The sequence below is a fragment of the Paracoccus sanguinis genome, from assembly GCF_012689545.1.
GTDB classification, from domain to species: Bacteria; Pseudomonadota; Alphaproteobacteria; order Rhodobacterales; family Rhodobacteraceae; genus Paracoccus; species Paracoccus panacisoli.
Genome location: NZ_CP051542.1, coordinates 1,746,219 through 1,803,010, shown reverse-complemented (window position 1 = coordinate 1,803,010; position 56,792 = coordinate 1,746,219). Strand labels below are relative to the sequence as shown.

Below are 56,792 nucleotides of genomic sequence, written 5' to 3'. Positions count from 1 at the left end.
ATCCTCGCCCCCGAGGGGGTGAACGGGACCATCGCCGGTCCCCGCGCGGGGGTCGAGGCGGTGCTCGCGCATCTGCGCGGCTGGCCGGGCTGCGCGGGGCTGTCGTGGAAGGAGAGCACCGCCGCGGCGATGCCGTTCGGGCGCATGAAGGTGCGGATCAAGCGCGAGATCGTCACCATGGGCGAGCCGCAGGTGGACCCCACCGCCCATGTCGGCCGCCACGTTCCGCCCGCCGAGTGGAACGCGCTGATCGCCGACCCCGAGGTGGTCGTGATCGACACCCGCAACGCCTATGAGATCGCCATCGGCAGCTTCCGCGGCGCCATCGACCCCGGCACCCGCAGCTTCCGCGAGTTTCCCGCCTGGTGGCGCGCCAACGCCGACCGCTTTGCCGGCAAGCGCGTGGCGATGTTCTGCACCGGCGGCATCCGCTGCGAGAAATCCACCAGCTTCCTGATCGGCGAGGGCGTCCCCGAGGTCTTCCACCTGCAGGGCGGGGTGCTGAAATACCTCGAAGAGGTGGCCGAGGGCGACAGCCTCTGGGACGGCGCCTGCTTCGTCTTCGACCAACGGGTCAGCCTGACGCACGGCCTCGCGCCCGGCGGGCATATCCTCTGCCACGCCTGCCGCCGGCCGCTCGACCCCGCCGACCGGGACCGGCCGGAGTATGAGGAGGGGGTCTGCTGCCACCTCTGCGCCGGCGAATACAGCGACGCCGACCGCGCCCGCTTCCGCGAGCGGCAGCGGCAGGTGGCGCGGGGCGAGCTCTTCGCGGATCAGCCGGCGGCGAGGTAAAGCCCCAGCGCCGCCACCCCCCAGGCGACCAGGATGCCGGTGAACACCCGCCGCGCGCCGGGGTAGTCGTCGAGGTCGAGATAGCGCCCGAGGATCACCCGCGCCTTCACCAGCGCGAGGATCAGGATCGCCACCCCGAGCCCCAGCCGCAGCGACGGCACGGGCGCCAGCGCCACGGCGGTGGAGAGCGCCGTCAGCGCGATCAGCGCCACCCAGGCGCGGGCGAGGGGTTCGAACCGCGTCATCTGAGCAGGTAGATCACGGGAAACAGCAGCACCCAGACGAGATCGACCATGTGCCAGAACTGCGCCCCGGCCTCGACCGCCTCGGCGCCGGCGCGGATCGCCACCAGCCCGAGGATCACCATCCCCGCGACCACGTGGGCCGCGTGAAACAGGGTGAGCAGCCAGTAGAAGGTGAAGAAGACGTGGGTCTCGAGCCCGAGGCCCTGCCGGGCGGCGTCGGCGTATTCCACGCCCTTCAACAGCAGGAACACCGCGCCGAGCAGCGCCGCCCCGCCCAGCCAGCGCCGCACCGCCGCCCGGTCGCCGCGCCGCGCCGCCCCCACCGCGCAGGCGGCGCCGTAGCCCGAGCTGACGAGCACCACCGTGTTCAGCCCCGCCGAGAGGCGGTGGAGCTGCCCCTGCGCGGCGGCGAAGCCCTCGACGTCGCCCAGCCGCAGCACGAGGAAGATCAGCAGCGCCGCCCCGAACACGGCGAGTTCGCTGGCGATCAGCACCCACATCACCAGCTCGCCCGGCAGCCGCGGGCGGGCGGGGTCGCCCATGCCCTCGCTCTGGCCCGCGTCCGTCATGCCCCGACCAGCTGGCGGTAGATCTGCGGCAGCGCCTCGGGCAGGCGGTCGGGGTGCGGGACGAGCGCGTGGCCCCCCTGCCCGAAGATGCGCGGGAACCACGACTTGCCGTCGCGGTCCACGGTGATGCCGAAGACCGCGTGCCCGGCGCGCCGGGCCTCGCGCACGGCCATGGCGCTGTCCTCGATCCCGTGCCGGCCCTCGTAGTGGTCGAGGTCGTTGGGCTTGCCGTCGGTGATGACCAGAAGCAGCCGCCGGCGCCGCCCCTGCGCCGCAAGCCCCGCCGCGGCGTGGCGGATGCCGGCGCCGAGGCGGGTGTAGAAGCGCGGGGTCAGGGCGGCGATCCGCGCCTCGACCGCAGCGCTCATCGGCTCATCGAAGCGCTTGGCGGTGGTCACATACACGCGGTCGCGCTTGAGCGAGCAGAAGGCCTGCACCGCGACCTGATCGCCGCAGGCGTCGAGCCCCCAGGCGAGCGCGGCCAGCGCCTCGCGCTCGATGTCGATCACCGCGCGGCCCGTCACCGCGCTTTCGGTCGAGCGCGAGATGTCGAGCAGGATCGACACCGCGAGGTCGCGGTTCACCGGCCGCGACTGGCGCCAGATCCGGTCCGAGCCCTCGCCCGAGACGGCGATGCCGACGCGGCTTCGCACCGTGGCGTCGAGGTCCAGCTCGTCCCCGTCGCGGTGGCCGGTGGTGACGACGCGTCCCGGGCGCATCGCCTCGAACTGGCGGCGGACGGCGCGGATGCGGCGGCGGGCGGCCTCGTCGAAGGGGGCGGCGCCGGGGGCGGGGTCGGGCTCGCTGTCCAGCACGCGGGCGTGGGCGGGCAGGTAGCGGCCCGACCGCGCGTCCCATTCGGGATAGGTGAAGACGCCCGACAGCGCCTCGCGGTCCACGTCCTCGGGGGCGAGGTCGAGATGCAGTTTCAGCCGCGTGGCCGGCGCCTTGCTGATCTGCCCGAGCCCCAGCTCGTCCTGATCGTCCAGCGCCTTGCGGGCGCTGTCGTCGTCGTCATCCTCGACCCGGCGGTTGAGGTTGAGGAACTCGGCCCAGGCGAGGATCGCCTCGAACTTGTGCAGGATCAGGCTGTCCTTGCGCTCGGCGGCGTCAGCCTGACGGCGGCGGGCGCGGACGGTCTTGTCGGCGGCCTCGCCGGGGTCTTCGGCGGCGCCGTCGGCCTCGCGGGTCTCGACCCGGTCCGACGCCGAGGCGGCACCCGCCTCGACCGTGACCCACAACGGCACGGGGCGCATCGGCTGGTAGCCGCGGGGCGCGGTCAGGTCTGCGGGGTCGCCCGCGTCGAGCGCGGCCATCAGCGCGGCCGCGCGGGGGGGAAGCGGCGCGGGGTCGCCGAGCAGGCGGCGGATCACCGCCTCGACGGCGGCTTCCTCGGGCGGCAGCGCGGTCTGCGGGCGGGCGGCGCGGATCAGCGCGCGCAGCTCGTCATAGAGCGGCATCAGCCCCGGCGCGGCCTCGGCCACCCGCGCCACGGTGGTCCGCGCGGCGGCGAGCGCGGCGAGGTCGCGGCCCAGCGGGTCGTCGTGGGTCGCGGGCGCCCCCGCATGGGCCGCGAACGCCGCCATCCAGAGGTAGAGCGCCCCGTTCGCCTCGACCGTCGGCAGCACCGCGAGGCTCGACGGCAGGCGCAGGATGCCGGCCGCGAGGCTCGCCTGCGGCAGCGCCTCGGCCTCGGTCCCCAGCCGCCGCCGCCAGCTCAGCCGGTGCCGGCTGACCCGGTCGGCGCTGGGGCGGAACTCGACCGAGTGATCCCCGCCGAGGCCCCGGAACAGCACCGCGAGGCGGCCCGCCACCTCGGTCAGGGCGACCCGCGCGGCCTCGTGCGCGGGCACCGCGTCGAAGCCCGAGGCCCAGCCGTGCCACAGCTTGCCGACGGTCTCCTCCGGCTCCCACGGCTCGATCTCGCGCCAGTTCAGAGGTGCAGTCATATTGTCCTGCCCAAATATCCCGGGCTTCTGAACGCCCGGAAAACAGTCCGGTGGACTGTTTTCAGTGAAGAAGGCCGCGGCAGCGGCCGGGGCAGAGCCCCGGTCCGGCGGTTCAGCCGAAGACCGCGACGACCAGATCGGCCAGCCCGCGTTTCACGTCGGCGTCGTCGGTCAGCGGCTCGATCATCGCCGCCGACACGGCGCGGTTGAGGTCCATGCCGCCGGCGATCAGCGTCGCGGCATAGACGACGAGGCGGGTCGAGACTCCCTCTTCCAGGTCCTGCCCCTTGAGCGCCCTGAGCTTGCCCGCCAGCCGCACCAGCCCGGCCGCGCGGCGCGCATCGAGCCCGCTTTCCGCGACCACGATCTCGGTTTCGAGCGCGGGGGCGGGAAAGTCGAACTCCATCGCCACGAAGCGCTGCCGGGTCGAGGGTTTCAGCGTCTTGAGGATGTTCTGGTAGCCGGGGTTGTAGGACGCGACGAGCATGAAGCCGGGGGCGGCCTCGAGCTCTTCGCCCGTGCGGTCGATGGGCAGGATGCGGCGGTCGTCGGTCAGCGGGTGCAGGACCACGGTGACGTCCTTGCGGGCCTCGACCACCTCGTCGAGATAGCAGATCGCGCCCTCGCGCACGGCGCGGGTCAGGGGACCGTCCACCCACACCGTCTCGCCGCCCTTGAGCAGGTAGCGCCCGATCAGGTCGGCCGCCGACAGGTCGTCGTGGCAGGCGACGGTATAGAGCGGGCGGCCCAGCCGGGCGGCCATGTGCGACACGAAGCGGGTCTTGCCGCAGCCGGTCGGGCCTTTCAACAGCACCGGCAGATCGTGGGCGGCGGCGGCCTCGAACACGGCCACTTCGTCCTTCTGGGGCAGGTAGAAGGGGGCTTGCGCCCCCTCCGTCGTGCGGTGGTCCAGCGGGGTGTGGGCGTTCATCTCGGTCACTCCGCGGGGGTCCGGTGAGCGATCTCGTCACGCTGCCGCTGCACCGGGCCGGGGGTCACCACCTCGCGGCGCACGGCCAGCACCGACCAGATGAACAGCAGCGCCCCGACCACGACCGCCAGACCCGAGCCGAAGCGCATCCAGTAGAACAGCGCCAGCTGGTCCTGCACGTCCATGTAGAACTCTCCGTTCACGCGCTGCAGGTGGGTCTGCAGGGTGCCGGCGAAGGTCAGGGTGAAGGTCATGAACAGCATCCCCCCCGACATCAGCCAGAACGAGGCCATGTTCAGCACCTGGTTGTAGGGGTCGCGGTTCTTCATGATCGGCATCGCATAGGTGACGATCGCCAGCACCAGGCAGACATAGGCGCCATAGAACGCCAGGTGCCCGTGCGCGGCGGTGATCTGGGTGCCGTGGGTGTAGTAGTTCACCCCGTGCAGCGTGTGCAGGAAGCCCCACACCCCCGCCCCGAAGAACGCCAGCACCGAACAGCCGAGCGACCACAGCAGCGCCGCCTTGTTCGGGTGATCGCGGCGACCCTTCCAGACCATCACGAAGGCGAAGCTCATCATGGCGAAGAACGGCACGATCTCGAAGCTCGAGAAGATCGACCCGACCCACTGCCAGTAGGCCGGCAGCCCGATCCAGTAGTAGTGGTGCCCGGTCCCGAGGATGCCCGAGAAGAGCGCGGTGGCGACGATGACGTAGAGCCACTTCTCCACCACCTCGCGGTCCACGCCGGTCAGCTTGAGCATCAGGAAGGCGAGGATCGAGGCCATGATCAGCTCCCACACGCCCTCGACCCACAGATGGATCACGTACCACCAGTACTGCTTGTCCAGCACCAGGTTCGAGGGGTTGTAGAAGGCGAACAGGAACAGCAGCGCCAGCCCCCAGAGGCCCAGCAGCAGCACGTTCGAGATGGCGGTCTTGCGGCCTTTCAGAACAGTCATGGTGACGTTGTAGAGGAAGATCAGCGCGGCCACGACGATGCCCGCCTTGACCCACTTGGGCTGCTCGAGGAACTCGCGCCCTTCCTTGCCCAGCAGCCAGTTGCCGTGGAAGAGGTCGAAGACATAGGTCACGACCACGCCGGCGGTGCCCAGCACGAGGATCGCCAGTTGCAGCCAGGCGAGCGTGGGCGAGTGGATGTCGCGCTCGGCCTCTTCGGGGATGAGGTAGTAGGCCGAGCCGAAGAACCCGAGCAGCAGCCAGACGATCAGGCTGTTCGAGTGCAGCATCCGCACGATGTTGAACGGCAGAAGCTCGGACAGGAAGTTCGGGTTGACGTAGATGTAGCCCATGAGAAGGCCCATCGACACCTGAACCGCGAACAGCGCCATGGCGACCACGAAGTAGCCGTAGGCGATGCGTTGGGTGTGGTATTTCATCGCTTTGTCCCCCTCAGCCGGCGTCGTTCGGCGGCCAGTTCTGGGTGTTGATCCTGCCGGTCCACAGCAGGAAGTCGCTCAGCTCGCGGAACTCGGCGTCGGTGAGCGGGAAGTTCGGCATCTGCCGGCGCCCCTCGATGCCGGTGGGCATCGCCTGCATCCAGGTCTTGAGCGCCTCGGCGGCGGCGTCGGGGTCGTCCGCGACGCCCCAGCGCTTCATCACGTTGCCCAGCTCGGGGGCGAAATAGGCCCCCTCGCCCAGCAGCGTGTGGCAGTTGATGCAGGCGTTCTTTTCCCAGATGTGCTTGCCGGCAGCCACGCCTTCGGTCAGCCCTGCCTTGTCCGTCGAAACATTGACGGCATAGAGATGGCTGTGCACCGACATGGCGCCGAAGATCGCGATGAAGAACAGTGACCCGCCGTAAAAGACGTTCCGGGCCATGCTCTTGGTCATGACGTCGCTCATGGCGGCGGTCCCTTCGAGCGGTTTTCGATGAGCTCAGCGATAAACTCCGCGTGTGCGGCCACCTTGAGGAAAGTCAAAGGCTGAGCGTCGCGCTAGGTTTTTTGCCGGCTCGCGCCGCGCAGGCCCCGGCGCCGTGGCGCGCGGGTCACAGCGCCGCGCGCGGCGGGGCCTAGCCTGCGAGGGTAATGCGCAGACAAAGCCCGGCAAGCACCGCTAGAGCGCCAGCCGCGCCTCGATCCGGGCGCCCGGGAACGCCGCCAGCGCGCGGGCCTGCGCCTCCTCGTCCAGCAGCACGGCGGCGGTCGAGAGCGCGTCCGCCAGCGCCGCGCGGTTGGCGCTGACCGAGACCAGCCGCCAGCGCACCGCGCGCCCGTCGGCGGCAAGGATATGTGCGCCGTCCCCCGCCGGCCCGATCCGCGTGCCAAAGGGCGCCGAGGTCGCCAGCGCCCGGTCCCGCAGCGCCAGCCGCCGCACCGGCGCGCCGTCCAGCTGCACCTCGGCCGGCCAGCCGGTCGGGCCGAGCGCGCGGGCCTCGCCGGTGTCGATCAGCACGTCGGTCAGCCCGTGGCGGGCGGCGACCTCGGCCAGCCGGTCGGCGGCGAATCCCTGCGCAAGCCCGTTCAGCGTCAGCGCCATGCCGGGGCGGGCGAGGCGGATCTCGTCCTCGGCCAGCCGCACGTCGCCCCAGCCGGCGAGCGCGGCGGCGGGACCCTCGGGGGTGCCCAGCCGGCGGGCCTGCCAGAGCGGCTGCACCGTCGGGTCGAACGCCCTGCCGGTGGCGGCGTGGACCGCGCCCGCCAGCCGCAGCATCTCCACCAGATCGGCGGCGGGATGGGCGAGCCGCCCGAGCGCGTTCAGCCGCACGAGGTCCGAACCGCGATAGAGCGAGGCCCGCGCCTCGACGGCGCGCAGCGCGCGGGCGGCCTCGGCGAAGAAGGCGCGGGCGGCGGGCGCGGTCCCGCCGCGCACGGTCAGCGTCACGTCGGCGCCGAGCGCCACGCCCTCCCAGCGGTGCAGGGGCGCGGCCGCGGCCGGGCGGCCGAGCGCCGCCAGCCCGCAGGCTGCGGCGGCGAGGGCCAAGACGCGGCGGCGGGTGGGGCGGGTCATGCCGCGGCCTCTCGCGCGGGGCGGGGCCGGGTGAAGACCGGCCACAGCGCGGCGAGATAGAGGGTGAAGGCAAGCATCCAGATCAGCCCGGCGCAGAGCGTCGCGTGCCACCAGAGCGCCGGCCAGGTCGCCGCCGCCCAGCGCAGGGCCGCGGCCAGCGGCAGCAGCCCATAGCCCGCCGCCACCGCCACGGGCGCGACCAGCGGCCGGCCGGAATGGCCGAGGCTCGCCCGGCTCATCACCGCCAGCGTCATGCCGCCCACCGCGCCGATGCCCAGCAGATGCAGCGCCCCGACCTCGGACCCGACCCCGAGCAGCGCCAGCCCCCAGGCCACCAGCCCCAGCGCCAGCAGCGCATAGCCCGCGTGCAGCGCCCAGACGATCGGGTCGCCCAGCGTGGCGGCCGTGCGCCACCCCGCCAGCCGCGCCGCCGCCGCAAGCCCCGCGCCCAGCGCCACCGCGCCGGTCAGCCCCTCGGGCGCCCCGGCCAGCACCAGCACCGCCGTGGCGATGGCGAGCGCGATCCCCGCCACGTCCAGCGGCTTGCGCGACACCGGCACCACCGCCCCCGGATCGACCCTGAGCAGCGCGTTGCGGGTGAAGGACGGCGTGACCCGCCCGCCCAGCACCGCGATCATCGCGCAGATGGCGGCGAGCCCGCCGCGCAGCCCCTGCGCAGCGGTCCCCGCCAGCCCCAGCCACTCGAGATGCACCATCAGGTTCGCCACCCACACCAGCGTCAGCAGGACGAGGAACATCATGTTCTGCGGCTTCGGGCGCTTGACGAGCTGTGTCAGCAGCTTCGCCGCCAGCACCGGCACGAAGCTGAGATCGACCGCCGCCACCAGCCCGGCGGGCAGCGCGCCCGAGAACCAGACCGCGACCCGGCCGGCGAGCCACAGCCCGGCGACCAGCGCCACGAACCGCTCGGGCGCGGCCTTGGCGCCGGTCCAGTTCGGCACCGCGGTCAGGAAGAACCCGCCCAGCGCCGCGGTGGCGTAGCCGAAGATCATCTCGTGCGCGTGCCAGGCGTTGGGCGGGGGCGCAAAGGGGGCCTCGGCCCAGCCGCCGAGCCAGGCGAGCCACAGCGCCATCGCGGCGACCCCGTAGAGCCCGGCGGCGAGGAAGAACACCCGCCAGCCGTCGCGGAAGATGATCGGGCCGCGGGACGGGCGCGGGGTGGCAGCATCGGTCATGGCGTGACCCTCTGGTTGCGGAAGGCGGGGGGCTGGGCGCCGCCCGCGGCGTGTTTCTGGTCCGAATCCCCCTCCGCCCGGGCCACCGGCGCGGCGGCGCCGTCATGGGCGCCCGCGGGCACCTGCGTCGGCCGCACGGGGGGCGGCGCGGGCGGGATCGGCGGGGCCTTGAAGCCTCCCCCGCCGCCACCCTCGGGCGCGCCGCCGCGGCTGCGGCGCTTGAGGACCGGGCAGGTCGTCTCGTCGTTCATGATCACCTGGCAGCGCAGGCACAGCACGCATTCGTTGGCGTTGATCCGGCCCAGCGGGTCGATCGCGCCGACGGTGCATTTCGTCTCGCACAGCCGGCACTCGCGCCCGCATTGCGGCCGGCGCTTGAGCCAGTCGAAGACCTTGAGCTTGGCGGGCAGCGCCAGCCCGGCGCCCAAGGGGCAGACGTAGCGGCAGTAGAAGCGCTCGATGAACAGCCCCGCGGTCAGCAGCGCCACGGCGTAGAGCACGAACGGCCACGCCCGCAGGAAGCGCATCGAGATCGCCGTCTTGAACGGCTCGACCTCGGCCATGACCAGCGCCCGCTCCATCGAGTAGAAGGAGAGCGCGACGAGGGCCACGAACAGCGTGTACTTGATCACCCACAGCCGCTCGTGCAGCGCCTGCGGGACGGCGATCTGGCGGATGCCGATCCGCTGGGCGGCCTGATTGAGCAGCTCCTGCAAGGCGCCGAAGGGGCACAGCCAGCCGCAGAACACCCCGCGGCCCCAGAAGAGCATCCCCAAGGCCACCGCGCCCCAGAGGACGAAGATCAACGGCGCGATCAGGAAGTTCTCCCACCGGAAGCCCGAGAGCAGCGCGTGCAGGAAGGCGATCACCTGCACCACCGAAAGCTGCGCGCCGAGCCACCAGCCCAGCACCAAGAGGGTGAGCAGCAGGTAGCCGGTCCTGAGCCTGAGCCACAGCCGGGGCCGGCGCACGATCCATTCCTGCGCGAAGAGGATCAGCCCGAGCACCCCGAGCATCGCGCCGACGACGGCGACCTGATGGCGCTTCTGCCACCAGAACTGCTGCCAGAGCGGCGGCTCGGGCGCGGGCGCGGCGAGGCGGAACGCGGCGGGCAGCGTCACCTCGGCGCTGACCGGCAGGGTCAGCGTCTCGCCGCCCGCGCCCGCGCGGGGGGTCAGGACGGTGACACGGAAGGGCCGGGTCACGTCGATCCCGCCCGCGGCCGGGTCGGCGTTGATGCGGAAGACGCTGCGCTCTTTCAGCTCCGGCGCGCCGGCGATGGGCAGGCCGGCGAGCTGGGTATAGTCGGCGGCCGCCGGGGTCAGGCGCACGTCGCCCTGCGTGATCTCGATGCGGGCAAAGCGCCCCTCGCGCTGCCAGCCGGTGCCGCGGTGGGACTGCAGGCCCCGCGACAGTACGACGAGCAGCGCCTGCCCGGGGCCGAGCGCGCCTGCCGCCTCGGTCAGGGCGGCCTGCCCGATGAGGTTGCGCCCGACGGTGGGGGTGTCGGCGAGGCCGGTCCACATCTCGAACCACGGCGCCTCCGAGGGGGTGATCGGCGGCGCGGCGGTGGGCAGCGCGGCGGCGGCCTCGGCCATCGAGACGCGGACGTGGGAGAGCGCGCCCATCGCCTCGAGCGCGGGCCAGTCGGCGGGGGCATAGGCCACCCGGTCGATGCCGCCCGCGCCCAAGCCCTGCGCGCCCGCAAGGATGCGGGCCGACCGCAGGATGCCGTCGCGGATCACCCCGGTCGAGATCGTCGCGCGCGAGATCACCGGCGGCAGGCCCGCGCCGTCCGCGGGGGGGTGGGCGGTGTCGTAACCCGCGAACCCGTCCACATAGGCGGCGATGTCGGCGTCCGAGATGCCGAGCGTCAGCACCGGCTCGGCGTGGCGCATGAGCCGGGCGCCGGCGACGCGGCCTTCGGGCGTCACCGCCACCAGCACGTCGAGCGGGCGGCTCGAGTAGCCGGTCGAGCCGACCAGCTCCCACGTCGAGCCGATGAGGCCGAGGGCCGCGCCCTGCGCCTCGGCCCGCCAGCCGGGCACCGGCGCGTCGATGCGGGTCAGGGTGGGCAGGGCGCCCTGCGGCAGGCCGAACAGCGCGGCGGCAAGCGCCGGGTCGGGCACGGCGGGGGCGAGGTCGGGGTCGGCGGCCTCTCCGCCGCCGTGCGCCCCCGCGTGCGATCCGGCCTGCGCCGCCACCTGCGCCGCGCCTTGTGCCAGCGCCGGGGCGGCGGCGAGCGGGCTGGCGCCCAGCACGGCCAGGCCCAGCGCCCAGAGGGTCAGGACAAGGACGCCCAGTCCCGCCCGGACCCACGCGCGGGGCCGGGCGGCCCGCGGCGTCCGCGGGCTGAGGCGGCAGCGGCGGGCGGCAGGTCTGGGGCAAGCGGGCATGATGTTCCAGCGAAGGCGGCAGGGCGGGCCGCGGGGACGGCAGGGCGGCGGTCGGACCGACCGGCAAATCGGCGGGCGATCTGCAATCGACTATGTCGGCGGTCGATGGCAGGCTGGCCTTAACCGAAGTCAAAGACGCGACACACGGGATTGTTAACGTCCCGCAGCCTCACCAGCAAACACGGAGATTCTGATGAAGACCCCAGCGCATTCTGCCAGGACGTCGCTTCTGGCGTCTGCGGCATTGGCCTTGGTGCTCGGCGCCGGGATGGCAGTGGCCCAGACGGCCGCGCCCGCACCCGCCGATGCCACGGCCGCCGCGCCCGCTGCGACTGCCCCTGCTGCGACCGCCCCCGCCGCGACTGCGCCTGCGGCCGACGCCGCGGCACCGGCGGCGAACGACAACGCCGCCCCCGCCGCTGACGCGGCCCCCGCCGCGGATGCGGCCCCGGCTGCGGATGCCGCTCCGGCTGCCGATGACAGCGACCCGAACGCCGTGTCCGGCCCGCGCGCCGGCGCCGACACCAAGGTCGAGATCGCCCCCAGCTCGGCGGGCGCCGAAAAGACCACCGCCGACCAGGCCGCCCAGAAGGGCGAGGTCGCCGACCACACCTCGAAGCCGCAGGACCAGTACCAGCCGGCCCTGACCACGCTGGCCCAGGAACAGGTCGCCGCGCCCGGGACCGTGGACGGCGTCCCCTCGATGACCGAGGACGAGTTCAACCAGGCCAACAAGATCTATTTCGAGCGCTGCGCGGGCTGCCACGGCGTGCTGCGCAAGGGTGCCACCGGCAAGCCGCTGACCCCCGACATCACCCGCGAGCTGGGCTTCGACTACCTCAAGTCCTTCATCACCTACGGCTCGCCGGCCGGGATGCCCAACTGGGGTACCTCGGGCGACCTGACCGAGGCGCAGGTCGACCTGATGGCGAAATACGTCATGCAGGACCCGGCCAGCCCGCCCGAGTTCGGGATGCCGGAGATGAAGGAGACCTGGAAGCTCATCGTCAAGCCCGAGGACCGGCCGAAGCAGAAAGAGAACGACTGGGACCTCGAGAACCTGTTCTCGGTCACGCTGCGTGACGCGGGCCAGATCGCGCTGATCGACGGCGGCACCTACGAGATCAAGGCCGTGCTCGACACCGGCTACGCCGTCCACATCAGCCGGATGTCGGCCTCGGGCCGCTATCTGCTGGTCATCGGCCGCGACGCCAAGGTCGACATGATCGACCTGTGGATGAAGGAACCGGCGGTCGTCGCCGAGATCAAGGTCGGCTCGGAAGCGCGCTCGGTCGAGACCTCGAAGATGGAAGGCTGGGAGGACAAGTACGTCATCGCCGGCTCGTACTGGCCGCCGCAGTACGTGATCATGGACGGCGCGACGCTCGAGCCGCTCAAGATCGAATCGACCCGCGGGATGATCTACGACGAGCAGACCTATCACCCCGAACCGCGGGTGGCGGCGATCCTGTCGAGCCACTACCGGCCCGAGTTCATCGTCAACGTCAAGGAAACCGGCAAGATCCTGCTGGTGGACTACACTGACATCAAGAACCTCAAGACCACCGAGATCGAGGCCGAGCGGTTCCTGCATGACGGCGGCCTGGACAGCACCCACCGCTATTTCATCACCGCGGCGAACGCGCGCCACAAGCTGGTCGTCATCGACACCAAGGAAGGCAAGCTCGAGACCGTGGTGGACACCGGCGGGCAGACGCCCCACCCGGGCCGCGGCGCGAACTTCGTGCACCCGACCTTCGGGCCGGTCTGGGCGACCTCGCACCTCGGCGACGACAGCGTGGCGCTGATCGGCACCGACCCCGAGGGCCACAAGGACCAGGCCTGGAAGATCGTCGACAGCTTCCCGGCGCTCGGGGGCGGCTCGCTGTTCATCAAGACCTATCCGGGGTCGAACCACCTTTATGTGGACGCGCCGCTGAACCCCGAGGCGGACATCTCGGGTTCGGTCGCGGTGTTCGAGATCGACAAGATGAAGGGCGACGGGTCCGACCCCGAGTTCAAGACCCTGCCGATCGCCGAATGGGCCGAGATCGCCGATGGCCAGCCGCGCGTCGTCCAGGGCGAGTTCAACAAGGACGGGACCGAGATCTGGTTCTCGGTCTGGAACGCCAAGGACAAGGAATCGGCCATCGTCGTGGTGGACGACAAGACGCTCGAGCTGAAGAAGGTCATCAAGGACCCGCGGCTGGTCACGCCGACCGGCAAGTTCAACGTCAAGAACACCATGGGCGACATCTACTGATCGCCTGACTGAACCCGGGGGGCGCGGGTCCGCCTGCGCCCCCCTTTCTTCCCCCCCCAAGCCTTCCCCCCAGCCTTTCATGCAAGGGACACCGACCAAGATGCCGGGCAAAGTCTTCCTCATCGGCGCCGGACCGGGCGACCCGGACCTGCTGACGCTCAAGGCGCTGCGTCTCATCCAGAGCGCCGATGTGGTGGTCCATGACCGGCTGGTCAGCCCCGAGATCATGGCGCTGGTGCCGCCCGCCACGCGCCGCATCTCGGTCGGCAAGACCGCGGGCTTCCACTCGGTCCCGCAGGACCAGATCAACGCGCTTCTGGTCGAGCTGGCGCAGGCCGACCTGACCGTGGCGCGGCTGAAGGGCGGCGACCCGCTGATCTTCGGCCGCGGGTCCGAGGAGGCCGAAGAGCTGGCCGCCGCGGGCGTGGCCTATGCCTATGTGCCGGGGATCACCGCGGCGCAGGGGGCGGCGGCCTCGACGGGCGTGCCGCTCACCCACCGCGGGCTCGCCACGGGCGTGCGCTACGTCACCGGCCACCGCGCCGCGGACGAGGCGCTCGAACTCGACTGGGAGAGCCTTGCCGACCCCGACACGACGCTCGTCGTCTATATGGGCGCGGCCAACATGGCCGAGATCGCCGCCCGGCTGATCGCCCACGGCCTGCCCATCGACTTGCCGGTGCTGGCCGTCGCCCATGCCACCACCCCGCGCGAGCGGCGCCTGCCCTCGACGCTGGCGCGGATCGCCGCGGACTTGGCCGCCGAGCCGATGGAGGCGCCGGTGCTGTTCATGATCGGCCGCGTCGCGGGGCTGTACGCCACCGCCGCGCTGCCCCTGCCGCGCGAGGTGAAGGCGGCGCATCTGCGCGTGGTCGGGCATGGCTGATCCCGGCGTGACCGCGGCCCTCTGCGCGGCCGCCCTGGCCGTCACGGGCGCGGTCGCGGCAGCGCCCGGGACGGTTGCACCCGACACGGTTGCACCCGCGCGGGCGGCCGAGCTGCGCCACATGGTCGTGCAGGACTGCGGCTCGTGCCACGGGCTGACGATGAAGGGCGGCCTCGGCAAGCCCATCACCCCCGCCGACCTCGCGGGGTTCGACACCGAGGGGCTGGCCGCGATCATCCTCGACGGCATTCCCGGCACCGCGATGCCCCCCTGGCGGCCGCTCATCTCCGAGGCCGACGCCCGCTGGATCGCCGACTACCTCAAGACGGAGAAGGTCGAATGACCCCGAAAACCCTGCTCGCCCTCACGGCCCTCACGCTTGCCCTGCCGCTCGCCGCCGCCGCGCAGGCGCCCGAGGCCCAGCCGGCCCCGGCGGCACCTGCGCCCGCGGCCCCGGCGCCCGCGCCCGCCGCCACCGGCACCGCCACAAGCGCCGCGGCGGCCGCGGATGTGCCGCACATCCCCGTCCCCACCCCGCCCTCGGTGCCCCCGGCGCTGTTGCGCGGGACCGGCGACCTCGGCGTGGTGATCGAGCGCGCCACCGGCTCGGTCCTCGTCGTGGACCAGTCCGATCGCGCCGCACTCTGCCGGATCGAGGGGTTGGGCGACCTCTCCCACGCCTCGCTGACCTTCTCGCCCGACGAGCGGCACGCCTATGTCTTCGGCCGCGACGGGGGGCTGTCGAAGCTCGACATCCTCGCCTGCACGCTCGAGGCGCGGATCGTCCAGGCGGGCAACGCCATCGGCGGGGCGATCTCGGACGACGGCAAGCTGGTCGCCGTCTCGAACTACGAGCCCGGCGGGGTCCGGGTGTTCGACGCGGACACGCTTGCCCCGGTGGCCGACGTCCCGATGGGGTCGAAGACCGTGGGCCTCGCCGACGTGCCGGGCTCGCGCTTCGTCGTGGCGACCTGGGACACGGGCGAGGTCTGGCTGCTCGACCACGCCCGCAACCCCGCGAAGCCCGAGATCACCCGCGTCGAGGGCGTGGGCAAGAACCCCTATGACGGGCTGATGACCGCCGACGGGCGGACCTATCTGGTCGGGCTCTTCGGGGAAAAGGGGCTGACCACGCTGGATCTGTGGCAGGACCCGCCGGCGGTGCGGCGCATCCTGCCCGACTATGGCAAGGAGGAACCGGACCTGCCGGTCTACAAGATGCCGCATCTGCAGGGCTGGACGCTGGCCGCGGGCAGCTATGCGCTGCCGGCGGTGGGCCACCACGAGGTGCTGTGGGCCGATGCCGCGACCGGGGCCGAAACCGGCCGCACGCGCGTTGCGGGCCAGCCGGTGTTCGTAACCGCCCGCCCCGACGCGCGCGAGCTGTGGGTGAACTTCGCGCCGCCCGACAACGGCACGGTGCAGGTGCTCGACGCGCTGACGCACGAGGTCAAGCGCACCCTGACCCCCGGCCGCGGCATCCTGCACATGGAGTTCACGCCGCGCGGCCGCGAGGTCTGGCTGTCGGCGCGCGACGAGAACAAGGTGCTGATCTACGACACCCGCAGCTATGAGCTGATCGGCGAGGTGCCGGCGCAGGCGCCCTCGGGCATCTTCTTCACCGCCCGGGCGCACCGGATGGGGCTGTGACGATGAACGACCTGACCCCTCCCCGCTCTACATCCCAAGGCGCCACGCCCTGCCCCGACACGCGGCTGCTGGACGAGTTCCAGCGCGACCTGCCGCTGGTCCCGCGCCCCTTCGCGGCGATGGGCGCCGCGCTCGGGCTGACCGAGGCCGAGGTGCTCGACCGCCTGACTCGGCTCAAGGCGTCGGGGCGGATCACCCGCGTCGGCGCCACCTGCCGGCCGAACACGGCGGGCGCCTCGACCCTCGCGGCGCTGGCGATCCCGGCGGCGCGGATCGAGGCGGTCGCGGCCATCGTCGGCGCCGAGCCGGGGGTGAACCACTCCTACCTGCGCGAGGACGACTGGAACCTGTGGTTCGTCGCCACCGCCCCGACCGAGGCGGAACTGGCCGCCTGCCTTTCCCGGATCGAGGCGGCAAGCGGGCTGCGCGTCCTGTCGCTGCCCTTGGTGCGGCCCTTCAACATCGACCTCGGCTTTCGGCTCAGCGGCCCGCGCGCGGCGCTGGGGCTGGACCGCGCGGCGGATATGGACGTGCTGCGCGACGACGACCGGCCGCTGATGCAGGCGCTGTCGGCGGGCCTGCCGCTGGTGCCGCAGCCCTTCGCGGCGCTGTCCGAGGCGCTGGGGCGCAGCGAGGCCGAGGTGATCGACCGCATCGCCGCGCTGTCGGCGGCGCGCATCCTCACCCGCGTGGGGGTGATCGTGCGGCACCGGGCGCTCGGCTGGACCGCCAATGCGATGGTGGTCTGGCAACTGCCCGAGTCGCGGATCGAGGCCGCCGGCACCGCGCTCGCGCAGTTGCCGGGGGTGACGCTCTGCTACCAGCGCCGGACGGTGCCGGGGGTCTGGGACTGGCCGCTCTTCTGCATGATCCACGCCCGCACCCGCCCCGAGGCGATGGCGGTGCTTTCCCGCGCCCGCGCCCTGCCGGCGCTGTCGGACGCGCCGCACAAGATCCTGTTCTCGACCCATTGCTTCAAGCAGCGCGGCGCGCTGATCGAGGCCCCCGCCGAGGCACGCGCCGAAGACCCGGCCGAGGCGGACGCATGACCCGCCCCTCCCGCCAGACCCTGCCCGAGGGCACGCTCGACGCCACCGACCGCGCGATCCTCAACGCGCTGCAGGAGGGGTTCCCGATCACCCCGCGCCCCTATGACGACGCGGGCGCCGCGCTGGGGATCACCGGCGACGCGCTGATCGCCCGGATCGCGCGGCTCAAGGAGATCGGCGCCATCACCCGCTTCGGCCCGTTCTTCGACGCCGCCGCGATGGGCGGGGCGTTCTGCCTCTGCGCGATGGCGGTGCCCGCCGAACGCTGGGACGAGGTCGTGACAAAGGTCAATGCGCGGCCCGAGGTGGCGCATAACTATGAACGCAGCCACGCGCTGAACATGTGGTTCGTGCTGGCCACCGACCGGCCCGAGGGCATCGCCCGCGCGGCCGGGGCGATCGAGGCAGAGACGGGGCTGAGCGTGATGCTGTTTCCAAAGCTCGAGGAATATTTCATCGGCTTCCGGGTGCCGGCATGACCCCGCTCGACGCCATCGACCGCAGCATCGTCAAGGCCACGCAGGCCGGGCTGCCGCTGACGCCCGCGCCCTATGCCGAGGTCGCGGCCGTGATCGGCCTGACCGAGGCCGAGGTGATCGGGCGCATCGCCGCGATGCAGGAACGCGGGATCATCCGCCGCATCGCCATCGCGCCGCATCACTACGCGCTCGGCATGACCGCGAACGGGATGAGCGTCTGGGACGTGGACGACGACCAGATCAGCGCGCTCGGCGCCCGGATCGGCGCGCTGCCCTATGTCACCCACTGCTACCAGCGCCCCCGCGCGCGGCCGCTCTGGCCCTATAACCTCTTCGCCATGCTGCACGGCTCGGGCCGGGACGAGGTCGAGGCCAAGCGCCGCGAGGTCGAGGCGATCCTCGGCCCCGCCTGTCGCGCGTCCGACATCCTCTATTCGACGCGCATCCTGAAAAAGACCGGCCTTCGGCTGGCCGACTGAGAAGGGAACGCCATGTTCCGCCTGACCCAGTACATGCACCAGCTCAAGCACCCCACCCCGGTGCGCCGCCGCGGCACGCCGGGATCGGTGAAGCCGGTGGTGATCTGGAACCTGACCCGCACCTGCAACCTCAAGTGCCGGCACTGCTATACCGTCAGCTCCGACAACGTCTTTCCGGGCGAGCTGACCCACGACCAGGCGATGGGGGTTCTGGATGACCTCGCCGCCTTCCGCATCCCGGCGCTGATCCTGTCGGGCGGCGAGCCGCTCTCGCGCTTCGACTTCTGGGACCTGGCCGAGCGGGCGCGGGCGCTCGACTTCCGCCACCTGTCGCTCTCGACCAACGGCACGAAGCTGGGCGAGCCGGGGGTGGCCGACCGGGTCGCGGCGCTGGGGTTCGACTATGTCGGCATCAGCCTCGACGGGATCGGGGCCACGAACGACTGGTTCCGGGGGGTCGAGGGGGCCTTTGCCAACGCCCTCGCCGGGGTCCGGGCCTGCAAGGCGCGCGGCGTCAAGGTGGGGCTGCGCTTCACCATCACCCGCGACAATGGCGACCAGCTGCCGCAGATGCTGGACCTGTGCGAATCCGAGGGGGTGGACAAGTTCTACCTGTCCCACCTCGTCTATGCCGGGCGCGGCGACAAGCACCGCGGCGAGGATCAGGAGCATGACCACACCCGCCGGGCGATGGACCTGCTGATGGAACGCGGCTGGGACGCGGTGGCGAACGGCCGCCCGCTCGAGATCGTGACCGGCAACAACGACGCCGACGCGGTGTATTTCCTGCGCTGGGCCGAGGCCCGCTTCGCGCCCGAGGCGGTGGCGCATCTGCGCGAGCATCTTGTGGCGTGGGGCGGCAACTCGTCGGGCCTGGGCGTCGCCAACATCGACCCGCAGGGCAAGGTGCACCCCGACACCTACTGGTCGGACTACACGGTCGGCTCGGTCAAGGAAAAGCCGTTCAGCGCGTGGTGGACCGGCGACGACCCGATGCTGGCGACGCTGCGGACGCGGCCCCGACCGCTCAAGGGCCGCTGCGGCGCCTGCGCCTTCCAGGACGTGTGCGGCGGCAACACCCGCATCCGGGCGCTGCAACTGACCGGCGACCCGTGGGCCGAGGACCCGGCCTGCTATCTCTCCCACGCCGAGATCGGGGTCGCGCACGACCACGACCGGCTGACCGTTTCCCCGTTCCGAGGCAAGAGCCATGATCCCGCGCATCGTTTCTTCTGAAAGACACCTCCGGCGGCGTTATTTTCACCAGAAGGAAACGCCCGCGCGCGCACGCTCCGGCGTCCTTCTGGCCCGGATACCCCTGCGCCAGCTCTCGCTCGCGCTGACGCTGGCCCTGCCGGGCGCGGCGCTGGCCGACGCCGCGGCGGATTATGCCGAGCATTGCGCCTCCTGCCACGCCGAGAACCGCATGGGCGGCACCGGGCCGGCGCTGATCCCCGAGACGCTGGGGCGGGTCAAGGGCCTTGACGCGGTGATCGCGCATGGCCGCCCCTCGACCCAGATGGCGGGGTTCGAGGGCACGCTCTCGCCCGAGCAGATCGCCGGGCTGGTCGAGTTCATCAAGTCCCCGGTGGCCGAGGTGCCCGCCTGGGGCGCACCCGAGATCGCCGCCTCGCGCGTGATGGCCGAGGATTACACCCCCGCCGACAAGCCGGTGTTCAGCGCCGACCCGATGAACATCACCCTGGTCGTCGAGACCGGCGACCACCACGTGAGCGTGCTGGACGGCGACAGCTTCGAGGTGCTCGACCGCTTTCCCACGCCTTATGCCGTCCACGGCGGGCCGAAGTTCTCGCCCGACGGGCGCTATGTCTTCGTCATGTCGCGCGACGGCTGGGTCGAGAAATACGACATCTGGTCGCTGAAAGAGGTGGGCCGGGTCCGCGCCGGCCTCAACAGCCGCAACATCGCCATGAGCCACGACGGCAAGTGGCTCGCCGTCGCCAACTACCTGCCGCAGACGCTGACCATCCTCGACACCGCCACGCTCGAGCCGGTCAAGGTGATCGAGGTCAAGGCCAAGGACGGCACCCCCAGCCGCGTCTCGGCGGTCTACCAGGCGCCCGACCGCAAGAGCTTCATCCTCGCCCTCAAGGACGCCCCCGAGATCTGGGAGGTGGCGACCTCGCCCGACGCCGGCCCCTACGAGGACGGCTACGTCCACAGCTACGAGGCCGGCGCGAAAGAGAGCTTCGGCGCGCAAGCCGGCCTGTTCGCCCGGCGCCGCATCCCGATCGCCGAGCCGCTGGACGATTTCTTCTTCGACCCCGGCTACCGCAACCTGATCGGCACCAACCGCGAGGGCACCAAGGGCGTGGTGATCAACCTCGTCTCGGGCGGCAAGGTGGCCGAGCTGCCGCTGCCGGGGATGCCGCATCTCGGCTCGGGCATCACCTGGGACCGCAACGGCCACAAGGTGCTGGCCACCCCGCATCTGAACGAGGGCGTGCTGTCGGTCATCGACATGAGCGACTGGTCTCTCGTCAAGCAGATCAAGACCGACGGGCCGGGGTTCTTCCTGCGCAGCCACGAGACCTCGCCCTATGTCTGGGCGGACGTGTTCTTCGGCCCGCACAAGGACGAGATGCACATCATCGACAAGCAGACGCTCGAGATCGTCAAGACGCTGAACCCCGCGCCGGGCAAGACCGTGGCGCATACCGAGTTCACCAAGGACGGCCGCTATGCGCTCGTCTCGGTGTGGGAGGATGAGGGCGCGGTGATCGTCTATGACGCCAAGACGCTTGAAGAGGTGAAGCGCCTGCCGATGCGCAAGCCCAGCGGGAAATACAATGTCTGGAACAAGATCCACTTCGAGGAAGGCACCAGCCACTGAGCGGTGCGGTGGCCCGGTCCCTGCGGCAGGCCGGGCCCCGTTCCGCTGGCGGCTGGCGCTCGGGCTGGCGCCCTTCGTCTGGGCGGCGGTGGCGATCAACCTCTTCATGGGGGCGCTGATCGGGCAGGCGATGGGCTGGGGCAGCCTCAGCCCGTGGCTGGCGATGGCGCTGGCCGTGCCGCTGACCCTCCCGGCGGGCTGGCTCGCGGCGCGCTGGGTCGGCGGGCTCCTCGACGCGGCCGAGGGCTAGCGCCCCGCCCCGGCCAGCCGCCGCGCGGCGGCGAGCAGCGTGCCGACCAGCCGCCCGCGCGCGCCCCACGGCGGGCGCACCAGCGCCGTCCCGGCCCAGCGCGCCTGCACCATCACCGGCCGCTTCTTGGAAAACTGCGCGAACCCGTCCAGCCCGTGATAGGCGCCCATGCCGCTGTCGCCCACGCCGCCGAAGGGCAGGTTCAGCTGCGCGAGGTGGAAGATCGTGTCGTTCAGCGTCACCCCGCCCGACATGGTCCGCGCCAGCACCTGATCCTGCCGCCCCCGGTCGTCGTCGAAGTAGTAGAGCGCGAGCGGGCGGGGCCTTGCGTTGACGAACGCCAGCGCCGCGTCGAGCGTCTCGGCCGGGACCACGGGCAGGACGGGGCCGAAGATCTCTTCGCGCATCAGCGGGCTGTCGGGGTCCGGGTCGATCACCAGCGTGGGCGGCATGATCCGGCCGTTGGCACCGGGCGGCAGCGGGGCGAGTTCCACCACCCGCGCGCCGCGCCGGCTGGCGTCGGCGACCAGATCGCGCAGCCGGGTCAGGTGCCCGTCGCTCACGATCCGCGTGTAGTCCGCGCCGAGCCCCTTGGGGTAGAGCCGCGCCACCGCCCGCGCCGCCTCGGCCTCGAACGCCGCGATCCGGCCCGGCGGGACCAGCGCGTAATCCGGTGCGACGCAGGTCTGCCCGGCGTTGTAGAGCTTGCCGGTCATCAGCCGCGCCACCGAACGGGGCAGGTCGGCGCTGTCGTGCAGGATCGCGGGGGACTTGCCGCCCAGCTCCAGCGTCACCGGCGTCAGGTTCCGCGCCGCTGCCGCCATCACCTCGCGCCCGACCCGGGTCGAGCCGGTGAAGACCAGATGGTCCCAGGGCTGCGCCGAAAAGTCGCGGGCGACCTCGACCCCACCCGTCACGGTGGCCAGACGCTCAGGCGGGAAGGCGCCAGCGACCAGCGCGGCCAGCGCCTCGGCGGTGCGGGGGGCGAGTTCCGAGGGCTTCATCACCACGCGGTTGCCCGCCGCGAGCGCCTCGACCGCCGGGCCGAGGGTCAGCAGGATCGGATAGTTCCAGGCCCCGATCACCCCCACCACCCCGAGCGGCTGGTATTCCCAGAACGCCCGCGCCGGCCACAGGAACGGCGAGCCCGCCACCCGCCGCCGCCGCATCCAGCGCGCGAGGTGCCGGCGCGCGTGGGCGATCTGGGCGTAGAGCGGCACGAGTTCCAGCGCCTGCGTCTCGGCCGCCGGACGGCCGCCGAAGTCCTGATCGACCGCGGCGATGAGCGCCGCTTCATGGGCGCGGATGGCGCGAGCGAGCGTGGCCAGCGCCGCCCGCCGCGCCGCCGCATCGGGGCGCGGCGCGGCGGCGAAATCCGCGCGCTGGCGGGCGAGCAGGTCCGCCGCGCTCATTCCCGCCCCCGGAAGCGGTCCATCGAGTGATAGACGCCGAACATCCGCGCCCCCACCGCATCGAACACCCGCACCGGCATCAGCCCCTTGAGCAGCGGCAGCGTGTTCACGATCGCCGGCAGGCGCAGGAAGATGCGGTCGCGCCGGATCGCCCGCAGGATCGCATCCGCGACCTTTTCGGGTTTCAGCAGCGGGATCAGCCGCAGCTTGGCGCCGGCGAACATCCCGGTGTCGATGTAGGTCGGGGCGACGGTGGTGACGCGGACGCCGGTGCGCCCCATCTCCATCTCGAGCCTGAGCGAATCGGACCAGCCGATCATCGCCCATTTGCTGGCCGCATAGACCGCCATGTTGGGGTTCGACAGCATCCCCGCGGCCGAGGCGATGTTGACGACGTGCCCGCGCTTGCGGTCGATCATCCCCGGCAGGAACGCGCGGGTCAGGACCATCGGGGCGACGCTGTTGATCTCGATGGTGCGGCGGATGTCGCGGTCCGAGTGATCCGCGAAAGGTTTGCCGACGACGATGCCCGCGTTGTTCATCAGGATGTCGGGGGCGAAGCCCACCGCCTCGGCCTCGGCAATGGCGCGCGACAGGTCGGCGGGGTCCGAGAGGTCCACGCGCACCGCCGTCACCGCAGGGCCGAGCTGCGCGGCGGTGCGGGCCAGCGCCGCGGCATCGACGTCCCACAGCGCCACCCGCGCGGCCCCGGCGGCGAGCAGCCGCTCGGCCGTCAGGCGCCCGATCCCGGACGCGCCCCCGGTCACCAGCGCCACGGCGCCCCTGATCTCGGTCATGGCTGGCCTCCCCCCACCGCTTCAGGGCGAGCCTACGCCGCGCTGTGGGCTGCGCGAAAGCGACGTGGCGTCACACGGTGAGGAGGCGATAGGGCCAACATCTCCGTTCCATATTGCGGAACGCAGATAACCCGAATTTTTCCCTTGCCCACGGCGTTTTCCGCGGTTTCTCTGTCGTCCGAGGAGAACGCGACGCGATTCCCGCTCCACAAGGCGGAACGCGCGCGGCGGGGGAGGACGGATGGAGCGCGCCGAGGAACCGGACGCCGAGCTTGCGCTGGGCGGCATCGAGACGCTGACCGAGCCGAAGAAGGCCGAGCCGTGGATGCGCCCGGTCGAGCTCGCCGCCGCGGCGCTGCTGGCGCTGATGATGACGGTGGTCGTCGCCAACGTGTTCTTCCGCTACGTGCTGCACCACCCGCTGATCTGGGGCGACGAGCTCGCCTCGCTCGCCTTCATCTGGATGGCGATGCTGGGCGCGGCCATCGCCGTGGACCGGCATGAGCATCTGCGGCTGACCATCGTGCTGCCGCTCTTTTCCGAGCGGATGCAGCGGGCGCTCGACGTGTTCGGGCGCATCGCGGTGGCGGTGCTGCTGATCCGGCTGCTGCCCGAGGCGGTCAGCTACGCCTATGAGGAATCCTTCATCACCTCGCCCGCGATGGGCCTGCCGATGTCGATCCGCGCCTCGGCGCTGCCGGCGGGGATCGGGCTGATGACGATCCTCATGCTGCTGTCGGTGGCCCGCAGCCGCGACTGGCCGGCGATCTTCGGATCGATCCTGCTGATCGGGGCGCTGGTGGGGGTGCTGCTGTGGGCGCGCCCGACGCTCGCGGGTTTCGGGAACTGGAACCTGCCGCTGTTCCTCGGGCTGGTCGTGGCGGGGCTCTTGGCCATCGGGGTGCCCATCGCCTTCTGCTTCGCGCTCGGCACGCTCGCCTATCTGACCTTCGCCAGCCACGCGCCGGTGTTCGTCATGCTGGGCCGGATGGACGAGGGGATGTCGTCGCTGATCCTCTTGTCGGTGCCGGTCTTCGTGCTTCTGGGCTGCATCCTCGACGAGACGGGGATGGGGCGCGCCATCGTCAATTTCCTCGCCTCGCTTCTGGGCCATGTGAAGGCGGGGATGAGCTACGTGCTTCTCGGCTCGATGTTCCTTGTCTCGGGGATCTCGGGGTCCAAGGTCTCGGACATGGCGACCGTGGCCCCCGCGCTCTTCCCCGAGATGCGCCGCCGCGGCCATTCGCCGGCCGAGATGACCGCGCTGCTCGCCACCGGCGCGGCGATGGCCGACACGGTGCCGCCGTCGATCGTGCTGATCGTGCTCGGCTCGGCGGCGGGGGTGTCGATCGCCGGGCTCTTCACCGCGGGCTTCGTCATCGCCATGGTGCTGCTCCTGGTGCTCGCCGTGCTCGCGCGCTGGAAGGCGCGGGGCGAGGACATGGGCGGGGTGCGCCGCGCGCCGATGTCGATCATCGGCAGGACGGCGCTGATCGCCGCACCGGCGCTGGCGCTGCCCTTCATGATCCGCAGCCTCGTCGGCGGCGGCATCGCCACCGCGACCGAGGTTTCGGCCATCGCCGTGGTCTATGCCTTCGTGATCGGCGTGGTGCTCTATGGCGGCATCCCGCGCCGCCGGGTGGTGCCGATGCTGGTCGAGACGGTGGCCATGTCGGGGGCGATCCTGCTGATCTTGGGCACCGCCTCGGCGATGTCCTGGGCGCTGACCCAGTCGGGCTTCGCCCGCGACCTGACGGCGCTCATGGCCGGGCTGCCGGGCGGGCCGGCGATCTTTCTGGTCGCCTCGATCGTGGTCTTCCTGGTCCTCGGCTGCGTGCTCGAGGGGCTGCCGGCCATCGTCCTGCTGGCGCCGATCATGTTCCCGCTCGCCCGGACGCTGGGGATCAACGACATCCACTACGCGATGGTCGTCGTCACCGCGATGAACATCGGCCTGATGGCCCCGCCCATCGGCATCGGCTTCTACATCGCCTGCAAGATCGCCGGCATCTCGCCTGATCAGGTGATGGGCCGCATCTGGCCCTATCTCGCCGCGCTGCTCGCCGGCCTCGCGGTGATCGCCGCGGTGCCGGCGCTGTCCACTGCCTATCTGTAACTCTCTGGGAGGAGACCACCATGCAGACCACCCGCCGCACGCTTCTGCTCGGCGCCGCCGCCGCCGGCCTCGCCGCGCCCTTCCTGCGCCCGGGCCCGGCGCGGGCCGCCGAGTTCACCATGAAGCTGGCCAACAACCAGCCGATGACCCACCCGACGAACATCCGCGCCGCGGAAGCCGTCAAGGCCATCGCCGAGGAAACCGGCGGCCGCGTCGACGTGCAGGTGTTCCCGTCGAACCAGCTTGGCGCCGACACCGACGTGCTGGGCCAGCTGCGCTCGGGCGGGGTCGAGTTCTTCCTGCTGTCGCCGATCATCCTGTCGACGCTGGTGCCCAACGCCTCGATCAACGGGGTGGGCTTCGCCTTCCCGAACTACGACGCCGTCTGGGCGGCGATGGACGGCGAGCTGGGCGCCTATGAACGGGCCGAGATCGAGAAATCCGGCCTCGTGGTGATGGAGAAGATCTGGGACAACGGCTTCCGCCAGACCACCTCGTCGGTCAAGCCGATCACCTCGCCCGCCGATTTCGAGGGGATGAAGATCCGGGTGCCGGTCTCGCCGCTCTGGACCTCGATGTTCACGGCGCTGGGGACCGCGCCGACCTCGATCAACTTCGCCGAGGTCTATTCGGCGTTGCAGACCGGGATCGTGGACGGGCAGGAGAACCCGCTCGCCATCATCTCGACCTCGAAGCTGGCCGAGGTGCAGAAATACTGCTCGCTCACCAACCACATGTGGGACGGGTTCTGGATGCTGGCCAACCGCCGCGCCTGGGGCGGGCTGCCCGAGGACCTGCAGGCCGTCGTCGCCAAGCACTTCAACGCCGCGGCGGTGAACCAGCGCGCCGACGTGCAGGCGCTGAACGCCTCGCTCAAGGGCGATCTGGAAAAGGCCGGGCTGGTCTTCAACGAGGTCGATCCGGCGCCGTTCGAGGCCAAGCTGCGCGAGGCGGGCTTCTATGCCGAGTGGAAGGGCAAGTACGGGGACGAGGCCTGGGCGATCCTCGAAAAGGCCATCGGCCGGACGCTCGCCTGATGCTGTCCCGGCCCGCCTCGCTGGCCACTGCGCCCGACCGCGCCACCCCCGTCCCCGCCGTGCAGGGCGGGGCGCAGGCGGTGGACCGGGCGCTGGGGCTGCTCGCGGCGGTGGGCCGGGCCCCGGCCGAGGGGGCGACACTGGCCACGCTCGCCTGCGCGGCGGGGATGTCCAAGCCGACCGCGCGGCGGCTGCTGATCTCGCTCATCGCCGCGCATCTGGTGGAACAGGACCGGGGCAGCCGCGCCTATCACCTCGGGCCCGGTGCGTGGCTTCTGGGGCTGCGCGCCGGGCGGCGGCATGACATGGCGCGGCTGGCCGCCGACTGCGTGGCCCGGCTGGCGGCGGAAAGCGGCGACAGCGCCTTCGTCGTGGTGCCGCAGGGCGACGAATACCTGTGCCTGACGCGGATCGAGGGCGCCCACCCGGTCCGCACCCACGCGATGCTCGCGGGCGACCGCAACCCGCTGGGCGCGGGCGCGGCGGGGATCGCGCTGCTCGCCGCGCTGCCCGAGGCCGAGGCGCAGGCGGCGCTGCGGCGCCTCGCCCCCGCGCTGAACGCCCGGATGGGCGAGGAGGCCGCCGCCCACGTGGCGGGCGACGTGGCCCGCGCCCGCGCCACCGGCCATGCGCTGAACCCCGGGCGGGTCGTCGCGGGCTCATGGGGGATCGGCGTGCCGGTGCTCTGGCCCGACGGGCGGCCCGCCGCGGCGCTCTCGATCGCGGCGGTCGAGACGCGCATGGGCCCGGCGCGCGAGGAGGATCTGGCCCGCCTGCTCCGGGCCGAGGCCGCGACGCTGGCCGACCGGCTGGCCCATCACCTGACCCCGGAAAGGATGCTGACGTGACCGACCCCACCCTTCGGCCGAACGACCCGCTGATCATCGGCTGGGCGCATACGAAGTTCGGCAAGTCCGAGGCGCCCGACACGCAGGCCCTGATGGCCGAAGTCGCGGGCCCGGCGCTGGCCCACGCGGGCGTCACGGCGGGCAAGGTGGACGGGATCTTCGTGGGCGTCTGGAACAACGGCTTTTCGCGGCAGGATTTTCAGGGCGCGCTGGTGGCGATGGGCACGCCCGAGCTGGCCGGGGTGCCCTTTCTGCGGACCGAGAACGCCTGCGCCACCGGCTCGGCCGCGCTTTACGCGGCGGCGGATTTCATCGCCTCGGGCCGGGGCCGGGTGGCGCTGGTGATCGGGGCCGAAAAGATGACCGCGACCCCGGTGGCCGAGGTCGGCGACATCCTGCTGGCCGCGAGCTTTGTCCCCGAGGAGGCCGGCGTCGCGGGCGGCTTTGCCGGCGTCTTCGGGCAGATCGCCAACAGCTATTTCCAGCGCCACGGGGATCGCAGCGAGGAACTCGCCATGATCGCCGCCAAGAACCACGCGAACGGGGCGCGCAACCCGCTGGCGCATATGCAGAAGGATGTCGGCGTCGAGTTCTGCAACACACCGAGCGACAAGAACCCGCTGGTGGCCGGGCCGCTGAGGCGCACGGACTGCTCGCTCATCTCGGACGGGGCGGCGGCCCTCGTGCTGGCGGATGCGGCGACGGCCGCGGGGCTGGCGCGCGGGGTCCGGTTCCGGGCGCGGGCGCAGGCAGGCGACCTGCTGGCGCTCTCGCGGCGCGACCCCATCGCGTTTCAGGGCGCGCATCGCGCCTGGGCCGGGGCGCTGGCGCAGGCCGGGCTCGGGATCGCGGACCTCGATCTGGTCGAGACGCACGACTGCTTCACCATCGCCGAGATGATCGAATACGAGGCGATGGGCCTCGCCGCGGCGGGCGAAGGCTGGAGAGTGGTGCGCGAGGGCACCGCGCGGATGGACGGCGCACTGCCGGTGAACCCCTCGGGCGGGCTCAAGGCGCGCGGACATCCCATCGGGGCCACGGGCGTCAGCCAGCACGTCATGGCGGCGATGCAGCTGGTGGGCGAGGCGGGCGCGATGCAGGTGCCGGGCGCGACGCTCGCGGGCGTGTTCAACATGGGCGGGGCGGCGGTCGCCAACTACTGCTCGATCCTCGAGCGGGTGCGATGAGGCCGGTCTCGACCCGCGTCATGAACCTCGCCACGCTGCTCACCCAGGCCGCGCGGCGTGACCCCGAGGGGGTGGCGCTGGTGATGGGCGATGCGCGGTGGAGCTGGGCCGAGTTCGACGCCCGCGTGGATGCGCTGGCCGCGGGGTTGCAGGACCGGCTGGGGCTGCAGAAGGGCGACCGGGTGATGGTCCAGTCGCAGAACTGCCTTGAGATGATGCAGGCGATGTTCGCGGTCTGGCGGGCGGGCGGGGTGTGGGTGCCCGCCAACTTCCGCCAGACGCCCGACGAGGTCGTCTATCTGACCCAGGCCTCGGGCGCCCGCGGGCTGATCTGCAACGCAGCCTTTCCCGACCACGCCGCGGCCTGTCAGGCGGACTGCCCCGAACTGGCCTGGACGCTGTCGATCGGCGGCGGGGATTTCGCCCCCGCGCTCGAGGCGCTGACCGAGGATCACATGGGCCAGCGCCCGCAGGTGGCGGCGGTGGAGCGCGACGATCCCTGCTGGTTCTTCTTCACCTCGGGGACCACCGGGCGGCCCAAGGCCTCGGTCCTGACGCATGGGCAGATGGGGTTCGTGGTAACGAACCACCTCGCCGACCTGATGCCGGGGCTGACGGGGGCGGATGCCTCGCTGGTGGTGGCGCCCCTCTCGCATGGCGCGGGGGTGCACCAGCTCACGCAGGTGGCGCGGGGGGTCAAGACGGTCCTGATGCCGTCCGAGCGTTTCGACGTCGAGACGGTGTGGCGGCTGGTGGCCGAGTGGCGGGTGTCCACGATGTTCACCGTGCCGACGATCCTCAAGCTGCTGGTCGAACATCCCGCGACCGCCACCGCCGACATCTCGTCCCTGCGCTACGTGATCTACGCCGGCGCGCCGATGTATCGCGAAGACCAGAAGCGCGCGCTGGCGACGCTGGGCCCGGTGCTGGTGCAGTATTTCGGGCTGGGCGAGGTGACCGGCAACATCACCGTCCTGCCGGCCTGGGCGCATGACGCGGACGACGCGACGGCGCGGATCGGGACCTGCGGCTTTCCCCGCACCGGGATCGAGGTGCAGGTGCAGGACGACACGGGCCGCGAGGTCGCGTCGGGCGAGACCGGGGAAATCTGCGTGATCGGCCCGGCGGTCTTCGCGGGCTATCACGACAACCCCGAGGCAAACGCCAAGGCCTTCCGCGACGGCTGGTTCCGCACCGGCGATCTGGGCCACATGGACGCCGAGGGCTATCTCTACATCACCGGGCGGGAGTCGGACATGTTCATCTCGGGCGGGTCCAACGTCTATCCGCGCGAGATCGAAGAGAAGATCCTGACCCACCCCGCGATCAGCGAGGTCGCGGTGCTGGGGATGCCGGACCCGCTGTGGGGTGAGGTCGGCTGGGCGGTCTGCGTCGCGCGCGAGGGCGCCGAGGTGGACGAGGCGGGGCTGACCGCCTTCCTCGACGGCAAGCTGAGCCGCTACAAGCTGCCCCGGCGCGTGGTGTTCTGGGAGGCGCTGCCCAAGTCCGCCTATGGCAAGATCACCAAGAAGATGATCCGCGAGGAACTCGACCGCCGCGGCGGGACGGGAGAGGGCGGATGAGCGGCAAGGGCAGGACCGGGGCTTTGCCCCGGACCCCAGGATATTTGGGACCGCCTGAGGGGCGCATGGTCCACCCCGGCCCGCGCGCCGCCGAGCGGGTACTTGCGGTGCGGGCGCGGTTCGCGCCGGTGGAGGGGGTGCTCAGGGCTGGCGAGACGGTGATGGCGGGCGTCGCGCGGCTGTTCGCCGCGGCCGGCTGCCGCGGCGGGATGGTGTTTCTGGACGGCGCGAGTTGCGCGCCGCTGCGCTATGTGCTGCCGGCGCTCTCCACCGACGGGCTCCATGCGGCGTGGTATTCGGACACCCACACTCTCGAGGACGCCCGGATCATCCGCGCCACGGCCAGCGTGGGAACGCGCGACGGCGCGGCGTTCCTCCACTGTCACGGGCTCTGGCAGGCGGGCCGCGCGCCGGTGGCGATGGGGCATCTGCTGCCGTTCGAAAGCGTCGTGGCCGCCGACGCCCCGGTGACGGGGCTGGGGGCGCGGGACGCAGGCTTCGTCGCGCGCCCGGACGAGGAGAGCGCCTTCACCCTGTTCCAGCCCGAGGGCGACGGCGCGGGCGACAGCCTCCTGGCCCGGATCGCGCCGGGCGAGGATGTGGTGACGGCCATCGAAGCGCTGTGCGCTGCCCACGGGATCACCGAGGCAAGGCTGCACGGCCTCGGCAGCATCGACCATGTGCGCTTCGCCCAAGGAGGCCGGATGGACTGCCTCGCCACCGAACTGCGGCTGCACGGCGCGGTGCTGCGCGCCGGCCGGGCGCGGGTGGGGATCGAGGTCGTCGACATCGCCGGGCGCATCAAGTCGGGCGAGCTGAAACGCGGCGCCAACCCGGTGGGCGTCACGCTGGAACTGCTGATCGAACCGATGGAGGACCGCCGATGACCACCCACGCCAAGGTCGCGCTGATCACCGGGGCCGCGCGCGGCATCGGCCTCGCCACCACGGAAATCCTGCTCGAACGCGGCTGGCAGGTGGCGATGGTGGACCGCGACGCCCCGGCGCTGTCCGAGGCGGCCGCGGGGTTGCAGGGGGTGCATCCGATCGTGGCGGACGTCTCGATCCCCGCCGAGGTCGAGGCGATGCGGGACGCGGCGCTCAGCCGCTTCGGGCGGCTCGACGGGCTGGTCAACAACGCCGGCGTGGCGCTGTTCGCGCGCGCCCCGCAGACGGATTTCGAGGCGTGGCGCGAGGTGATGGCCACCAACCTCGACGGGGTGTTCCTCTGCACCCAGGCGCTGGTTCCGGCGCTGGCCGAGACGCGGGGGGCGATCGTCAACATCGCCTCGATCTCGGGGCTGCGGGCATCCACGCTGCGGGTCGCCTATGGCACCTCGAAGGCGGCGGTGATCCACCTGACCAAGCAGTTCGCGGCGGAGCTGGGCGAGCAGGGCATCCGCGTCAACTGCATCGCGCCGGGGCCGGTCAGGACCAAGCTCGCCATGGCCGTCCACGCGCCCGAGATCATCGCCGCCTATTACGACGCCATCCCGCTTAACCGCTATGGCGAGGCGCGCGAGATCGGCGAGGGGATCGCCTTCCTGCTGTCGGAGGCGGCGAGTTTCGTCACCGGGCAGACGCTGGCGGTGGATGGCGGGTTCGACGCGACCGGCGTGGGCCTGCCCGCGCTGCGGCGGGGGGACTAGGCCCTAGCCGGCCGAGCCGACGTAGCTTTGCGAGGCCTCGATGAGGTGGCGGGTGTAGGGGGTCTCGGCGCGGCCCGCGCGCAGCGCCGCGGCGTCCAGCCGGTCCACGATCAGCCCGCCCTGCATCACCGCGAGCCGCTGGCAGAGATGCCCGATCACCGCGAGGTCGTGGCTGACCATCAGATAGGTCAGCCCCCGGTCGGCGCGCAGATCGGCGAGCAGGTTGAGGATTTCCGCCTGCACCGACACGTCGAGCGCCGAGGTCGGCTCATCCAGCAGCAACAGCGCCGGCTCTCCGGCCAGGGCGCGGGCCACGGCGACCCGCTGGCGCTGGCCGCCCGACAGCTGGTGCGGATAGCGGAAGCGGAAGCCCTGCCCCAGCCCCACGTCGTCGAGCAGCCGGGCGATCCGGCGGTCGACGTCGTCCATGCCCTGCAGCTTGAGCGTCTCGGCCAGCACCCGGTCGACGGTGTGGCGCGGATGCAGGCTCGCATAGGGGTCCTGGAACACCATCTGCACCTTGCGGTGGAAGGCCTTGCTGCGGGCGGTGCCGCGCAGCGTCTCTCCATCCACGGTGATGGTCCCCGACCAGGTCGGCGCCAGCCCGGCGAGCGCGCGCAGGATGGTGGACTTGCCCGAGCCGGATTCCCCCACCAGCCCGAAGCTTTCGCCGCGCGCGACGGTCAGGTCGACGCCCTTGACCGCATCCACCCGGTCGGGCGGGTTGCCGAACCACACCCGCAGGTCGCGGATCTCGAGGATCGGCGCGCTCATCGCACGCCCCCCGGAAACGCGTCGATCATCGAGGCATCGACCAGCGCCGGGTCGAGCGGGCCGTCCTTCCACTCGGGCCGGCGTTCCAGCACCGCCAGCCGCTCGACCGGCGCATCGAGACGGGGCAGGCTGTTCAAGAGCCCCTGCGTATAGGGGTGGCGGGCGGCGTGCAGGTCGCGGGCAGCCAGCGTCTCGACCACCCGGCCAGCATACATGATCAGCACCCGGTCGCAGAACTGCGCGACGAGGTTCAGGTCGTGGCTGATGAAGATCAGCCCCATGCCGCGGTCGCGCACCAGATCGTCCATGATCCGCAGGACCTCGGTCCGCACCGACACGTCCAGCGCGCTCGTCGGCTCGTCCGCGATCAGGATTTCCGGGCCCGAGGCCAGCATCATGGCGATCATGATCCGCTGCCCCATCCCGCCCGAGACCTCGTGCGGATAGGCGCCGAGCACCCGCTCGGGCTCGCGGATGCGGACCGCCTCGAGCATCTCCATCGCGCGGGTGCGGGCGGTGGCGCGGCCGGCGCCGGTCTGCTGACGATAGGCCTCGACGATCTGGTCGCCGACCCGCATCACCGGGTTGAGGCTGAACTTGGGGTCCTGCATCACCATGCTGATCCGGCGGCCGCGGATGGCGCGCATCTGCCGCTCGGGCAGGTTCAGGATCGACTGGCCGTCGAGCTCCATCCGCTCGGCCGTCACCCGCCCCGGCGGGCGCACGAGGCCGAGGATGGCGCGGCCGGTCATCGACTTGCCCGAGCCGGATTCGCCCACCACGCCCAGCCGCTCGCGGCCGAGGTCGAAGCTGACGCCGCGCACGGCCTCGAACACGCCCTGCCGTGTGGGAAAGGCGACCCGCAGGTCGCGGACCGAGAGCAGCGGCGCGCTCATTCCGCGCCCCCCTTGGGGTCGAGCACGTCGCGCAAGCCGTCGCCGAGGAAGTTGAAGGCGAGGCTGACGAGGAAGATCGCGATCCCCGGCATCGCCGCGACCCACCAGAAATCGAGGATGTAGGTCCGCCCGTCCGAGATCATCGCCCCCCATTCCGGCTGCGGCGGCTGCGCGCCGAGGCCGAGGAACCCGAGGCCCGCGGCCGACAGGATGATCCCCGCCATGTCGAGCGCCACCCGCACGATCAGCGACGAGAGACATAGCGGCCAGATGTGCAGGACCAGCAGCCGCAGGGGCGAGGCGCCCTGCATCCGCGCCGCGGCGATGAAGTCGGCGTTGCGGATGGTCAGCGTCTCGGCCCGCGCGAGGCGGGCATAGGGCGGCCAGCCGGTGATCGCCAGCGCAAGCACCGCGTTGGTGATCGACGGCCCCAGCGCCGCGACGAAGGCCAGCGCGAGGATCAGTTTGGGGAACGCCAGGAAGATGTCGGTGATCCGCATCAGCACCTGGTCCACCCAGCCCCCCGCGAACCCCGCCAGCGTGCCGACGATCAGCCCGATCAGCGGCGAAATCAGCGCCACCGTGCCGACGATGAACAGCGTGATCCGCGACCCCCAGATCAGCCGCGAGAGGATGTCGCGCCCGAGGTGGTCGGTTCCCAGCCAGTGCGCGGCCGAGGGCGGTTGCAGCCGCTCGGCGAGGTTCTGGGCATAGGGGCTCGCCGGGGCCAGCAGCGGGGCGAAGATCGCGGTGCCGATCAGCAGGATCAGGATGATCAGCCCGACGACGGCCAGGTGGTTGGCGCGGAACACCAGCCAGCCCTGATAGAGCGCGCCCAGCCGCGCCTGCCGGCGGGTGGTGGGCGCGTCCGACAGAAGCCAGTCGCGGGTGGATTGCGGGGTGGCGGCGTGATCTGGCAGGGGGGTCATCCGGCCCTCGGGTCGAGCACGCGATACAGGATGTCGCTGAGCAGGTTCAGCGCCACGAAGCAGGTGCCGACGACGATCGTGCCGCCGAGGACCGCGTTCATGTCGCCGGCGAGCAGCGTCTTGGTGATGTAGCTGCCGATGCCGGGCCACGAGAAGATGATCTCGGTCAGCACCGACCCTTCGAGCAGCGAGCCGAAGGACAGCGCGATCACGGTGATCAGCGGCACCGCGATGTTGCGGAAGGCATGGCCCCAGATCACCCGGCGCTCGGACAGGCCCTTGACCCGCGCGGTGGTGATGTACTCGGACGAGAGCTGTTCCAGCATGAAGCTGCGGGTCATGCGGCTGATGTAGGCGAGGCTGAAATACCCGAGCAGCGAGGCCGGCAGGATGATGTGCGAGAACGCATCCCGCCACGCCGCCCAGTCCCCGGCCAGCGCCGAATCGACCAGCAACAGGCCGGTCCTCACCGGCACCATGCCGTCATAGATGATCCCCTGCCGCCCCGGCCCGCCGACCCAGTTCAGGATGCCGTAGAAGACCAGAAGCCCCATGAGCCCCAGCCAGAAGATCGGCACCGAATAGCCGACCAGCGCCAGCACGCGGGCCACCTGGTCGATCCAGCCGCCCCGGTTCGCCGCCGCGATGACGCCCAGCGGCACCCCCACGGTGACCCCGATCAGCGTGCCCAGCGCCGCCAGCTCGAGCGTCGCGGGGAACACCCGGCGCAGGTCCTCGGCCACCGGATGCCCGGTCGAGATCGAGCGCCCGAAGTCGCCCTGCAGCACGTCGCCTATATAGCGCAGGAACTGGACGATCAGCGGCTGGTCAAGGCCCATGGCCTGCCGCGCAGCCTCGTATTGCGCGGGCGTGGCGCGCTCGCCCACCACCTTCAGCACCGGGTCGATGGGCATCACCCGGCCGATGATGAAGGTGACGAGCAGCAGCCCCAGCATCGTCAGCAGCAGCGACAGGAACACCCCGCCGATCTGGCGGGTGCGGCGCATGGCGCGGCTGGGGCCGCGCGGGGACGCGCCCGGACCCTCGGAGCCCGGATCGGCAGAGCCGGGCGGTGGGGTCCGCCCGGCGATCTGGTCGGTCGTGGACAAGGGTTACTCGGCCTTCTTCGTCACCGAGCGGTACTGCACCGAGGTCACGGCGCCGCCGCCCGACCAGCCCTCGACGCCCTTCTGCGAGGCGGTCTGTTCGACCCGCTGGAACAGCGGCAGGATCGGGGCCACGTCGTGGTACTGCTTCTGCAGGTCCAGATACATCGTCTTGCGCTTCTCGCCGTCGCCCTCGGTCACGGCGGCCTCGACGGCGGCCTGCATCTCGGCCGGCACGGCGTACGAGTTGCGCCACGCGAGCGTCGAGCCCTTCTCGGCCTCGTTGTCGGGGTTCAGCGCAAAGGTCGAGGCGTTGGTCTGCGGGTCGGCATAGTCCGGCCCCCACTCGCCCAGGAAGATCGGCACCTGCCGGGCGCGATAGGCGTCCAGCACCTGCGCCCCGGTCATCTGCTCGATGTTGAGCGTCAGCCCGGCCTCGGCCATCGACGCCTGCAGCGTCTGGGCAACGTCCAGATACTCGCGCAGGTCGCGGACCTTGGTGGTCACGGTGCCGCCCGTCACCCCGCCCTCGGCGAGGATCTTCTTCGCGGCCTCAACGTCATAGGTCCACGAGTTGTCGTCCGAGGCGCCGAGATACCCCTCGGGCAGGAAGTTCTGGTGGATCTTCCACTGGCCCTTGAGGAAGCTGCCAGCCATGCCCTCGAAGTTGACGAGGTGACGCATCGCCTTGATGACGGCCGGGTTCGACAGCAGCGGGTCCTTCTGGCTCAGGCCCATGTAGAGGATGCGGCCGCGCGGCTCGTCGGTGATCTTGAGCGCGTCGTTGCCGGCCACCGCCTCGACGTCGGTGGGCGTCAGGTTGCGGGCCACGTCGATGTCGCCCTGCTCGAGTTGCAGCCGCTGGGCGCTGGATTCCTGCACGTTGCGGACGATCACCCGCTTCATCGCCGGGGCGCCCTGGAAATAGCCCTCGTTGGCGACGAGCTGCACGGCCTCGTTCGGGCGCCACGCGGCCAGCGAATACGGACCCGAGCCGGCGCTGTTCGTGGACAGCCAGGTGTTGCCCAGGTCCTCGCCCTGGACGTTGGCCATCACCGTTTCCTTGTCCACGACCGAGGCGACGCTGGCCGTGAGGCAGTTCAGCACGAAGGTCTCGGCGTAGGGCTTGTCCATGGTGATGGACAGGGTGTTGCCCTCGGCCTTGACCATCTGCTCGACGTTCTCGGGCGTCAGGCCGAACTGGGTCAGGATGAAGGCCGGCGACTTGTCCAGCTTGACGGCGCGCTGGATCGACCAGGCGGCGTCCTCGGCCCGGACCGGGTTGCCGGACTGGAACTTGACCCCCTCGCGCATGGTCAGCGTCAGGGTCTTGCCGTCCTCGCTGGTCTTCCAGCTTTCGGCGAGGCTGGGCTGGAAGCCCTTGTCCAGCGCCAGCGGGTCGAAGTCCACGAGCCGGTCATAGAGGTTCTGGGTGACGTCGTTGCCCGAGAACTCGAAGCTCTGCGCCGGGTCGAGGCTGATGATGTCGTCGATGGTTGCGGCGACGACCAGCGTGTCGGCGGGCGTCGCGGCCCAGGCGGCGGGCAGGGCGAGGGGCGAGAGGGCCACGGCCGAGGCCAGCAGCAGCGCACGGGCGGTGATCTGGAATGTCATGGGATGATGTCCTGTTGGTGGCGCGTGAGGCCCGTCTTGGCGCGGGTCCAGCCGCGACACTGCGGCAGAAGTGCCGGGGAAACAAGACCGGGCTGGTTTTTCGCCCCCGTCCCGCCCGGCGCGCACGGTCGGTAAGACCCCCGGACCGACCCCCGACCGGCCCCCGCCGCGGCCCGCCTCACGCCATCGGCACCGGCCCGCCGGGGCGGCCGCCCGTCCCGGCGATTGCCGCCCCGGCCCGGTCGTGGCACCATGACCGCGCCGCGTCCCGAGGAGGGTTTGCCATGTCCGGTCCGATGCGTTTCCGCCCCGCAGCCCCCCGTCCGACGCCCGATGCGAGGGCCGTGTCGCGCCCCCGCCGCGGGCTCGGCGCGCTCCTCGCCCTGACGCTGGGGCTGGGTCTCGCGCCCGCGGCATGGGCCGAATCGCCGCTGCCCGAGCGGCGGGTCGTGCTGCAGGCGGACATGGACCTGCCGGGCGGCGACCTCGCCCCGATCTTCCAGATCACGGCGGATGCCTGCGTGCAGCTCTGCCTTGCCAACCCCGACTGCCAGGCGCTGACCTACAACGCCCGCTCGCGGGCCTGCTTCCCCAAGGCCGCCGCGGGCGCGCCCGTGCCCTTCGTCGGCGCGCAGTCGGGGCAGGTGCTGGCGACCGACCCCGCGGCGCTCGCCGCCGTGGCCGCCCGGACCGAGGGCACCGCGGGCTGGCTGCGCCCCGACGACCTGACCGCCGCGCGGCGACAGGCCGAGGGCCTCGGCACGCTCTACCCCGGCTCGGGCGAGCCGCTGGACGTGCTGCGCGGCTATGCCGACGCCGCCGCGCAGGCCAACGACCCCACCGGCGCGGTGCGCTGGCTGGGCGCGGTGACGGCCGCGACCGATGCACCCGACGACTGGCTGGCGCTCTCGGCGGCGCTCGAGACGGCGGGGCGGCAGAACGGCGGCAACGATTTCCAGATGGACCGGGCCGCGCAGTCGGCGGCGCTGAACGCCTGGCTGCGGACCACCGGGCCGGGGCTGCCGGCGCTGACCGCCTGGGCGCTGATCGCCGAGCGGCAGGACCGCGGCCCCGACGGGCTCAAGGCGCTGCGCCACGCCGAGGCGCATGGCGGCGCGGGCGATCCGCAACTCGCCACGCTGATCGAGGGCTTTCAGGACCGGCATGGCTTCCGCGTCACGGACAATCAGGTGGACGCCAACACCCCCGACCCGCGCGCCTGCGTGAATTTCTCGGGTGAGCTGGCGCCGGGCGTGGACTTCCGCCCCTTCGTGGCGCTGCCCGATCAGGGGCTCGCGGTCGAGAGCGAGGGCAGCCAGCTCTGCATCACCGGCATGGCGCGCGGCGCGGCGCTGGACATCACCCTGCGCCCCGGCCTGCCGGCCGCGGATGGCGAGGTGCTGGCCAAGCCCGTCACCCTCTCGATGTATGTCCGCGACCGGGCGCCGATGGCCCGGTTCCCCGGCCGCGCCTATGTGCTGCCCACGGGCGGCGACCAGGGGCTGACGCTGACCACCGTCAACGCCCCCGAGGTCGGGCTGACGCTCTACCGGATGTCGGACCGCAACCTCGTGCGGGCGCTGCGCGACCGCATCTTTGCCGCACCGCTGGACGAATGGGGCGCGCAGACCTTCTCGGCCGGGATGGGCGAGCGGATCTGGACCGGCACCGCCACCGTCGCTCCGCCCGCGGGCGGCGGCAGCCACCCGGTCAACGCCGAGGTGGCGACCCGGATCGACCTCAACCGCGCCGGGGCCGGGCCGCTGACGCCCGGGATCTATGTGCTGACCGCGCAGGTCGAGGGTGTGTCGGCCGAGGTCGCGCCCGCGGCGGCGCAGTGGTTCATGATCTCGGACCTCGGGCTGGCGAGCTGGTCGGGCAGCGACGGGCTGACCGTCGCGGTGCGCGGCCTTTCGGACGCCGCCGCCCGGGCGGGGGTCGAGGTGGCGCTGATCTCGCGCGGGAACGCGGTGCTGGCCACGGCGCAGACCGACGATCAGGGCGTGGCGCGCTTCGACGCCGGGCTGACCCGCGGCCGCGACGCCGCCGAGCCTGCGGTCGTCACCGCCACCACCCGCAGCGGGGACGAGGTCACCGACCTCGCCTTCCTGTCGCTCATCGACCCCGAGTTCGACCTGTCCGACCGCGGCGTCGAGGGCAACCCGCCCGCGCCCCCGGTCGATGTCTTCGCCGCCACCGACCGCGGCGCCTATCGCGCGGGCGAGACCGCGTTTGCCACCGTCATGACCCGCGACGACCGCGGCCGGGCGATCGACGGCCTGCCGCTCAGCGCCGTGGTGCTGCGCCCCGACAGGGTCGAGCACGCCCGGCTGATGCCGCAACCCGCGGGTGCGGGCGGCTATACGCTCGCCGTGCCGATCCCCGACACCGCCCCGCGCGGCGCCTGGCGGGTCGAGTTCCGGCTCGAGGACCAGGGCCCGCCGCTCGCCACCGCGCGGCTGCTGGTCGAGGATTTCCGCCCCGAGCGGATCGCCTTTGACCTCAACCTCCCCGACGCGCCGCAGTCGCCGTCCGAGCCCGTCGCGGCCGCCATCGACGCCCGCTGGCTGTTCGGCGCCCCCGCCGCCGGCCTGCCGGTCGAGGGCTCGCTGCGCCTGACCCCCAACCGCGCCCTGCCGGGGTGGGAGGGCTATGTCTTCGGCCGCGCCGACGCCGACAGCGCCCCCGATTACGTCGCCATGCCGGCGGGCACCACCGACGCCGAGGGCCGCTTTGCCGCCCGCGTGGACCTGCCCGCCTCGCTCGCCGCATCCGCCCGGCCCTACGAGGCCGCGCTGACCCTGACCCTGCGCGAGGGCGCCGGCCGCCCGGTCGAGCGCACCGACACGCGGCTGGTCCTCCCCGCCCGCCCGGCGCCCGGCATCCGCGCCGAGTTCCCGGACGGCACCGTGCCGCAGGGCGCCGAGGCGCAGTTCAGCCTCGTGGCGCTCGGTCCCGACCTGACGCCGACCGCGGGGCGGCTCGACTGGGTGCTGAACCGGGTGGATACCGACTACCAGTGGTTCGCGCTCGGCGGGGACTGGAGCTATCAGCCGATCACCCGCCGCGCGCGGGTCGCCAATGGCGTGGTCCAGCCCGAGGACGGGCCGGCGACGCTGACCGTGCCCGTGGACTGGGGCAGCTACGAGCTGGTCGTGACCGGCAGCGACGGGGCAGAAAGCTCGCTGCGCTTCGACGCCGGCTGGGGCGTCGCCGCGACCGGCACCGACACGCCCGACCGGCTGAGCGTGGCGCTGGACAAGCCCGCCTACCGGATCGGCGACACCGCGCGGGTGACGCTCGAGGCCGCGGCGGACGGGGTGGCAGTCGTCTCGGTCCTGTCGAACCGGGTGATCGACCTGAAGGCCGTGCCGGTCACGGCGGGGACCAACACCGTGGACCTGCCGGTGACCGAGGACTGGGGCGCCAACGCCTATGTGGCGGTCAGCGCCATCCGCCCGGTTGCCGCAGGCACGGGCGAGCTGTCGCGCCACACCCCCGTCCGCAGCCTCGGCATCGCCGCCGCCGCGGTCGAGCCGGGCGACCGGGCGCTGCAGGCGACGCTGACCGCGCCGGCCGAGGCCGACCCGCGCGGCACCGCGCAGGTGACGCTCGCCGTCGCGGGCGCGGCGCCGGGCAAGACCGTGCAGGCTACGATCTGGGCCGTCGATCAGGGCATCCTGAACCTGCCCAGCTACCAGCCCCCCTCGGCCAGCGCCCATTACCTCGGCCAGCGCCGGCTGGGGGTCGGGATGCGCGACCTCTACGGCCGGCTGATCCTGCCCGGCGGGGCCGCCGATGCGGCGATCCGCGCAGGCGGCGACGCTGCCTCGATGCAGACCCAGGCGCCGCCGCCCACCGAGAAGCTCATGGCGTGGTTCTCGGGGCCGCTGACGCTCGACGCCGAGGGCAAGGTCACGGTCGAGGTGCCGCTGCCCGACTTCAACGGCGAGGTGCGGGTGATGGCGCTGGTCTGGAACGCCGATGGCGTGGGCCAGACCGACACCACGATGCTGGTCCGCGACCCGGTGGTGATGACCGCCACCGTGCCCGCGTTCCTGTCGCCCGGCGACACGGCCGAGGCGAGCCTCGCGCTGACCCATGTCACCGGCCCCGCCGGGGCGGTGGCGCTGCGGGTCGAGAACCTCGCGGGGGTGCAGACCGCCGCGGGCGAGGCGCCGGTGGCCGAAGGCTCGGCCGAGCCGCCCGCTGCCGTGGCGCTGACCACCGACGGCCTGCCGGGCGAGGTCACGCTGGCCGACCGGCAGTCCGTCACCCTGCCCCTGACCCTCACCGCGCCCGAAGCCGAGGGCACCGCCGCGCTGCGCGTTTCGGCGACGCTGCCGGACGGGCGGACGGTGACCAAGGACCTGACCATCCCGGTCGCGCGCAGCGATGCGCCGGTCACGCGGCGGATCGAGCTGACGCTCGCCCCGGGCGCGGCGCAGACGGTGGATCTGGCTCCGCTGGGGGCCTTCCGTCCCGGCACCGGGCGGATGACGCTGACCTCGGGCGCCTATGCCCAGCTCGACGTGCCGGGCGCTGTGGCGCGGCTTGTCACCTATCCCTATGGCTGCACCGAGCAGATCGCCTCGGGCGCGCTGCCGCAGCTTTACGCCGCCGGGCTGATGCCTTAAGGCGTGCCACGCCCGCCGTCGGTCGAGCCGAAGGCGGTCGATGACGCCATCGCGCAGGTGCTGACCCGGCAGACGGCCGAGGGCGACTTCGGCCTCTGGCGCGCGGAAGGGGGCGACCGCTGGCTCACGGCCTATGTCACCGACTTCCTCGGCCGGGCGCGGGCGGCGGGCCACGCGGTGCCCGAGGCGTCGTTCAAGGCGGCGCTGCGGGCCTTGCAGAACGGCCTCAACGCCGCCGCCGACCCGCAGAACGCCGATCCCGACGAGAACGCGGCGACCGCCTATGCGGCCTATGTGCTGGCGCGCGAGGGGCAGGCGGTGGTCAGCGACCTGCGCTATTACGCCGACACCGGGGGCGAGGGCTTCGCCACGCCGCTGGCCGCGGCCCAGATGGGCGCGGCGCTGGCGGCGGTGGGCGACCAGCCGCGCGCCGACCGGATGTTCCGGCAGGCGCAGGCGCTGGCCGACGCCGGGCGCGAGCCCGAGGCGCTGTTCCGCGCCGACTACGGCACACTCCTGCGCGACCGCGCGGGCGTGCTGGCGCTCGCCGCCGAGGCAGGGTCGCAGGCGGTGGACCGCGCGGCGCTGTCGGCCGGGATCGCCGAGGGGGCCGACAAGGCCGCGCTCTCGACGCAAGAGGCGGGCTGGCTCGTCCTTGCCGCGCAGGCGCTGAGCGCGGGCGGGGACGCGGGCGGCGGGCTGACGCTCTCGGGGGCGGCGCTCTCGGCGCCGGTGGTCGATCTGGGCGACGCCGCCGCGCTGCCGCCGGTGGCGCTGGCGAACGGCGGCGCCGCGCCGGTCCGGGTGGTGATCGGCGCGACCGCCGTGCCGGTCGATCCGCCCAAGGCCGGCGGCACCGCCTTCAAGATCGCCCGGCACTACTTCACCGAGGCCGGCCTGCCCGTGGACCCGGCGCAGGTGGCGCTCGGGACGCGGCTCGTCGCGGTGCTCGAGGTGCTGCCGCTCGGCCCCGCCGACGGGCGGTTGCTGATCGCCGATCCGCTGCCGGCGGGGTTCGAGATCGACAACCCGAACCTGCTCACCAGCGGCGAGACCGGCGACCTCGCCTGGCTGGGCGAGACCGGCACGGCCGACATGACCGAGTTCCGGCAGGACCGCTTCGCCGCGGCCGTGAACGCGAGCGGGTCGGACCCGATCCGCCTCGCCTATCGGCTGCGGGCGGTGACGCCGGGCCGGTTCCATCACCCGGCGGCGAGCGTCGAGGACATGTACCGCGCCGAGCGGAGGGCCTGGACCGACAGTGGCACGACGACCATCACGCGCTGATCCGCGCCGGGCCGGCCGCCGCCTGATCGCGGCGGCGGTGGCGCTGGGGGTGATGGCCGGGGCCGCCGACCGGGGACGGGCGGCGTTCTCGGCCTGGATCGACGCCACCGTGCTGCCGCCGCTGGTGGTCGCCACCGGCACCGAGGTGGTGGCCCGCGACGGCAGCCTGCTGCGCGCGTTCCCGGTTGAGAGCGGCCTCTGGCGCCTCGCCCCGCCCGCCGAGGGGGTGGACCCCGGCTTCCTCAGGCTGCTGATCGCGTGGGAGGATCGGCGCTTTGCCGACCACGACGGGGTGGATGCGCGGGCGGTGGCGCGCGCCGGGTGGCAGGCGCTGACGCATGGGCGGATCGTTTCGGGCGCCTCGACGCTGTCGATGCAGACCGCGCGGCTGCTCGAACGCTCGCCCCCCGGCGACTGGCGCGCCAAGCTGCGGCAGGCGCGGGTGGCGCTGGCGCTGGAGCGGCGGCTGGGGAAGGCGCGCGTGCTCGACCTCTACCTGCGGCTTGCGCCCTATGGCGGCAACACCGAAGGGGTGCGGGCAGCGAGCCTGATGTGGTTCGGCAAGGAGCCGCGCCGCCTGACGCCCGCCGAATCGGCGCTGCTGGTGGCGCTGCCGCAGGCGCCCGAGGCGCGGCGCCCCGACCTGCCCGCGCGGCGCGAGGCCGCCCGCATCGCCCGCGACCGGGTGCTGGCGCGGGCCGAGGCGCTGGGGCTGCTGACGGCCGAGGCCGCCGCCACCGCCCGCGCCACGCCGCTGCCCGACCGCCGCCGCGCCTTTCCGGCGCTGGCGCCGCTGCTCGCCGACCGGCTGCGGCGCGCCAACCCCGGCGCGGTGCGGATCGAGACGACGCTGGACGCGGGCCTGCAACGGCAGGCCGAGCGGCTGGCCGCGCGGGCGGTCGCGGGTCAGCCCGCGCAGGTCTCGGCGGCGCTGATCCTCGCCGACCACGGGACGGGCGAGATCCTCGCCCATGTGGGCGCGGCGCAGTTCACCGACCCGCGGGCGGGCGGTTTCATCGACATGACGCAAGCGCTGCGCTCGCCCGGCTCGACGCTGAAGCCGCTGGTCTATGCGCTGGGTTTCGACGATGGGCTGATCCACCCCGAGACGCTGATCGAGGACCGCCCGGCGAGCTTCGGGCGCTGGCAGCCCGAGAACTTCGACCGCCGCTTCCGCGGCACGGTGACGATCCGGCAGGCGCTGGCCGAGTCGCTCAACATCCCCGTCGTGCGGGTGGCCGAGGCGCTGGGGCCGGCGCGCATCGCCGCGGCGCTGCGCCGGGCCGGCGCGCCGGTGACGACCCAAGGGGCGCCGGGGCTCGCCATCGTGCTGGGCGGCGGGGGCGTCTCGCTCGAGGGGCTGGTGCAGGCCTACGCGGGGCTGGCGCGCGGCGGGCGCGGGGTGGCGCTGCACGTCCGCCCCGAGGCGCCGCGGGTCATGGCCCCGGTGGTGGGGCCGGTCGCAGCCTGGCAGACGGGCGAGATCCTGGCCCGTCACAGCCCGCCGGGCGGGCGCGCCGCCGGCCGCGTGGCGTGGAAGACGGGGACCAGCTACGGCCACCGCGACGCGCTCGCGCTCGGCTGGGACGGGCGGTTCGTGGCCGGCGTCTGGATCGGCCGCCCGGACGGCACGCCCGTGCCCGGCGCCTTCGGCGGCGATGTGGCGGCGCCGTTGCTCTTCGAGATGTTCGACGCGCTGGCCGACCGTGCCGTGCCGCTGCCGCCGCCCCCGCCCGGCGCGCTGCCGGGGCCGAACGCCGCCCTGCCCCCGGCGCTGCGCCGGTTCCAGCCGCGCGGCACCCCGCGCCCGGCCGACCCGGTGGCGCCGGCGGCCGAGGCGCTGGCGATCCTGTTCCCGCCCGACGGTGCCGAGGTGGAACTTGCGGGCGGCCGCCTCGCGCTCAGGATCCGGGGCGGGACCGGGCCCTACAGCGTGCTGATGGACGGCCGCCCCCTCGCCGTGGGGCTGACCGCGCCCGAGGCTGTGCTGCCCGCGGCGCCCGGCTGGGGCACGCTGTCGGTGATCGACGCGGGCGGGCAGGCGGCGCGGGCCGCGCTGCATCTGGTCGCCCCCTCGGGCTGACGGCCCAACCGGTGCGCCCGGCTCTGCCGCGGGAGCCTCCGGCGGGGATATTTAGGTCCAGCCCGAGGCGGGTCTGGCGCGCCCCAAGGCTGCTTTCTGGCGCAAATACCCTGGGAGAGCGCGGCACGCGCGGGGGCGAAACCCCTCTTGCGGACAAGGCGTCGACAGTCCAGACCGAGCGTTGGTCCGAAAATCGGTTTTGTGAGGAGACGACGCGATGGCCCAGTTCACCCCCCACGGCAAGCACCTGATCGGCGGCGAATGGGTCGCGGGCGAGACGACGTTCGCCTCGTCCCCCGCGCACGGGCCGGCGCACGACTATGCCGTGGGCAGCCCTGAGCTGGTCGCCCGCGCCTGCGAGGCCGCCGCCGCCGCCTTCGACGCCTATGCCGCCACCTCGCGCGAGGCGCGCGCGGCCTTCCTCGAGGCGATCGCCGACGAGATCGAGGCCCGCGCCGACGCCGTCACCGAGATCGGCACCCAGGAATCCGGCCTGCCCGAGGCGCGCCTGAACGGCGAGCGCGGGCGGACCACCGGGCAGCTTCGGCTGTTCGCCGAGCATATCCGCAAGGGCGACTACCTCGACCGTCGCACCGACAAGGCGCTGCCTGACCGCCAGCCCGCCCCGCGCCCCGAGCTGCGGATGATGCAGATCCCCGTGGGCCCGGTCGCGGTGTTCGGCGCCTCGAACTTCCCGCTCGCCTTCTCGACCGCGGGCGGCGACACCGCGGCGGCCCTTGCCGCCGGTTGCCCGGTGGTGGTCAAGGGCCACTCGGCCCACCCCGGCACGGGTGAGATCATCGCCGAGGCGGTCAAGGCGGCCATCGAGTCGACCGGGATGCCCAAGGGCGTCTTTGCCCTGATCCAGGGCGGCGACCGCAAGGTGGGCGAGGCGCTGGTGACCGATCCGCGGATCAAGGCGGTGGGCTTCACCGGCAGTCTCGCCGGCGGCCGGGCGCTCTTCGACCTCTGCGCCGCGCGGCCCGAGCCGATCCCGTTCTTCGGCGAGCTGGGGTCGGTGAACCCGATGTTCGTCCTGCCCGCCGCCGCTGCCGCCCGCGCGGACGAGATCGGCACCGGCTGGGCCGGGTCGCTGACGATGGGCGCAGGCCAGTTCTGCACCAACCCCGGCATCGCCGTGGTGACCGACGGCCCCGATGCCGACCGGCTGGTTGCCGCGGCCAAGGCGGCGCTCGAGAAGGTCGGCCCGCAGACCATGCTGACCGACGGCATCGCCACCGCCTACCGCGAGGGCGCCGACCGGATGAACCGCTCGAACGCCGTGCAGCCGGTGCTGACCACCGAGAGCGCGGCGCGCAACGCCTCGCCCAACCTCTACGAGACCACGACCGACGCCTTCCTGTCCGAGCACCAGCTTGGGGAAGAGGTGTTCGGGCCGCTCGGCCTCGTGATCCGGGTCAAGTCCGCCGACGAGATGGAGCGGCTGGCGCGCGGCTTCGAGGGCCAGCTCACCGCGACGCTGCACACCGACGCGGGCGACGCCGAGCTTGCCCGCCGGCTGCTGCCGATCCTCGCGCAAAAGGCCGGGCGGGTGCTCGCCAACGGCTTCCCCACCGGGGTCGAGGTCGCCGATGCGATGGTCCACGGCGGGCCCTACCCGGCCTCGACCAACTTCGGCGCGACCTCGGTCGGCACGCTGTCGATCCGCCGCTTCCTGCGGCCGGTCAGCTTCCAGAACCTGCCCGACTATCTGATCGAGGGCGATCTGGCCTGATCCCTGGCGTGGCGCGGGGCCGGTCCCCGCGCCCGCTGCTCAATAGGCCTTGAAGGTCATCGTCGTGAGGGTGCGGTTGATCCCCTCGATGTCGAAGAGCCGCTCGGCGAGGAAGCGGCCCACGTCCTCCTCTTCGGGGATGTAGATCTTGGCGATCAGGTCGTAGTCGCCCGAGGTCGAGTAAAGCTCGCTCACCACCTCGCGGTCGTAGATGGCGTCGGCGACCTCGTAGGTCTTGCCGGGGGCGCAGCGGAACTGGACGAAGACGGGGCGCATGGGGACCTCGGGGTGTGGCGGATGGCGCCAGCCTAGCGCCCGGGCGCGCGCGCGGCCAGACCCGAGGCGCCGGTCAGGCGGGCAGCGCCGCCCACGAGCGGCGCCAGAACCGCGCCATCAGCAGCCCGGCGGCGCAGGTCAGGCCGATCAGCAGCCCCATCCACAGCCCCGCCGGGCCGAAGCCCAGCGGGAACGCCAGCGCCCAGCCGGACGGCAGGCCGATCAGCCAGTAGCTGACCACGGCCAGCCACATCGGCACGCGCGTATCGTGCACCCCGCGCAGCAGGCCCAGCGCGATGGCCTGCATCGCGTCGACGAGCTGGAAGAGCCCAGCATAGACCATCAGCCCCGCCGCCAGCGCCACGATGGCCGGGGCCTGCGGGTCGGCGGGGTTGAGGTAGAACTCGGTCAGCGTCCGCGGGATGGTGAGGAACGCCAGCATCGGGATCAGCGCGAACCCCGCCGACATGGCGATGGCGGCGAGCGCGGCGAGCCGCAGCCCGGCGGGGTCGGCCGCGCCATGCGCCGTCCCGACCCGGATCGTGGCCGCGTTCGAGATGCCGAGATGGACCATGAAGGTCAGCGAGGCGATCTGCAGCGCGATCCCGTGCGCGGCCAGCGGCGCGGCCCCGAACCAGCCCATCATGACGTTGGTGCCGGTGAACATCCCGGTCTCCGCCACCAGCGTCAGCCCGATCGGCAGGCCGAGCCCGAACAGCGCCCGCGCCGCCGCCGGGTCGGGCCGCCAGAACCGCTGGAACAGGTGGAACAGCCGCGCCTCGGGCAGCCGCGCCGACAGCCACGCCAGCGCGGCGAGTTGCAGCCAGGTGACGGCGAGGCTTGCCAGCGCGGCGCCGGTGACGCCGAGTTCGGGCGCGCCGAGGTGGCCGAAGATCAGCACCCAGTTCAACCCGGCGTTGACCGGCAGCCCGGCCAGCGTGACCCACAGCACCATGTTGGCCCGCCCCAGCGCGGCAAGGAAGCTGTTGAGCGCCATGCCCCCCAGCGTGGCCGGCATCGCCCAGGCCATGACCCGGGTCCAGTCCTGCGCCAGCGCGGCGATCTGCGGCTCTTGCCCGAGCGCCACGAGGATCGGCCCCGACCAGATCAGCAGAGGAGCGACGAGGGCGGCGTGGGCGGCCGAGAGCCAGAGCGCCATGCGAGTGGCGCGGCGCACCTGCACCTCGTCGCCCTGCGCCCGCGCGGTGGCGATGACGCCCAAAACGCCGATGGCGTAGCCCGAGCCCAGCATCAGCAGGATGAAGAACCCCGAGGTGGCCAGCACCAGCGCCGCCAGCGGCTCGACCCCGTAGCGGCCGACCATCACGGTGTCGATCACGCCCAGGAGGTTGCGCGCGACGTGCGCGCCGACCAGGGGCAGGCCCAGCCAGAAGGTCGCGGCGAGATGGGGGCGCAGGCTCATGCCTGCGGGCGTAGCGGGATTCCGCCGCGGCGGGAAGCGGCCGGCGCAGGGGCCTGCACCGTTCGTGTGATGTTCATGCAGCGTTCATGCACGGTTCATGCGAACGGCGTGCTGACGCCGGGGGGGCCACAGGCGAGGTGCGGGTCGGGGCCGCCGGCGGCTCGATCCCGCAGCAGGGGTGACGTCCGGGCCCGATCCGGGGGCGCCCCTACCGGGTGGCGTCGCCCTTGCATCTCGACTACATCCTGCGTCGGAAAAGACCATGGTTTCAGGTTCAATGTCGAAAGCGTCCGTCACGACCAGTTCGCCGAACCCCGCGGATCGTCGCATTGCACTCTGCCTCGGCCCGCACCGGTCGGGAACCTCGCTGATCGCGGCGGCCCTCCGGGCGGTGGGCGCCGACCTGGCGCTCTCGACGCACGAGGCGAGCGAGGAGAACGCCCGGGGCTTCTTCGAGCACCCCGAGGTGGTCGCGCTGGACGACGATCTGCTGCGCGCGGCGGGCAGCGCCTGGGACGACGTCACCTTCGACAGCGGCGACCTGATCCGCATCCCGGCCGACACCGAAGCGCAGCTCTCCGACGCGGCGGCGCGGATCGTGACGGGACAGTTCCGGCCCGCGCCGCTCGCGGCGGTCAAGGACCCGCGGATGTGCCGCCTGCTGCCGTTCTGGTTTCCGGTGCTGGCCGCGGCGGGCTATGAGGACGCCGCGGTCCGCTGCATCATCGTGACCCGCGATCCGGTCGAGGCCGCGATCTCGCAGCGCACGCGCGCTGCCCGGAACGGCGACTTCTACGACTTCGGCCGTGACCTCATCGAGGGTGCGCTGCTGTGGTCCAGCCATATGCGGCAGGCGCTCCGCGACTGCGGGCCGCGCGACGTGCTGGTGGTCGCCTACCGCGATTTCCTCGACCGGCCGGCCGAGCTGATGGGCCGGATCGCCGCGTTTCTCGGCGTGGTGCCGGACGACGCCGCCATCGAAGACTTCGTGGCCGGGTTCGTCAGCAAGGCGCTGTGGCGCAGTCACCCGGACGCGCGCGAGGTGGCCGACATCGACGAGCTCCTGCCCGGGCTGATCGCGGCCGAGGCCAGGCTCGCCGCGCTCTCGGGGCAGGTCGTCCCGGCCGCGACGCTGGCGCCCATCCGTGCGGCACTGGACGACATCGCGGACGACGACCAGACGCGCGGCGTCGTCAGCCGCGCCTATGGCCGCCTCTCGGACCGCCGCCGGACCGAGCGGGCGGCGGCGCTGCGGGACCGGCACGCGCTGGACGTTGCCATCGCCGCGCGGGACGCCTTTGCCCGAGAGCGCGACGAGCTGGCGAAGGTGTCTGGCCAGCAGGTCGAGGCGCTGCGGGACCGGGTGACCGCACTCGACGCCGCCGTCGCCGACCGCGAGCGCGAGATCGCGCGGCTGCGCGACGAACAGGCGACCGCAATTCGCCAGATCGGCGAGGGGATCCGGTCCCTCGACCATCAGCTCGCCGAACTGCGCGACGAGCGGAAGGCGCTGGGTCAGGAGCTGCGCAGCGCGCAGGATGAGCGCGATGCCCTCGGTCGCCAGATCGACGATCTGTCCGCCGAGCTGGCCGACAGCCGCGCCGAACTGGCCCGGCAGGACGACGCGCGCGCGGCGCTTCTGCAGGACCTGCGCGGCGCGCGGGATGAGCGCGATGCCCTGGGGCGGCAGCTGGCCGAGGCGAACGAGATCGCGTCCTATCTCGGCACGCTCAGCAACGCGATGCAGGCGTCGCATACCTGGCGGATCACTGCGCCGCTGCGGGCCGCCGGCACGATGCTGCGCTCGACCACCCAACTGCCGAGGACCGGGTTGCGCGGGCTGAACCGGACCAGCCAGGTCGTCCATCAGCGGCTCAAGCGGTCCCACCCCAAAACGGCCGAGCTGCTGCGCCGCGGTCTTCAGCCGTTGATGACCCGTGCCAACATGCGGGTGCTGGGTCAGGCGACGGTCCCGGCCCCGCCTGCCCCGTCGACGGGCGACCCGGCCTCGGTCTATCAGCGGCCGGCGGATCAGGCCCCCTATCGGCCGCTCGTCACGGTCATCGTGCCGAACTACAACCACGCGCCCTATCTCGCCCAGCGGCTCGAGAGCATCTTCGCCCAGACCTATGACACTTCGAGGTGCTGCTGCTCGACGACTGCTCGACCGACGAGAGCCGCGCGATCCTGACCGACTTCGCCGCCCGCCACCCCGACAAGGCGCGCACCGTCTTCAACGAGACGAACTCGGGCGGGGTGTTCCGCCAGTGGGAGCGCGGTCTGGCCGAGGCGCGGGGCGATCTCGTCTGGATCGCCGAAAGCGACGACTGGGCCAGCCCGAATTTCCTCGAGACCTTGGTGCCGTTCTTCCGGAACGAGGCGATCCAGCTCGCCTATGCCCGCACGATCTTCATGGACGCCGCGGGCGAGAAACAGATCTGGTCGATGGAGGAATACCTCAACGATCACGGCCCCGAACGCTGGGGCCGGCCGTGGGTCGAGACGGCCCCGAACATCGTCCGGGACGTGTTCTCGATGGTCAACATCGTGCCGAACGTCAGCTCGGCGATGTTCCGCCGGTTCGACCGGATGGACGTGCTCGAGATCGACGCGTGGCGCACCATGCGCACCTGCGGCGACTGGATGTTCTACCTCAACGCCATCCGCGGCGGGCTGATGGCCTATTCGCCGGACGCGCAGAACTATTACCGCATCCACGACAAGAACACCTCGGTCACCTCGCACAAGGCCGACCAGTTCTACCGCGAGCACGAAGAGGTCGCGAAATGCGCCCGGCGGCACTACAGCGTGCCGGCCGACAACCTGCTTCGGATGGACGCCAACCTGCGCCATCACTGGAAGCTGACGCGCGGCGACTATAGCGACGCGGCGTTCGCGGCCTGCTTCGACCTCGGGCGGATCAATGCGGCGCCGGTGCGGGCGCCCAACCTGCTCATGGTCAGCTACGCGTTCTGCTCGGGCGGGGGCGAGGCGTTCCCGATCCAGCTGGCCAACGAGATGAAATCCGTGGGCTATCAGGTGACGTTCCTCGACTGCGCGCAGGAAGAGCGGGTCGAGGGGGTCAGGGCGCGTCTGGCGAACGACATCCCCGTGGTCAGCAACCTGCCGGACCTGCGCCGGATCGCCGCGGATTTCGACATCGACGTGATCCACACCCACCACGGCTGGGCCGACAACACGGTGCTGGACCTGATGCCCGAGGGCGAGGGGGCGAGCACGGTCATCACGCTGCACGGCTTCTACGAGACGATGCCGGACGACCAGCTCGGCGTCCTGCTGCCGCGGCTGATGCGGCGGACCGCGGCGATGGTCTATATCGCCGACAAGAACCTTGTCCCGATGCAGCGCGACGGCGCGCTGCCCGAGGGGATGTTCCACCGCATCGACAATGCCGTGAGCCCGAACCTGTCCGCCCCGGTCGATCGCGCCGCGCTGGGGATCGCCGCGGATGCGTTCGTGATGGTCGTCGTGTCCCGCGCGCTGCCCGAGAAGGGATGGGCCGAGGCCATCGAGAGCACCATCCGGGCGCGCGAGATCTCGGGCCGTGACATCCACCTGATCCTCGTCGGCGCCGGCGAGGGCAAGGCGGCGGCCGAGGCCGCGGGCGTGCCCGGGTTCATCCACCTCGAGGGGTTCCGGCCCAACACCCAGGACTATTTCGCCGCCGCCGACCTCGGCGTGCTGCCGTCGCGCTTCAAGGGCGAAAGCTTCCCGCTGGTCGTCATCGAAAGCCTGATCGCCGGCACGCCCGTCCTGGCCAGCAACGTGGGCGAGATCGCCTCGATGCTGGCGACCGAGGAGGGGCCGGCGGGCGTCCTCTTCGACCTGAACGAGGACTGGAGCATCGACACCGAGGCGCTGGCGCGCATCATCGCCCGGCTTGCGACCGACCCGGCCGAGGTGTCGGCGCTGCGCGACCGGGTGCCGCTGGCCGCCCGGCGCTTCGATCCCCGGCTGATGGCCGGGAAATACGATGCGGTCTATCGCCAGGCCGCGGGCCTGCCGGCCCCGCTGGCCCCGCCGGCCCAGGATCACCGGCCCCCGTCGGCCCGGCCCCCCGGGGCCGACCATTGAACACGCGCGACGCAGCACAGCCCCGCGGGGCCGCGCTGCGTCATCGAAAGGGAATGACTTGAACACATACGAAAAGCCGCTGGTTCTGGGGATCAATCAGGACGCGCCGCGCGACGGGATGCCGCTCGACACCCGCCTTGACCGGTTCGGGCAGAACACCGGCAACCTGCTCTTCGGCGAGGCGCTGTTCCAGGTCGTGGGCAACAGCCAGCGTGCCTCCTATCACTACGGCGTGCGCGAGATCGAGGCGGCCGACGTCGTGGTCGTTGCCGCCGCGAACTGGATCAACCCGCACAGCGATTTCGGCGGCATCGCCCAGCGGCTGAGGTCGCACGGCAAACCGGTCGTGCTGGTCGGCATCGGGCTGCAGCAGCCGAGCCTCGAGCTGTCCGACCTGAAGGACGGGACGCGCGCGCTGCTGGACCTCGCGGCCGAGACCTCGGGGGCGATCTCGACGCGCGGCCACCGCACCGCCGAGCTTCTGCGGGGCTGGGGTTACGCGAACGTCATGGCCACGGGCTGTCCGTCGCTGCTGTTGTCGGACGGCAAGTTCACCTCGCACGTGTTCACGCCCGAGCCGACGCCGGAGAACACCGTGCTGATGGGAACCCGGCACCTGCTGCATCGGACCTCGCCCGTGCAGGACGAGATCTACCGCACGGCCTATCAGTCGGGCAGCGATATCGTCATGCAGTCCGAGCTGGCGGACATGTATTTCATCCTCGGCGAGCCGCGCGACGACGATCTGGGCGCCAAGGCCAACGCCACGCTGTCGGCCAGCTACGGCGAGCCCGACATCGCGGCGATCCGCAAATACCTGGTCGAGCATGGCCATGTGTTCTTCCACACCAGGGACTGGCGCAGCTATCTGCAGCGCAAGGAATACGTGGTCGGGACGCGCGTCCACGGCATCATCGCCACGATCCTGTCGGGGCGGCGCGGGATCCTGTTGAACCACGACCCGCGCACCGCCGAACTGGCCGAGATCATGGGCATCCCGAGCGTGAGCCTTGAGGACGTCGGGCCGATCAGCTTCGAGCGGATCGCCGAGCTGATCAAGGACGCGGACTTCGACCAGACCCGCCGCCGCTTCGCCGAGTATCACGCCAATTTTGCCCGGTTCTTCGCCGCCAACGGCCTGCCGATGCGCGCGCCGAACCGGCTGTTCGGAGAGTAGGCGCCGCCACGACCGGCAGAGCGGGCGGCAGGTCGCGGCCAGCGCCCGGCGCGTCCCCTCACCCCAGCCGGTCGGGCAGCGGCATCCCGCGCAGCGCCTCGGCGGTGGGCAGGGGGCGCTTGCCCTGACGTTGCAGCTCGAGCACCTCGACCGCGCCCGCACCGCAGGCGACCACGAGGGGGCCGAGCACCGCGCCCGGCGCCCCTTCCCCCGCCACCACGCGGGCGCGGAGCAGCTTCACCCGCTCGCCCGCCACCTCGCACCAGGCGCCGGGGAAGGGCGAGAGGCCGCGGATCAGCTGGTCCACCTCGGCCGCCGGGCGGGTCCAGTCGATCCGCGCCTCGGCCTTGTCGATCTTGGCGGCGTAGGTCACGCCCTCATCGGGCTGCGGCACGGCGTCGAGCGGCAGGCGGTCCAGCACCTCGGCGATCAGCGCCGCGCCCATCCCGGCCAGCCGGTCGTGCAGGTCGCCGGTGGTATCCTCGGGGGCGATAGGCGTGCGCGCCTCGGCCAGCACCGGGCCGGTGTCGAGCCCGGCCTCCATCTGCATGATCGCGACGCCCGTCTCGGCGTCCCCGGCCATCACCGCCCGGTGGATCGGGGCCGCGCCGCGCCAGCGCGGCAGGATCGAGGCGTGGATGTTGAGGCACCCGAGCCGCGGCGCGTCCAGCACCGGCTGCGGCAGGATCAGCCCGTAGGCCACCACCACCGCCACGTCGGCCCCGAGCGCGGCGAAATCCGCCTGATCCTCGGGCGCCTTGAGCCGCGCCGGCGTGCGGACCGGCAGGCCCAGCGCCTCGGCCGCCGCCTGCACGGGCGAGGGGCGCGGCTTCTGCCCGCGCCCGGCGGCGCGCGGCGGCTGGGTATAGACGCACACGACCTCGTGCCGCGCCGCCACCGCCGCAAGCGCCGGGACCGAGAAGCCCGGCGTGCCCATGAAGATCACCCGCATCGCAGCCCCTCTTTCTGGCCCAAATCCCCAAATCCGGCGCATCCGCCCGCACGGCGCCCGCTGCAGGCGCCGGCGCGGGACGCGCTCAGCACATCCCCTCGGGCAGGCGGTCGGCCAGATAGGCCGCCGCCCCCCGCCCACTCGCTTCGCCGCCGCCCGCCTCGTCGTCCATCATCGCCGCGATCCACGCCGCGCGCTCATGCGCGATCACCGCCAGCTCCCACACGCAGGCGACCAGCGGCCGCGGAGCGACCGGCAGGAACGGGCCGCCCGCCACGGGGCCGGCAAAGAGCCGCTGCGCCAGCGCGTCGCCGTTCACCCACCAGTCGACCAGCAGCCAGTCGGCATCCGCCCCGAGATGCAGGATCGCAAACCCGAGGCTGCCGGCCGCCACCCCCTCGTCGGCCAGCGCCCGCGCCGCGGTGGCCTGCGCCTGCCCGACCCGGGTCGGGGTCGGCATCCCCCGCCCCGCGGCGCGCAGCAGCGTGGGCTTGAGGTGGACGCCGCCGCTCTCCCACAGCGGCAGGGGGGATGCGGCGCGCGGGACATAGGCCATCAGCCGCGCCGCAACTTGGCCGAGCGCGCCACCAGCATCTTGCGGCGCAGCGGCGACAGGTGATCGACGTAGAGCCTGCCGTTCAGGTGGTCGATCTGGTGCTGCACGCTGGTGGCCCACAGGCCGACGAAATCGCGGTCCTCGACCTCGCCCTGATCGTTGAGGAACCGCACCGTCACCGCCCGCGGCCGCTCGATCCGCGCCGAGACGCCGGGCAGGTTGGGCGAGGCTTCCTCGTGCGCCCGCAGCTGCACGGATTCGTGCAGCACCTCGGGGTTGGCCATCCGCACCGCCTCGCCCCGCCGGGACGAGGCGTCCACCACCGCGAGGCGCAGCATGATCCCGATCTGCGGCGCGGCGAGGCCGACGCCCGGCATCGCCTCCATCGTGTCGATCATGTCGTCCCAGATCATCCGCACCGACTCGGTCACCGCCTCGACCGGCGCGGCCGGGCGGTGCAGGCGCGGGTCGGTGTAAGGCAGGAACGGGCGCGCCGGCACCTCAGGCGCCCGTCGATGCGCCGGCAGGCGCGCGGCGGCGGCGGGCCGGGGCGGCGGTTGGCGCGGCAGGCGCCGCGTCCGGGTGGGGGTCGAGGATCAGCACGCCGTCCAGATGGTCGGCCTCGTGCTGGGCGATCCGCGCCGCCATCCCGTCGAGCGGCAGCGACTGCGCCACGCCCGCGAGGTCGAAGAAATCGAGCTGCACCCGCGCCGGCCGGCGCACCCGCACCGGGCGGCCGGGGATCGACAGGCACAGCTCCTCGGCCTCGGCGGTGCGGCGGCCCGCGGGGGTCAGCGCCGGTTCGATCACCGCGAGCGGCGCGGGCGTGCCGTCCTTCCAGCCGGGGTCCATGACGAACACCCGCCGGGCGACGCCGATCTGCGGCGCGGCGAGGCCGCGGCCGCCGGCGGCGTAGAGCGTGGCGAAGAGGTCGGCGACCAGCGCCTCGAGCTCGGGGAACTTCAGCTCGCCCGCCGGGCGGCAGCGGGTCCGCAGCACCGGGTCGGGGTAGAGCACCACGGGCCGCACCCGCCCCGGGGGGCAGGGCAACGCCGCGGGGCCCGGGATGACCGGGCGGACCGGGGCGCCCGCGCTGGCCTTGGCGAGGGCCGCGGGGTCGGGCAGGGCCGCCGCGCTAGGCACGCGCCAACTCGCGCTTCATCTTGGCCATGCGGCGGGTGATGAGCTGGCGCTTCATCGGGCCGATGTGGTCGATGAACAGCCGGCCGTCGAGGTGGTCCAGCTCGTGCTGCGCGCAGGTCGCCCACAGCCCGTCGAAGTCACGTTCGACCCGCTTGCCGTCGAGCCCGGTCCAGCGCATCCGCACCTCGGCCGGGCGGGTGACCTCGGCATACTGGTCGGGGAAGGAGAGGCAGCCTTCCTCGTAGACGTTGAGCGCCTCGGAGGTCGAGACGATCTCGGGGTCCACCATCACCACCGGCGCGCGGGGCGCGTCGGGGTCCTTGGTGCAGTCCATGACGAACAGCCGGCTCAGCACGCCGACCTGCGGGGCGGCAAGACCGACGCCGGGGGCGCCGTACATGGTCGCCAGCATCTCGTCCGCCAGCGCCTCGATCTCGGGCGTGATGCGGCCGATGGGGGCGCAGGGCTTCTTGAGCCGGGAGTCCGGGAACAGCAGGATCGGGCGGGTCATGCCCGC

48 protein-coding genes (1 of these 48 only partly in view) are annotated in these 56,792 nt (G+C 72.5%); 25 read left to right on the top strand and 23 right to left on the bottom strand.

Annotated features, from left to right (window positions below):
- A protein-coding gene (trhO, locus tag HGN31_RS08560) for an oxygen-dependent tRNA uridine(34) hydroxylase TrhO (protein WP_168782939.1) crosses the window boundary here: on the top strand, positions 1 to 795 show its 3' portion. The gene continues 108 nt to the left of window position 1, outside the view; the window shows 795 of its 903 coding nt (coding positions 109-903); the start codon falls outside the window, past its left edge; it ends in the stop codon at positions 793 to 795.
- On the opposite strand, the gene HGN31_RS08555 is transcribed toward trhO, so the two are convergent.
- From HGN31_RS08555 to HGN31_RS08515, 9 genes are all read right to left on the bottom strand, one after another.
- On the bottom strand, positions 777 to 1,040 hold the full coding sequence (locus HGN31_RS08555; protein WP_168782938.1) for a cytochrome C oxidase subunit IV family protein: 264 nt from the start codon (positions 1,038 to 1,040) through the stop codon (positions 777 to 779). The genes trhO and HGN31_RS08555 overlap by 19 nt on opposite strands.
- The gene (locus tag HGN31_RS08550) at positions 1,037 to 1,609 is read right to left on the bottom strand and encodes a cytochrome c oxidase subunit 3 (RefSeq protein WP_244960946.1); all 573 of its coding nucleotides are present in this window, start codon (positions 1,607 to 1,609) and stop codon (positions 1,037 to 1,039) included. The genes HGN31_RS08555 and HGN31_RS08550 overlap by 4 nt, the downstream gene beginning before the upstream one ends.
- A complete protein-coding gene (locus HGN31_RS08545) occupies positions 1,606 to 3,558 on the bottom strand; it encodes a nitric oxide reductase activation protein NorD (protein WP_244960944.1) in 1,953 nt (650 codons plus the stop codon). The genes HGN31_RS08550 and HGN31_RS08545 overlap by 4 nt, the downstream gene beginning before the upstream one ends.
- A gap of 112 nt (positions 3,559 to 3,670) precedes the next feature.
- A complete protein-coding gene (locus HGN31_RS08540) occupies positions 3,671 to 4,489 on the bottom strand; it encodes a CbbQ/NirQ/NorQ/GpvN family protein (protein ID WP_036703632.1) in 819 nt (272 codons plus the stop codon).
- 5 nt (positions 4,490 to 4,494) lie between these two features.
- Positions 4,495 to 5,889: a cbb3-type cytochrome c oxidase subunit I gene (locus tag HGN31_RS08535; RefSeq protein WP_036712392.1), complete on the bottom strand. Its 1,395-nt coding sequence runs from the start codon at positions 5,887 to 5,889 to the stop codon at positions 4,495 to 4,497.
- Positions 5,890 to 5,902: 13 nt separating this feature from the next.
- The gene (locus HGN31_RS08530) at positions 5,903 to 6,355 is read right to left on the bottom strand and encodes a c-type cytochrome (protein ID WP_168782937.1); all 453 of its coding nucleotides are present in this window, start codon (positions 6,353 to 6,355) and stop codon (positions 5,903 to 5,905) included.
- 213 nt (positions 6,356 to 6,568) lie between these two features.
- Complete coding sequence (locus HGN31_RS08525) at positions 6,569 to 7,462, bottom strand: FAD:protein FMN transferase (RefSeq protein WP_168782936.1); 894 nt, start codon at positions 7,460 to 7,462, stop codon at positions 6,569 to 6,571.
- Complete coding sequence (locus tag HGN31_RS08520; protein ID WP_168782935.1) at positions 7,459 to 8,658, bottom strand: NnrS family protein; 1,200 nt, start codon at positions 8,656 to 8,658, stop codon at positions 7,459 to 7,461. The genes HGN31_RS08525 and HGN31_RS08520 overlap by 4 nt, the downstream gene beginning before the upstream one ends.
- Entirely contained in the window at positions 8,655 to 10,919 is a 2,265-nt protein-coding gene (locus HGN31_RS08515; RefSeq protein WP_244960942.1) for a NosR/NirI family protein, read from the bottom strand. The genes HGN31_RS08520 and HGN31_RS08515 overlap by 4 nt, the downstream gene beginning before the upstream one ends.
- A 409-nt stretch (positions 10,920 to 11,328) precedes the next feature.
- Between HGN31_RS08515 and HGN31_RS08505 the strand changes: the two genes are divergently transcribed.
- The 10 genes from HGN31_RS08505 to HGN31_RS16495 all read left to right on the top strand — a co-directional run bounded on the left by HGN31_RS08505 (position 11,329) and on the right by HGN31_RS16495 (position 20,964).
- Complete coding sequence (locus tag HGN31_RS08505) at positions 11,329 to 13,317, top strand: nitrite reductase (protein WP_280529897.1); 1,989 nt, start codon at positions 11,329 to 11,331, stop codon at positions 13,315 to 13,317.
- 100 nt (positions 13,318 to 13,417) lie between these two features.
- Complete coding sequence (cobA, locus tag HGN31_RS08500) at positions 13,418 to 14,203, top strand: uroporphyrinogen-III C-methyltransferase (protein ID WP_168782933.1); 786 nt, start codon at positions 13,418 to 13,420, stop codon at positions 14,201 to 14,203.
- Positions 14,196 to 14,546, top strand: coding sequence for a c-type cytochrome (locus HGN31_RS08495; protein WP_052176598.1), 351 nt, complete (start codon positions 14,196 to 14,198; stop codon positions 14,544 to 14,546). Before cobA ends, HGN31_RS08495 begins: the two co-directional genes overlap by 8 nt.
- Complete coding sequence (locus HGN31_RS08490; protein WP_211096275.1) at positions 14,543 to 15,853, top strand: cytochrome D1 domain-containing protein; 1,311 nt, start codon at positions 14,543 to 14,545, stop codon at positions 15,851 to 15,853. Before HGN31_RS08495 ends, HGN31_RS08490 begins: the two co-directional genes overlap by 4 nt.
- A gap of 2 nt (positions 15,854 to 15,855) precedes the next feature.
- Complete coding sequence (gene ahbB / locus HGN31_RS08485; protein ID WP_168782931.1) at positions 15,856 to 16,902, top strand: siroheme decarboxylase subunit beta; 1,047 nt, start codon at positions 15,856 to 15,858, stop codon at positions 16,900 to 16,902.
- Complete coding sequence (locus HGN31_RS08480) at positions 16,899 to 17,381, top strand: Lrp/AsnC family transcriptional regulator (RefSeq protein ID WP_168782930.1); 483 nt, start codon at positions 16,899 to 16,901, stop codon at positions 17,379 to 17,381. Before ahbB (HGN31_RS08485) ends, HGN31_RS08480 begins: the two co-directional genes overlap by 4 nt.
- On the top strand, positions 17,378 to 17,860 hold the full coding sequence (ahbB, locus tag HGN31_RS08475; RefSeq protein ID WP_168782929.1) for a siroheme decarboxylase subunit beta: 483 nt from the start codon (positions 17,378 to 17,380) through the stop codon (positions 17,858 to 17,860). Before HGN31_RS08480 ends, ahbB (HGN31_RS08475) begins: the two co-directional genes overlap by 4 nt.
- 12 nt (positions 17,861 to 17,872) lie before the next feature.
- Entirely contained in the window at positions 17,873 to 19,096 is a 1,224-nt protein-coding gene (gene nirJ, locus HGN31_RS08470; protein ID WP_168782928.1) for a heme d1 biosynthesis radical SAM protein NirJ, read from the top strand.
- Positions 19,071 to 20,714: a nitrite reductase gene (locus tag HGN31_RS08465; protein ID WP_211096274.1), complete on the top strand. Its 1,644-nt coding sequence runs from the start codon at positions 19,071 to 19,073 to the stop codon at positions 20,712 to 20,714. The genes nirJ and HGN31_RS08465 overlap by 26 nt, the downstream gene beginning before the upstream one ends.
- A gap of 88 nt (positions 20,715 to 20,802) precedes the next feature.
- Positions 20,803 to 20,964, top strand: coding sequence for a hypothetical protein (locus tag HGN31_RS16495; protein WP_244960941.1), 162 nt, complete (start codon positions 20,803 to 20,805; stop codon positions 20,962 to 20,964).
- Here HGN31_RS16495 and HGN31_RS08455 read toward each other — a convergent pair.
- Positions 20,961 to 22,376, bottom strand: a complete 1,416-nt coding sequence (locus HGN31_RS08455) for an aldehyde dehydrogenase family protein (RefSeq protein WP_168782926.1) — start codon at positions 22,374 to 22,376, stop codon at positions 20,961 to 20,963. The two genes, HGN31_RS16495 and HGN31_RS08455, sit on opposite strands and share 4 nt — an antisense overlap.
- A complete protein-coding gene (locus HGN31_RS08450; RefSeq protein ID WP_168782925.1) occupies positions 22,373 to 23,173 on the bottom strand; it encodes an SDR family oxidoreductase in 801 nt (266 codons plus the stop codon). The genes HGN31_RS08455 and HGN31_RS08450 overlap by 4 nt, the downstream gene beginning before the upstream one ends.
- A gap of 241 nt (positions 23,174 to 23,414) precedes the next feature.
- Between HGN31_RS08450 and HGN31_RS08445 the strand changes: the two genes are divergently transcribed.
- From HGN31_RS08445 to HGN31_RS08415, 7 genes are all read left to right on the top strand, one after another.
- The gene (locus tag HGN31_RS08445) at positions 23,415 to 25,289 is read left to right on the top strand and encodes a TRAP transporter large permease (protein WP_168782924.1); all 1,875 of its coding nucleotides are present in this window, start codon (positions 23,415 to 23,417) and stop codon (positions 25,287 to 25,289) included.
- Between the two features lie 20 nt (positions 25,290 to 25,309).
- Entirely contained in the window at positions 25,310 to 26,326 is a 1,017-nt protein-coding gene (locus HGN31_RS08440) for a TRAP transporter substrate-binding protein (RefSeq protein WP_168782923.1), read from the top strand.
- Positions 26,326 to 27,174: an IclR family transcriptional regulator gene (locus tag HGN31_RS08435; RefSeq protein WP_168782922.1), complete on the top strand. Its 849-nt coding sequence runs from the start codon at positions 26,326 to 26,328 to the stop codon at positions 27,172 to 27,174. The genes HGN31_RS08440 and HGN31_RS08435 overlap by 1 nt, the downstream gene beginning before the upstream one ends.
- Positions 27,171 to 28,361 carry an acetyl-CoA acetyltransferase gene (locus HGN31_RS08430; RefSeq protein WP_211096273.1) on the top strand — a complete coding sequence of 397 codons (1,191 nt, stop codon included), beginning with the start codon at positions 27,171 to 27,173 and terminating at the stop codon, positions 28,359 to 28,361. The genes HGN31_RS08435 and HGN31_RS08430 overlap by 4 nt, the downstream gene beginning before the upstream one ends.
- Positions 28,358 to 29,944 (top strand): acyl-CoA synthetase, encoded by a 1,587-nt coding sequence (locus tag HGN31_RS08425; RefSeq protein ID WP_168782921.1) that lies wholly within the window; start codon positions 28,358 to 28,360, stop codon positions 29,942 to 29,944. Before HGN31_RS08430 ends, HGN31_RS08425 begins: the two co-directional genes overlap by 4 nt.
- 65 nt (positions 29,945 to 30,009) lie before the next feature.
- A complete protein-coding gene (locus HGN31_RS08420; RefSeq protein ID WP_168782920.1) occupies positions 30,010 to 30,831 on the top strand; it encodes a PCC domain-containing protein in 822 nt (273 codons plus the stop codon).
- Positions 30,828 to 31,592, top strand: coding sequence for an SDR family NAD(P)-dependent oxidoreductase (locus HGN31_RS08415; RefSeq protein ID WP_036708587.1), 765 nt, complete (start codon positions 30,828 to 30,830; stop codon positions 31,590 to 31,592). Before HGN31_RS08420 ends, HGN31_RS08415 begins: the two co-directional genes overlap by 4 nt.
- 3 nt (positions 31,593 to 31,595) lie before the next feature.
- Here HGN31_RS08415 and HGN31_RS08410 read toward each other — a convergent pair whose 3' ends face one another.
- From HGN31_RS08410 to HGN31_RS08390, 5 genes are all read right to left on the bottom strand, one after another.
- Complete coding sequence (locus HGN31_RS08410; protein ID WP_036708589.1) at positions 31,596 to 32,366, bottom strand: ABC transporter ATP-binding protein; 771 nt, start codon at positions 32,364 to 32,366, stop codon at positions 31,596 to 31,598.
- Positions 32,363 to 33,262, bottom strand: coding sequence for an ABC transporter ATP-binding protein (locus tag HGN31_RS08405; RefSeq protein ID WP_168782919.1), 900 nt, complete (start codon positions 33,260 to 33,262; stop codon positions 32,363 to 32,365). Before HGN31_RS08405 ends, HGN31_RS08410 begins: the two co-directional genes overlap by 4 nt.
- A complete protein-coding gene (gene nikC, locus HGN31_RS08400) occupies positions 33,259 to 34,191 on the bottom strand; it encodes a nickel transporter permease (protein ID WP_052174892.1) in 933 nt (310 codons plus the stop codon). Before nikC ends, HGN31_RS08405 begins: the two co-directional genes overlap by 4 nt.
- Positions 34,188 to 35,198, bottom strand: coding sequence for an ABC transporter permease (locus HGN31_RS08395; protein WP_052176420.1), 1,011 nt, complete (start codon positions 35,196 to 35,198; stop codon positions 34,188 to 34,190). Before HGN31_RS08395 ends, nikC begins: the two co-directional genes overlap by 4 nt.
- Before the next feature lie 105 nt (positions 35,199 to 35,303).
- Positions 35,304 to 36,911 carry an ABC transporter substrate-binding protein gene (locus tag HGN31_RS08390; protein ID WP_036701737.1) on the bottom strand — a complete coding sequence of 536 codons (1,608 nt, stop codon included), beginning with the start codon at positions 36,909 to 36,911 and terminating at the stop codon, positions 35,304 to 35,306.
- A 344-nt stretch (positions 36,912 to 37,255) separates the two neighbouring features.
- Here HGN31_RS08390 and HGN31_RS08385 point away from each other — a divergent pair, with 344 nt between their 5' ends.
- The 4 genes from HGN31_RS08385 (at position 37,256) to HGN31_RS08375 (ending at position 46,653) form a co-directional block, all read left to right on the top strand.
- A complete protein-coding gene (locus HGN31_RS08385) occupies positions 37,256 to 41,548 on the top strand; it encodes an MG2 domain-containing protein (RefSeq protein WP_244960940.1) in 4,293 nt (1,430 codons plus the stop codon).
- A gap of 3 nt (positions 41,549 to 41,551) precedes the next feature.
- Positions 41,552 to 42,835: an alpha-2-macroglobulin family protein gene (locus HGN31_RS16490; protein WP_244960939.1), complete on the top strand. Its 1,284-nt coding sequence runs from the start codon at positions 41,552 to 41,554 to the stop codon at positions 42,833 to 42,835.
- A 52-nt stretch (positions 42,836 to 42,887) separates the two neighbouring features.
- Positions 42,888 to 44,918 carry a penicillin-binding protein 1C gene (gene pbpC / locus HGN31_RS08380; RefSeq protein WP_168783870.1) on the top strand — a complete coding sequence of 677 codons (2,031 nt, stop codon included), beginning with the start codon at positions 42,888 to 42,890 and terminating at the stop codon, positions 44,916 to 44,918.
- 217 nt (positions 44,919 to 45,135) lie between these two features.
- A complete protein-coding gene (locus HGN31_RS08375; RefSeq protein WP_036704932.1) occupies positions 45,136 to 46,653 on the top strand; it encodes an aldehyde dehydrogenase (NADP(+)) in 1,518 nt (505 codons plus the stop codon).
- Between the two features lie 39 nt (positions 46,654 to 46,692).
- Here the strand turns inward: HGN31_RS08375 and HGN31_RS08370 are convergent, their stop codons facing one another.
- A complete protein-coding gene (locus HGN31_RS08370; protein WP_036704934.1) occupies positions 46,693 to 46,929 on the bottom strand; it encodes an Lrp/AsnC family transcriptional regulator in 237 nt (78 codons plus the stop codon).
- 73 nt (positions 46,930 to 47,002) lie between these two features.
- Entirely contained in the window at positions 47,003 to 48,352 is a 1,350-nt protein-coding gene (locus HGN31_RS08365; protein WP_168782918.1) for an MATE family efflux transporter, read from the bottom strand.
- Positions 48,353 to 48,743: 391 nt separating this feature from the next.
- Here HGN31_RS08365 and HGN31_RS08360 point away from each other — a divergent pair, with 391 nt between their 5' ends.
- Genes HGN31_RS08360 through HGN31_RS08350 form a run of 3 tightly spaced genes read left to right on the top strand, consistent with a single transcriptional unit; the run spans position 48,744 to position 53,624 of the window.
- Complete coding sequence (locus HGN31_RS08360; RefSeq protein ID WP_244960937.1) at positions 48,744 to 50,543, top strand: sulfotransferase; 1,800 nt, start codon at positions 48,744 to 48,746, stop codon at positions 50,541 to 50,543.
- The gene (locus HGN31_RS08355; protein ID WP_168782916.1) at positions 50,495 to 52,447 is read left to right on the top strand and encodes a glycosyltransferase; all 1,953 of its coding nucleotides are present in this window, start codon (positions 50,495 to 50,497) and stop codon (positions 52,445 to 52,447) included. The genes HGN31_RS08360 and HGN31_RS08355 overlap by 49 nt, the downstream gene beginning before the upstream one ends.
- Positions 52,448 to 52,505: 58 nt before the next feature.
- A complete protein-coding gene (locus HGN31_RS08350; RefSeq protein WP_168782915.1) occupies positions 52,506 to 53,624 on the top strand; it encodes a polysaccharide pyruvyl transferase family protein in 1,119 nt (372 codons plus the stop codon).
- A gap of 58 nt (positions 53,625 to 53,682) precedes the next feature.
- On the opposite strand, the gene fmt is transcribed toward HGN31_RS08350, so the two are convergent.
- The 5 genes from fmt to def (HGN31_RS08325) all read right to left on the bottom strand — a co-directional run bounded on the left by fmt (position 53,683) and on the right by def (HGN31_RS08325) (position 56,786).
- On the bottom strand, positions 53,683 to 54,576 hold the full coding sequence (fmt, locus tag HGN31_RS08345; RefSeq protein WP_168782914.1) for a methionyl-tRNA formyltransferase: 894 nt from the start codon (positions 54,574 to 54,576) through the stop codon (positions 53,683 to 53,685).
- 85 nt (positions 54,577 to 54,661) lie between these two features.
- The gene (locus HGN31_RS08340) at positions 54,662 to 55,132 is read right to left on the bottom strand and encodes a hypothetical protein (RefSeq protein WP_168782913.1); all 471 of its coding nucleotides are present in this window, start codon (positions 55,130 to 55,132) and stop codon (positions 54,662 to 54,664) included.
- Positions 55,132 to 55,632 carry a peptide deformylase gene (def, locus tag HGN31_RS08335; RefSeq protein WP_036702845.1) on the bottom strand — a complete coding sequence of 167 codons (501 nt, stop codon included), beginning with the start codon at positions 55,630 to 55,632 and terminating at the stop codon, positions 55,132 to 55,134. The genes HGN31_RS08340 and def (HGN31_RS08335) overlap by 1 nt, the downstream gene beginning before the upstream one ends.
- A gap of 1 nt (position 55,633) precedes the next feature.
- Positions 55,634 to 56,275, bottom strand: a complete 642-nt coding sequence (locus tag HGN31_RS08330; protein WP_244960936.1) for a peptide deformylase — start codon at positions 56,273 to 56,275, stop codon at positions 55,634 to 55,636.
- Entirely contained in the window at positions 56,268 to 56,786 is a 519-nt protein-coding gene (gene def / locus HGN31_RS08325; RefSeq protein ID WP_168782912.1) for a peptide deformylase, read from the bottom strand. The genes HGN31_RS08330 and def (HGN31_RS08325) overlap by 8 nt, the downstream gene beginning before the upstream one ends.
- Positions 56,787 to 56,792 lie beyond the last annotated feature (6 nt).

What these genes read in the sequence shown, in the direction of transcription:
- HGN31_RS08540 (WP_036703632.1), bottom strand. Translation starts at nt 4,489, where the DNA reads ATGAACGCCCACACCCCGCTGGACCACCGCACGACGGAGGGGGCGCAA.
- HGN31_RS08435 (WP_168782922.1), top strand. Translation starts at nt 26,326, where the DNA reads ATGCTGTCCCGGCCCGCCTCGCTGGCCACTGCGCCCGACCGCGCCACC.
- HGN31_RS08465 (WP_211096274.1), top strand. Translation starts at nt 19,071, where the DNA reads ATGATCCCGCGCATCGTTTCTTCTGAAAGACACCTCCGGCGGCGTTAT.
- HGN31_RS08415 (WP_036708587.1), top strand. Translation starts at nt 30,828, where the DNA reads ATGACCACCCACGCCAAGGTCGCGCTGATCACCGGGGCCGCGCGCGGC.
- HGN31_RS08525 (WP_168782936.1), bottom strand. Translation starts at nt 7,462, where the DNA reads ATGACCCGCCCCACCCGCCGCCGCGTCTTGGCCCTCGCCGCCGCAGCC.
- pbpC (WP_168783870.1), top strand. Translation starts at nt 42,888, where the DNA reads ATGGCCGGGGCCGCCGACCGGGGACGGGCGGCGTTCTCGGCCTGGATC.
- HGN31_RS08445 (WP_168782924.1), top strand. Translation starts at nt 23,415, where the DNA reads ATGGAGCGCGCCGAGGAACCGGACGCCGAGCTTGCGCTGGGCGGCATC.
- HGN31_RS08425 (WP_168782921.1), top strand. Translation starts at nt 28,358, where the DNA reads ATGAGGCCGGTCTCGACCCGCGTCATGAACCTCGCCACGCTGCTCACC.
- HGN31_RS08405 (WP_168782919.1), bottom strand. Translation starts at nt 33,262, where the DNA reads ATGAGCGCGCCGCTGCTCTCGGTCCGCGACCTGCGGGTCGCCTTTCCC.
- cobA (WP_168782933.1), top strand. Translation starts at nt 13,418, where the DNA reads ATGCCGGGCAAAGTCTTCCTCATCGGCGCCGGACCGGGCGACCCGGAC.
- fmt (WP_168782914.1), bottom strand. Translation starts at nt 54,576, where the DNA reads ATGCGGGTGATCTTCATGGGCACGCCGGGCTTCTCGGTCCCGGCGCTT.
- HGN31_RS08520 (WP_168782935.1), bottom strand. Translation starts at nt 8,658, where the DNA reads ATGACCGATGCTGCCACCCCGCGCCCGTCCCGCGGCCCGATCATCTTC.
- HGN31_RS08390 (WP_036701737.1), bottom strand. Translation starts at nt 36,911, where the DNA reads ATGACATTCCAGATCACCGCCCGTGCGCTGCTGCTGGCCTCGGCCGTG.
- HGN31_RS08535 (WP_036712392.1), bottom strand. Translation starts at nt 5,889, where the DNA reads ATGAAATACCACACCCAACGCATCGCCTACGGCTACTTCGTGGTCGCC.
- HGN31_RS08530 (WP_168782937.1), bottom strand. Translation starts at nt 6,355, where the DNA reads ATGAGCGACGTCATGACCAAGAGCATGGCCCGGAACGTCTTTTACGGC.
- HGN31_RS08490 (WP_211096275.1), top strand. Translation starts at nt 14,543, where the DNA reads ATGACCCCGAAAACCCTGCTCGCCCTCACGGCCCTCACGCTTGCCCTG.
- HGN31_RS08365 (WP_168782918.1), bottom strand. Translation starts at nt 48,352, where the DNA reads ATGAGCCTGCGCCCCCATCTCGCCGCGACCTTCTGGCTGGGCCTGCCC.
- ahbB (WP_168782929.1), top strand. Translation starts at nt 17,378, where the DNA reads ATGACCCCGCTCGACGCCATCGACCGCAGCATCGTCAAGGCCACGCAG.
- HGN31_RS08495 (WP_052176598.1), top strand. Translation starts at nt 14,196, where the DNA reads ATGGCTGATCCCGGCGTGACCGCGGCCCTCTGCGCGGCCGCCCTGGCC.
- HGN31_RS08480 (WP_168782930.1), top strand. Translation starts at nt 16,899, where the DNA reads ATGACCCGCCCCTCCCGCCAGACCCTGCCCGAGGGCACGCTCGACGCC.
- HGN31_RS08410 (WP_036708589.1), bottom strand. Translation starts at nt 32,366, where the DNA reads ATGAGCGCGCCGATCCTCGAGATCCGCGACCTGCGGGTGTGGTTCGGC.
- HGN31_RS08555 (WP_168782938.1), bottom strand. Translation starts at nt 1,040, where the DNA reads ATGACGCGGTTCGAACCCCTCGCCCGCGCCTGGGTGGCGCTGATCGCG.
- nikC (WP_052174892.1), bottom strand. Translation starts at nt 34,191, where the DNA reads ATGACCCCCCTGCCAGATCACGCCGCCACCCCGCAATCCACCCGCGAC.
- HGN31_RS08375 (WP_036704932.1), top strand. Translation starts at nt 45,136, where the DNA reads ATGGCCCAGTTCACCCCCCACGGCAAGCACCTGATCGGCGGCGAATGG.
- HGN31_RS08420 (WP_168782920.1), top strand. Translation starts at nt 30,010, where the DNA reads ATGGTCCACCCCGGCCCGCGCGCCGCCGAGCGGGTACTTGCGGTGCGG.
- HGN31_RS08545 (WP_244960944.1), bottom strand. Translation starts at nt 3,558, where the DNA reads ATGACTGCACCTCTGAACTGGCGCGAGATCGAGCCGTGGGAGCCGGAG.
- HGN31_RS08450 (WP_168782925.1), bottom strand. Translation starts at nt 23,173, where the DNA reads ATGACCGAGATCAGGGGCGCCGTGGCGCTGGTGACCGGGGGCGCGTCC.
- HGN31_RS08340 (WP_168782913.1), bottom strand. Translation starts at nt 55,132, where the DNA reads ATGGCCTATGTCCCGCGCGCCGCATCCCCCCTGCCGCTGTGGGAGAGC.
- HGN31_RS08455 (WP_168782926.1), bottom strand. Translation starts at nt 22,376, where the DNA reads ATGAGCGCGGCGGACCTGCTCGCCCGCCAGCGCGCGGATTTCGCCGCC.
- ahbB (WP_168782931.1), top strand. Translation starts at nt 15,856, where the DNA reads ATGAACGACCTGACCCCTCCCCGCTCTACATCCCAAGGCGCCACGCCC.
- def (WP_168782912.1), bottom strand. Translation starts at nt 56,786, where the DNA reads ATGACCCGCCCGATCCTGCTGTTCCCGGACTCCCGGCTCAAGAAGCCC.
- nirJ (WP_168782928.1), top strand. Translation starts at nt 17,873, where the DNA reads ATGTTCCGCCTGACCCAGTACATGCACCAGCTCAAGCACCCCACCCCG.
- HGN31_RS08395 (WP_052176420.1), bottom strand. Translation starts at nt 35,198, where the DNA reads ATGCGCCGCACCCGCCAGATCGGCGGGGTGTTCCTGTCGCTGCTGCTG.
- HGN31_RS08370 (WP_036704934.1), bottom strand. Translation starts at nt 46,929, where the DNA reads ATGCGCCCCGTCTTCGTCCAGTTCCGCTGCGCCCCCGGCAAGACCTAC.
- HGN31_RS08550 (WP_244960946.1), bottom strand. Translation starts at nt 1,609, where the DNA reads ATGACGGACGCGGGCCAGAGCGAGGGCATGGGCGACCCCGCCCGCCCG.
- HGN31_RS08440 (WP_168782923.1), top strand. Translation starts at nt 25,310, where the DNA reads ATGCAGACCACCCGCCGCACGCTTCTGCTCGGCGCCGCCGCCGCCGGC.